This is a genomic window from Emticicia sp. MM, from assembly GCF_001649495.1.
The window spans coordinates 57,672-115,342 of record NZ_LXHX01000024.1; the positions used below are offsets into that span (position 1 = coordinate 57,672).

Here is a 57,671-nt window from a genome sequence, read left to right on the forward strand (position 1 = left end):
TTGCTGGGTCGATTGCCCAAATCTTTAATGTATGCTTCCCAGTGCCTTTAATTATACATTTGTTTGTTAGATATTTGGCATTTTGAGCTACCATTTTGTCCCATTCTCTTTGACTTCTATTAGCGTGCATTTCAATAATTTGAGGTGATTTATCATCCATCGAAATCGCAATTCTCAAACCTTTATTGTCATTAAATTCGAGCGTTGGCGAAACAATCAGATTCACTGTGGCTTCACCTTCTTTTGTCAAAAATATATCATATTCCAAGCGTGGATTATTGGACGAAAGTTCGATGGATGGAATATTGACTGGAAAAATCGTAATTCCATTACCTGTTCGACCAATGTCAGGAATAACTTTCCATTGAACCTTCTTCATATTGAAAGCTCTCGAAAAGTGCTCAGCTTCTATTGAAACATATCCATTTTCTTCAACAAAACCTTTGAAGTTTTTGGGATAATTTACCGAATCTTCTTTCTGAATTGTAGAAGTAGTTTGTTCTGTTCTACTAATCTCGTTAGCGTCTAATCTTGTAACTTTTGGCACTGAGTTTTTATTGGGTTGTTGCCAATAAGTATAGCCAATATGTGTTTGGTCGGCAAAATGATTCCATTTGCCACCTGACAGAGTTTTATTAAAATAATCGCTAAGTTCTTGGTCTTTTTTGAATAATTCTTCGGTTTTATCAGCCCATTGGTTCGTACTTACCAGTTTTAGCTTTGCTGCTTCTTGATTTTTAGCATGGGCATAATACATTTGGTTGAGATTGGCACATGCCAAAATTGGGTAAAGGACTAACTGATAATAGGCGTCTTTATAGGCTGGCTCAATTGTCTGATAAGTTGCTTGGGCAGCATTTGCAAGGTCTGTATATTCTTTTACGACTCGATTCCACTCGTTATCAGTCCCTGCCAAACTGTAGGTTTTTGCATTCAATAATTCGGGTTTTATACGGGCATTATATTTAGCATATTTTTCAAGATAAGATGCTATTTCGGTGTGGTATTTTTCGCCAAATGTTGCTTTAGCCCAAGTTTTGGAGTAGGATGGAAGCATTTCGAGTGTCCATTTTTCAGGATTCCATGCGAAATCTAAGAAAAACGAAATCGGAAATTCCATTGGTTTTAAATCACCCACGTTGACAATCCAAATTTCACGGGCATTGTATTGATACGCCAAATTCATTTGCTCCCAAATCCGAGGTAAAGGATTGGTATTGACCCATTTATAGTTTCGTGGGCCACCTACGTAATCGAAGTGATAATAAATTCCGTAGCCGCCTTTTCGTGGTTTTTCGTTCAGATTTGGCAATTTTCTGATATTTCCCCAGTTATCATCGCAGAGAAGTAGTGTAATATCATCAGGCACACGCATACCTTTTTCATAATATTCCTGTACTTCCTTATACAAAGCCCAAAGTTGTGGTTTTTCAGAGGCAGGTTTCCCCGAAACCTCTTCAATGATTTTTCTTTGGTCCTTCACAATCTGTTCGAGTAAAGTTGTTGCAGTTTCACGAGACATCGGCTCGTCACCATCACCACGCATTCCCACCGAGAAAATGTTTTCGTATTTGTAGCGTTCTCTCACACTTTCTCTCCAAAACTCACGTAGTGTTGAATCGTTCTTTGCATAATCCCATTTGCCTTTATTTTTGCCGTATCTTCTCCATTCATCATGAGCTCTCATCAAAGGTTCGTGGTGAGAAGTTCCAATAACTACTCCATATTCATCGGCCAAAACTGGATTCAGAGGATCATCAGCGTGAAAGGCGTTTCCCCACATAGCTGGCCAAAGATAATTGCCTTTCAATCTCAGAATTAGCTCGAATATTGTTTCGTAAAGTTTATGATTGAAACCTCCATTTTTCTCATTTGTCCAACCTGATAGGCACGGAGCTTCATCATTCAAGAAAATTCCTCGGTATTTTACTTTTGGTTCGCCATTGCTATATCGTCCATTTAAAATATAGACTTCTTGGTGCTTTTGCGAGGGTACATCTGCCCAAAAGTGCCAAGGTGAAACACCCATTTGTTCTGATATATCATAAACTCCGTAGATTGTTCCTCTTTTATCCGAACCTATAATTACTAAGGCTTCTTCAATATTTGGAAATGGATTTTTGATGGTTTGTTGCACAAACATTTCCCATCTACCTTTCAGGTCTTTGACATCAATTTTATTCTGTTTGACAAGTGCATCAATCCATTTGTTTTGACCCAGTGTTCCTACAATGATTACTTTTTTTTGTTTTGGTAATTCATACAAAACATTAGTTTTTCTGTCAGTCACTCGTTCAATATCCGTTTGTAGGTCATACACAACTCGCAGTACGCCCTTAAAGTCAGTCGAATCTACCAAAATAGCAGACTGTTGTCTATTAGAGGATATACAAAAACTATTTTTGGAAGCCTGAAAAACAACAACATTAGTTGGATTTATTGAGTAAGCAAATATTGGAAAAAGGGTCAGAAATATATTTAAAATTAACTTCATAGTCTCAATGAAAAGTGGGCTTATTCTATACATTCAGCAAGAACAATATATAAAACTTGCTATGAAAAGAAAGTAGGTTTTTATTAAAAAAGTACAATTAAATTTGTCGAAACTTTGTTTTTTGCTTTTTTATGTTTTTTGTTTTATTAGTGTTTTTTTTTAATGCTAATTTGAATATAGTTATACTTGATTGTATTTATTAAAGAATTTTATGACTATTTTTACTCAATGGGATTTGTTAACTATCGAATACGTTTTCGGAAACGATTCCGATAGTTTATTTTCACTTTAAAAGTATCAAAAGTTATCTCTTAGTGGTTAAATTGTTGGTAAATACACCAATTGTAAAATTGATATTTTAAAACTGAAATTGAGTGTATTAATATTATAAAAGTACAATTCTAAAATGATTACTTGTGTAAAATGTGGTAAAGTAGAAATGATTGTAAAGTCGGGCTTTGTGAGAGGCAAACAGCGACTTTATTGTAAGGAATGTGACTTATATTTTACTCTAAATCAGCCAAACCAAGTAACAAGCAAAAAATCCCAACAAATAACAATTGTCGATGTTGCAAAAGTCTTGGGTGTATCGCCATCTACGGTCTCACGTGCCTTAAATAATAGTCCGGAAATTAACGAGAATACACGCCAAGAAATTATAAGGGTTGCGAACGAGTTGGATTATCGACCGAATTTGCTGGCTCAAAGTCTTCATAGAGGCGAAACACACACCATTGGGGTTGTCATTCCTGATATTCAACGACCATTTTTTGCTGGGGTAGTTGCTGGAATTCAACAAGTTGCATCAGAAGCTGGATATAGGGTTATGATTTGCCAGTCAAACGAATCCCATAGTACCGAAGTCCTAAATGTACAAGCATTAATGGCAAGCCGTGTAGACGGACTTTTGATTAGCCATAGTAAAGAAACAAATTCGTTTGAACATATAAAATTGCATTTAAGAAAAGGTATTCCGATTGTTCATTTTGATAGAGTTTGCGACGAACTGGAGACCGCAAAAGTGATTCAAGAAGATTTCGATGGTAGTTTTGCTTTAGTTGAGCATTTAATAAAGAAAGGTTGCCGACGGATTGCCGCTTTTGCTGGCCCTGAAGATTTATTAATTAGTCAGAAAAGACTAAATGGCTATAAAGCGGCACTTCAAAAATATGGTTTACCGATTGAACAAGATTTAATTTTTCACAGTAATTTTAAAAAAGAAGACTCGCTTAATGCTCTGCTGGCTTGGCTTAATTTACCCCAAAAACCCGATGGGATTTTTTCGGTGCATTATGGAAATGCCATTGAAATGATGGTAACGCTTAAACAAAAAGCCATAAAAATACCTGATGAAATAGCTTTAGTGGCTTTTGGAGATGATTTACTCGCTTCACTTTTTGAGCCATCACTAACAGTCTTTAACCAGTTTCCTTATTTAGTAGGGCAAGAAGCAGCTAATATTCTGATAGATAACATCATCAATAAAGAAACTTTTGAACCCTATACGAGGGTTATCAAAGGAGAATTGATAGTTAGAGATTCTTCGTATAAAAAGGCAATAAATTAACAGAATTAACTAAAATTAATTACCCAAAATATATTATGCAATACAGAAAATTAGGCAAAACAGGTTTTGAAGTGTCCGAAATAAGTCTCGGTACATGGCAAGTTGGTGGTGTTTGGGGAGATGATTTTAGCCATTCAAATGCTGAGAAAATATTAAACTCAGCCGTTGACTCAGGCATTAATTTTATTGATACTGCCGATGTTTATGGTGATGGCGAAAGCGAAAAAGCGGTTGGGGGTTTTGTGAAAAGTCGTTCAGAAAGAATTTTTATCGCAACAAAATGTGGACGTCAACTTAATCCGCATATTAATGAAGCTTATCAACCTTTAGTTCTACGAAAATTTGTAGAAAATAGTCTTAAAAATATGGGGCTCGAAACGATTGATCTGATCCAGCTCCATTGTCCACCAACTGAAGTTTATTATCGCCCAGAAATCTTTGAATTATTTGATCGATTGAAAGATGAAGGAAAGATTTTGAATCTCGGAATCAGTGTCGAAAAAGTGGAAGAAGCACTCAAAGGAATTGAATTTGATAATGTTACAACTGTTCAGATAATTTTCAATACATTTCGCCAGCGTCCTGCTGAATTATTTTTCGAGCAAGCTAAAAAAAAGAATGTTGGTATAATTGTACGTGTGCCTTTGGCAAGTGGTTTATTGACAGGGAAGTTCTCAAAACAATCAACTTTTACAGTAGGTGATCATCGAAATTTCAATCGAAATGGTGAAATGTTTGATAAAGGAGAAACTTTTTCGGGTATTGATTACGAAACTGGACTTACTGCGGTGGAAGAGTTAAAAGCGTTGTTTCCAAACGAACAAAATTTAGCTCCTGTTGCCCTAAAATGGATTTTGGGTTTTGATGCCGTAAGTACAATTATTCCAGGTGCTTCACGCCCAGAACAGGTTTTGGCAAATGTTGCCGCTTTAGATTTTCCAGATCTAAGTGACGACCAAATATTTGCCATGAATGCCATTTATAATACATATATTAAGCCCTCAGTACACCACTTATGGTGAAAATTAAGTTGTCATTTTAAAATAGATAAAGGTATTTATACCCTTATCTATTTTAAACTTAAATTTAGTATTCTATAAAAGACGCTAAAAAAAATTAGCCTTCTCCCTCTGCTTTAACTTTTCTTTCCTATCAAATGCGAAGTTCGATAAAAGCCATCAACTTTAAATAATCAAATTTTACTACTTGGGTGACATCTGTACTTAAAAGCTCATAAAAGTTATTTAGTCATTGCAAGATTACTACATCAACAAAACTGAAAAATCATTTTGATTGTCAGTGAATCTACTTAAGGCTTTCAGTTTAATCTTTAAAATTAGCTTAGAAAGTTTTTTTTAATGAGCTGGATGGTATAATATTTGCACTAACTTTCTTATAAAAAATACATACTGATGTTTGCTTTCAATCCATTACTCAATTCTGATTACATACGTGAAATGTATGGCGACGATTTGACGATCGTTCAAATAATGTTTGAATCCTTTTTAGAAGATAATATTCCAATTTGGGAGAGAGTCATTGACGAGCTTAATAATAAAAATTTCAAGGAAGTCGGACAGATGGTTCATCAAATAAAACCGACTTTTTCAATGGTTGGACTCACATTTTTACATCCTAAAATCCAAGATTTTGAATTATCTGCCAAGACAAATCAAGATGAAAAAATGCTTTTGGCTAAATATGAAAATTTGGCAATAGAGATAAACCATGCAAAACTGGTTATCATTGATGATTTAAAACGTTTGAAACAATTGGTTTAATCTTTCCTGAAATGAAAATAGGTATTGAGGCTCAGAGAATTTTTCGCCCACACAAGCACGGTATGGATATCGTTGCCGTAGAATTGATTCGGGCTTTGCAAGTAATTGATAATCAGAATGAGTATTTTATTTTCGTGAAACCAGATGAAGATAATACTTGCATAAGCGAAACCAAAAACTTTCATATCGTTGAAGTGCCTGGAGGGAACTATGTTTTTTGGGAACAAATCATGCTGCCAATTTATGCTCGAAAATACGGTATTGATGTGCTTCATTGTACGAGTAATACAGCTCCTATTTTTCTTACAGTGCCTTTGATTTTGACGCTGCATGATGTGATTTTTATGGAGAAAACAGTTGGTAAAAATACATCCACCAATTATCAAAAATTTGGAAATCTTTATCGCAAATGGCTTGTACCAAAGATTGTGAGAAAGTGCCAACGCATCATAACAATTTCAGAAGTAGAAAAAGCTAACATAATTAGAGTTTTGGGCTTACAAATGAATCAAATTACAGTTGTTCATAATGGTGTAAGTGGGCGTTTTGGCATCAAACCCAATACAGAAACAATCAATCAGACAAAGAGAGAGCTAAATTTAGAAGGAGATTTTTTCTTATTTCTCGGAAACGTTGAACCACGTAAGAATGTAACAAATACAGTTAAGGCATTTGTGGCGTTTGCTGAAGTCAACACCCATGTACAATTAGTAATCACAGGCTTAAAACCTACTTTTGTTTCAGATATTCTAACTGAAATTGGAAAGATCTCTTTTTTAAATCGCTTTGTTTTTCCAGGTTTTGTAACTGAAAATGTTTTATTGACATTGTATGCCGAGGCAAAGGTGTTTTTATATCCATCGTTCCGAGAAGGTTTTGGCTTACCGATATTGGAAGCAATGGCTTTCGGAACGCCCGTTGTGACTTCTAATATTTCAGCAATGCCCGAGGTGGCTGGTGATGCAGCATTTTTAGTTGATCCATATTCTGTAGAGGAGATAACCGCTGGAATGACAGTAGCCTATGAAAATGATAAACTACGACAACAAAAAATAAATTCTGGTTTTTTACGTCCAAGTATGTTTACATGGCAAAATACTGCTCAAAAAATGCTAAATATTTACCAATCAAAACTTAGTGACAGACCTAACTAATGATCATATAACCAAATAATCAAAATATACCTTTGCTAATCAACAATGAAGGCATAGTTTTTGATACTTCGTTAGTTGTCTATTATTTAAATGTAAATCGAAAAATGATTTGGTATAGAAAATATGGTTTTGGAATAGTAGTTTGGATTGGCCTGTGGTTGATTCCCACAAAAGTAATGTGCCAAAGAGTATCAACCGACTCTTTATTGACCAAGGCATTTGCCAATGATCAACTTTTGCCAACATTGATAAGTGCAGCTCAAAAATTCTCGCCCGAAATCAGAAGAATTGGAAGCAGTATCGATTTGGCAATTGCTAATCAAAAAATTAATAAAAACGCTATTTATAGTGGCCTTTCGCTACAATCAAGTTATTATTATGGAACGAATTACTCAGCAGTAAATGCACTCAATAATACCAATGTATTGACAACCTCGCAAACAGGGTTTTATAACATCGGTATCGGATTGCAGCTCCCTATTACAAGTATTATTAGTCGTAAGCACCTAATTAAAACAAGTCAGTCGCAAATAGATATGGTCTCGGCTGAAAAAGACAATGCTGAAATATTTGTAAGACAAGAAGTAATAAGGCTTTATCAAGAGTTAAAATTGGCTCATAGAATCATGCTGATAAGCAGAGTCAATAGACAAGCAGCCGAAATTAATTATAAAATGGCTGAAAAGGATTTTTTACAGGGACAAATAACCGTAGAACAAAATTCAAGAGTATTAGATATATTCAATAAGTCCAAGATTGATTACGAAACGTTTGTCAATAAATTTCAAACAACTATTATGATGCTTGATGCCTATACTGGCACTAGTTTTTCTAATTTGTTAAATCAAGTAAAATGACTTTCCTGCATTTCTTAAAACTTCTCTCAAGAAATATCATTTGGCTGATCTTAATCCCTATGATTTTGGCAGCCTCGATTTACTATTTTACCCGAAACGAAAAAAAAATATACTCGTCGGAATCTACAATCTATACAGGTCTTGCTTCAGGGTATAATCTCAACGGAACTGCCAAAGCTGATTATTATGCTACCAGCAATGCCTTTGACAATTTATTATCACTGATTGAATCAAGAGACACTAAGCAAGATGTAATAATAGATTTGCTTGCCGAACACCTCTCTTTGAAAAAACATGATCCAGCTATTTTGACTTGGGGTGCTTATGATGAACTACAAAAGTTAATTCCTGATGATTTTAAAAGTAAAATCGTTAAACAAACTTTTCTCGAAACAAGAAAGGCTTTGGCCAGCTTTGCTGGAAAGGCTGATGAAAACGTTATCTACAAACTTATTTATTCAGAAAACCCTTATTATTCGTTTGACGCCTTAAAAAATATCAAAGCTTCACGTATTAGTAATAGTGACTTGATTAAGATTTCATACGAAACAAGCGACCCAATAATATGTAAGCGAACGCTCGAATTATTGGAAGAGACCTTTATTAGAAAAAATCGTTTGTTACGTGAGGGACAAACTGGTTCTGTGGTAGAATATTTTGAAACTGAAACAAAAAAGGCTTTTGCCAAACTTGATTCTTCTGAGCTTAATTTTTTGAATTTTAATAAAAATAATGACATCATTAACTATTACGAACAGACCAAGGCAGTGGCAGGCGAAAGAGAGATTTTGTACGCACAGAACCACAATTTGGAGATGGAAAAAATGGCAGCTAATTCGTCATTGAATAAAGTAAATAGTAGTATCGAAGGTCGAAATAATCAAGTGTTTTATGGGCAAGATATTATAAGAGAAAGAGAAAAACTGGCAAATATTTATAACAAGGTAGCACTCAGTGAAATCGTAAATACGGACGGTAGTAATAAAAAACAAGTGGATAGTTTAAAAAGTGTGGCAGCACGGACTGAAGCAAGCCTCAAAACCACTTTAGATAAATTATCAATTGAAAGCAATACACCTAACGGAATTCCGACTAAGAGTGTGCTTGATGAATGGCTAAAAACTACGCTCGCTTATGAACAAAGCAAAGCTAAGTTGGCTGTAATGGATAGACGTAAAAAAGAATTTGAAGAAGAATACAAAAAGTTTGCTCCATTGGGGGCTATGTTGAAAAAAATTGAGAGGCAGATTAGCGTGTCAGAACAGGAGTATTTGGAGTTATTACATGGATTAAATATGGCACGTCTGACTCAACAAAATACCGAACTTACTTCTAAACTTAATATTGTTGACCCACCATTTTTGCCTTTAAAGCCAAATGCTTCAAAACGACTCGTATTGGTTGTAGTTGGTTTTGTGGTTGGTTTTGTATTAGTATTGGCTTTTATTTTAGCAAATGCTTTGATAAATCGAACTTTACTTGAGCCAACAAGAGCTAAAAAAAGCATAGATGCTCCTTTATTAGGAATTTATCCCTTATTGAATGAAAACCCTGAATTTGTTAAAAAAGCGAATCTACGTTTAATTCAACAGTTTCTTTCAACAGTTGATGCGAAAGCTAAACCAATTGTTATTGGCGTGCTGAGTAACGAAAGAGGTGAAGGGAAAACTACCATTATTAACTTGTTGGAGCAAGAATTAGGTAATTTGGGCTATAGGGTAGAAAAACAAATCTTATTGAATAATTCTACTGAAAATACGCCTTCATATTTACCCTTAACCATCAACAATTCTGATAATAAATTATTAGGATTATCTAAGCCTATAAATTTAGATAGTGCTTTGGCCGAAATTGAAACTAAATCAAACGAAACCAAAGATTTTATCTTGATTGAGTTTCCAGCATTGGCTGATATTATTATTAAACCAGACCTTTTTCCGCAGCTTAACTATGCAGTTTTGTTGTGCCGAGCCAATAGAGTTTGGGGCAGAATAGACAAGGATGTTTTATCAATTTTCACTAAAACAACAGGAAATAAACCTTTATTTATTTTGAATGGTGTAGATACTGATTTTGCAGAAGAGTTTATTGGAGAAGTACCTAAAAAGAGAACTTTTCTTCGGACACTCATAAAACGAGTAGTAAAATTTGAATTTGGTAATAGAAAAAAAATTCGATAAGCTATTTTCAATCTTCCCCAGATATAAATTATAGGAAGGTAAATAAGTATGGAAAGTAACCTTTTTTACATATCGAATAAAAATAAAATAAAGTATATTGGGTTGATTCCAGCTTTATTTCTTGCAGTTGCTTTTGGGTGGATAATTGCCAGAAAAGGAATGTCATTCGGTATTTTATTATTAGTACTTCCTTTTGTGATAGGTTTTGTATCCTTAATTTTTTTAAAACCTCGGATTGGGCTTTTGGTTTTTATTGTTTATTGTTTTATTCAGTCAACTCTTGGTAAACATATTGAAGGCCCGCAGTTTGGTTTAGGACAAGATGGTCTATTGGTATTGACATGGCTTGGTATTTTTTTTCATAGAAGTGGCAGATTTAGATTTCGGCACCTCAATAACGATTTGGTTTGGTTGGCAGTTGTGTGGTTTGGAATCACCGTATTACAAATTGGGAATCCAGAAAGACCCAGTTTTTTAGGCTGGTTTTACGAAATGAGGTCGGCAACTTTATATTGGGTTTTATCAATTCCATTAGCTTTTTTAGTATTAAATAAAAAGACAGATATAAACTTATTCTTGAATATTATCATTTTTCTGTCATTTGTTGGTGCTTTATATGGAGCTAAACAATTATTTATTGGCGTCGATGATGCTGAAAATCGCTGGTTAGAGGCTGGTGCAAAGAAAACACATATCTTATTTGGTAAATTAAGGGTGTTTTCATATTATTCTGAAGCAGGACAATTTGGAGCCTCACAAGCCCAATTAGCAATCATGTGCATCATTTTGGCAATTGGACCTCATACTCAAAAAAAGAAAATTTGGTATGGAATTGCTGGGGCAGTAATTTTTTATGGAATGTTGATTTCGGGTACAAGAGGGGCAATGGCTGCTTTAGTTGGTGGTGGATTTACTTTCTTGGTTTTAAGCAAACAAGTAAAGATTTTAGTTTTAGGTGGCTTAGTTGGTATTGGTTTTTTAGGAGTTTTGAAATTTACATCTATCGGCAGTGGAAATGACCAAATTCAACGATTAAGAACATCATTAGATCCCGAAGACCCATCTTTGAAAGTAAGATTGTTCAACCAAAAAATCTTGAAAGACTATTTGGCTACCAAACCATTTGGTACAGGAGTAGGAACTATTGGTCAGTGGGGAACAACCTATAATCAAGATAAATACATTTCACAAATACCACCTGATAGTTTGTATGTGAAAGTATGGGCAATGTATGGAGTTATAGGCTTCATTATTTGGTTTGGAATAATGCTTTATATCACTGGAAAATCGGCTGGAATTATTTGGAAAACCCGTGACCCAGTACTAAGAAACCAATTGATGTCATTGTGTGGGGGGGCAACTGGTATTTTACTTTGTAGCTATGGAAATGAAGTACTAAATGCGATGCCATCATCGATGATTGTGTATATCAGTTGGACATTGATTTGGTTAAGTCCGAGGTGGGATACCCCGCAAACTCAAACTACTACTATATGAAAGAACCTTTAGTTTCGATTATCACGGTAAATTACGATACTCCAGAAGTAACGGCAGAAATGCTTGCTTCACTTTCTAAATTAACCTACCAAAATTGGGAGGTTATTGTGGTTGATAATGCTTCACCTAAGCATTCTTCAAAAGGGTTAATAGAAAGATTCCCTTTTATTAAGCATATTAGTTGCCCCAAAAACCTTGGTTTTGCGGGAGGGAATAATATAGGCTTACAGTTTGCCAAAGGAGAGTTTGCTTTTTTTATCAATAATGATACTGAAGTGACGCCTAATTTAGTGACAGAGTTAGTAGATTATTTGCAAACTCACCCAAAATGTGGCATGGCTTGCCCCAAAATAAAGTATTTTTATATGCCCGATACGATTCAGTATGCAGGAGCTATTGGACTTCACCCACTCACCAGTCGTAGTTATGATATTGGTTACCTACAAAAAGATAATGGGCAGTTTGATGATTGTAGGAAAACTGATCTGCCAAATGGAGCAGCAATGATGATTCCAATGGCATTACTGAATCAGGTGGGTCAGATGAGCGAAATGTATTTTTTGTATTACGAGGAATTAGATTGGGCGGCGAGATTCAAAAAAGCTGGATACGAGGTGCATTATGTAGGAAGCACTGAAATTTATCATAAAGAGTCGGTTTCAACAGGTAAGAATTCGCCATTTAAGACTTACTATATTTACAGAAATCGTTTTTTATATATTCGTCGAAATTATAGTGGCTTCAAATGGTTGATTGCCAGCACTTTCTTTGTAATGGTTTCGTCGGTTGTTCATATTATAAGGCATGGACTAAAGAAGGAATGGGAACATTCCAAGTCTATATGGAAAGCTCTGGTATGGAATTTCTCAGAACCGCCACATAAAGAACCCCAAAATCATTCATCTACATTTATCGGAAAAACAAAAATAGATTTGATGCCAACCCCATGATACAAAGCCTGAGTACCTCGATTCAATATTTTATTTTGGTTTATCTCACTATTCAAGTGGGTTATCTGTTATTTTTTTCATTAGCTGGAAAAATAGGCACAAAAACGCATTTTCTTAAAGCCAAATCTTTGAGAAAAATTCGCATTTTCATTCCTGGATATAAAGAAGACTCAGTAATAATTGAGACAGCCAAAAACGCTATACAGCAAGATTACCCAAAAGAGTTTTTTGAGGTCGTAATCATTGCAGATTCGTTTTCACAAAAAACTTTAGAAACACTCAAAACTTTGCCAATCAAGGTAGTAGAAGTAAGTTTTGAAAAAAGTACGAAAGGAAAAGCTCTTCAAAAAGCAATCGAAGCTACCATCCATGAACCAGTAGATATCTTATTGATTTTAGATGCTGATAATCATATTGCTGATGGTTTTTTGCATGCAGTCAATAATGCCTTCGACCAAGGCTATGAAGCAGTTCAAGGGCATCGAACAGCCAAAAATACACAAACGCCATTTGCTCTTTTAGATGCCTGTACAGAAGAAATTAACAACCACATTTTTCGCAGGGGACATGTGGCAGTAGGTTTACCTTCGGCCCTTATTGGTAGTGGAATGGCCTTTGATTGGAAATTGTTTGTATCGCTTTTAGAAGATATTGGCGATACCTCAGGCGAAGATAAAGAACTGGAGTTTAGACTGGTTCGACTCAAAAAGAAAGTTGCTTTTTTAGACGGAGAATATGTTTATGATGAAAAAGTAGCCAAAACCGATGTTTTTAGTCAACAACGAAGTAGGTGGCTGGCAACACAAGTAGAGTTTTTTGAGAAATATTTTATCGAAGGTTGGTTTCAACTTTTCAAAGGAAATGTTGCGTTTTTCAACAAAGTTTTTCAAACTTACTTATTTCCAAGAGTGATGTTGGTCGGTGCATTAGGTTTATGGTTAGTTTTTACTTTTTTCTTTTCGAGTCAATTTTTAAACTTTAGTATTGGACTATTTTTAGCTCTGACAATTGCATTAATGATGGGAATTCCATCAAAATGGTACAATAAACAATTGTTAAAAGCATTTTTACAAATACCGATAGCATTAGTTTCAATGCTAAAAGCCATGTTAAAAATAGGAAAAGCTCGGAAGCAATTCATTCATACACCACACGGTGATTCAACACAAAACAGCCATTAATTATGCCTTGGGATATCATTGCCATACCTGCTATTCTTAGTCTTATTTGGGGCTTCAAACAAGGTTTGAAAACTAAAAGCAAAAAAATATGTCGAGACGACCTGAAGCATTTATATTGATTGCCCAACAAGAGTGGGAATTAAATTTAGGAAGTAATGCACGAAATTTAGCAGTCGAGCTAAGTAAAACACAACCTGTTTTATATGTAAATCCTGCTATGGATATAAAGTCAATATTTAAGCAAATAAAAACGGAGCATGGCCGAAAAAGGCTTAAATTGGCTTTAGGTTTTGGTGAAAACACTGTTAAAGTGACGGATGCCTTGTGGGTGCATACACCACAAAGTATTTCGCATTCCATAAACTGGCTAAAGAATGTTACAATCTACAATTTCCTCAACGAAAGAAATGGGAAAGGTTTTTTTAATAGCCTTAAAAAGGCTGTTAAAAAATTAGGCTGGACTAAAGAAAACTGTACAGTTTTTAATGATAGTCAAATGTTTACTGGTTTATTTACTAAAAAATATTTCCAGCCATTATTAAGTTTTTATTATATCCGAGATAACTTAACAGAGCATCCATACTTTAAATTTCACGGAAGTAGGGTAGAGCCTCAAACGATTGCTTTAGCCGATGCTATTTTTGCCAATTCAGCCTATTTAGCCGATTGTGCCAGAAGTCATAATAAACTTAGCTTAGATATTGGGCAGGGTTGTGAAACAGATATGTATGAAGCTAATTATGTATATGAAGAACCAACAGATTTGGCCAATATTGCTCATCCACGTATTGGTTATGTTGGTTTTTTAACGGGTGAGAGGTTGGACATTAATTTGCTCGAACAAGTTGCCATCGCTAACCCAACTTGGCAAATTGTATTGATTGGACCAGAAGAAATTATGTTTCAGGAAAGTCGCCTACATACTATCAAAAACGTACACTTTTTAGGGTCAAAAAAGCCAAATCAATTGCCTTCATATATTCAGCATTTAGATGTCTGCATGAATCCACAACTTGTCAATGCTTTAACGATTGGCAATTATCCAAGAAAAATCGACGAATATCTGGCAATGGGAAAACCAACCGTTGCCACAGACACACCTGCTATGCAAATGTTTTTACCGCATGTTGAACTGGCAATTGGAGCAGATGAATATAAAAAGGCAATCGAAAAAGCATTATTGCCACAAATTCCAGAAAAAAGAAATGCTGCCATTAGTTGTGCCAAAGGCCATACTTGGGAGGCGTGCGTTGAACAAATATATGCTGTTCAAGGGCAATTATTGCAGACCAAATAGTGCATTGCAATGTGTGTTATGCACTCAGAATTTTTAAAGAAAAAACGTACTTTCCGATTATGATAAAACTCCAGAGTATTCTCCTAAAACTTAAAAATAAGCATTTTCTATCGCTCGTTGGCAATGCTTCGATGTCGGTTTTAGCAATGGTAACTGTTGGTATCTTACTGCGGTTTATGGCTAAAGACGATGTTGGCTATTGGTTCTTTTTTCAATCAGTTTTTGTTTTATTAGATACTTTTAGGACTGGTTTTTTGCAGGTTGCCATGATAAAGTTTTATACTGGTGCCGAAAAAGAGCGAGCAGATGCAGTCTTGGGGTCTGTGTGGTTTCTAAGTTTACTCATTACAGGTATCTTGATAATCATTAACCTTGGGGCGGTTTTCTTCTTACCATCTATTAATAATATCGGAATGGCTAGTGTTATCAAATGGTTTGGTATTACCTTCTTATTTACGCTACCTTCGGCCATCGGTTCTTGGATTCTCCAATCAGACCAGCGTTTCGACAAACTTTTACTGCTACGTATTATCAACCAAGGTACATTTATTTTGATGGTGCTTGGTATAATTATTTTTAAGAAATTAGACCTCGAATTAGTGCTGATTATTAATGCTATTAGCTCTGGATTGGTGAGTTTATACTGTATTTCACAAGGGTGGACTCGAATCCGAACTTTTAGCAAAAGAACCAAAGAAAGTATATTGGAATTATTTCATTTCGGAAAATATAGTGTTGGAACTACCATTAGTACGAATTTACTCCGAAGTTCAGATACATTTATCATCATGTTTGTCTTAGGAACGGCTGGGCCAGCGGCGGTTGCTATGTTTACGATTCCGATGCGTTTGATGGAAATTATCGAAATTCCATTGAGAGCATTTTTATCTACGGGCATGCCATCAATGTCGGAAGCGTTTAATAAAGGAAGAAAAGAAGAAGTAGTGGCCATTATGCAAAAATATGCAGGAACGCTTACACTGGCATTGTTTCCTGTATCAATATTAGCGGTTTTATTGGCCGATGTTGCTATCACGCTTTTGGGCGGAAAGCAATATTCTGGTACACATGCAGTATCGGTTTATCGGATTTTTATGTGCTTTGCAATGTTTTTTCCGATCGATAGATTTTTGGGTGTTACGCTTGACATTATTCATCAACCTAAAATCAATTTCTACAAAGTTTTAGTAATGTTAGCTACCAATATTACTTTCGATTTCGTCGGTATTTATCTTTTTGGCAATATCAATGGCGTAGCTTTAGCCACTTTATTTACATTTTTAGCGGGTGTGTTTTTTGGATATTTCTGGTTAAAAAAATACCTCGACTTTACACTTTGGGGCTTTTTTAGTGTAGGTTTGGATGAACTAAAAATGATGCTTCAACAATTCTTATCTAAAACTAAAGCCACTAACTTATGAAAATTGCTCATCTGATACTAACTCATGCAAATCCGCATCAATTAAGTAGATTGATTGAGCGTTTGACGCATCCCGATGCCGATTTTTATATCCACGTTGATTTGAAAACTGACATTCAACCTTTTCTTTTTTTGAAGTCGGAAAATGTTAGGTTTATTAAAAATAGAGTAAGTGTTTACTGGGGAGCTTATAGTATTGTACAAGCTACCGTCAATAGTTTTGAGGAGATTTTAGTAACTGATAAAAAATATGATTTTGTCAATTTATTGAGTGGTCAGGATTATCCTTTAAAAAGTACTGCGGATATTCACCATTTTTTTGAAAATAATCTCGGAAAAGCATTTATGCACACGCTTTCAGTGGCAAATGAATGGCAAGAAGCAATTCCAAGATTAACAAAATATCACTTGTGTAATTATCATTTTGCTGGAAAACACTTTATTGAAAAATGGCTGAATAAGCTTATGCCTCTAAGAAAAATGCCTAATGATTTAGTGCCAGTGGGGCGTTCTCAGTGGTTTAGCATTTCAGCTAAGCATGCTCAATACATTGTTGATTATTTACAGAAAAATAAGAATGTTAGAAGATTTTTTGAGCTTACTTGGGGAAGCGATGAAATCGTTTTTCAAACAATTCTTTTCAACTCAATTTACCAAAAAGACATGGTGAACGACAATCTCAGATACATTGATTGGTCGGAAGGTAAAGCAAGCCCAAAGACTTTCACGATTGATGACTTGCTTGTTTTACGAGATTCAGGGAAACTTTTTGCTCGTAAGTTTAATGAAAGTGTTGACTTGTTTATTTTAAATGAATTGGATAAATTATAATATTTATTAAATATATTCAATAACCTACTCCTGTTTGTATTATTATTTTAATAATTTCGTCTGATTATTAAATCTACTGCGTTATTCTTTTTGTTTTCATTAAATTTCTTTACTATTTTTAAAGAGTCGTTTTTTCATTATTTGAAAAAACGACTCTTTGTATGTAATATATGCATATTTCATATCAAACTTTAATTTATGAAAAAAGTCTTATTGGCAGCAGTAGTTGACTGGGATTCATTGGGAGAGGTCCCAGCTATCTTTAAGCGTGGAGGTTGTTTGCAGGTTGATGTACTTTGTGAAAAAAACTCTTGGCTTACAAGTAATAGCTTTTATGATAATTGGATCGAAATTGAAAAAGAGACAAGTGCTCTTGTAGAACAAGTCATTCAAATAGTTAAAGATGAAACAAAAAATTATGATAGAGTTTTTTTGTTAGATGATTTAATCATTAAAATTATAAACGAAAATATTGAATCTGAAGAATTAGTAAAAAGAATTTTACCATTAACTAAAATTGAAAACCGTGAAATGCTTTCTTCAAAAGCAGGTTTTTCTAATGTATGCGAAAGAAATGGAATTCTAAGCCCTAAATTTATGGTGTATTCTGAGCAACTTGATTTAGATACCATTGATAGGCGAATGAATTATCCACTACTACTAAAGATGGACTTGAGTTGGAGTGGTGCAGGAATCTACTTCTGTGATGACAAAAAGGCTTTGGTTGAAGGGTTTGAAAAGGTATCAGTTAAAGAAAAATTAGTAATACAAGAATATATTTCTGGTGAAGAAATTGGGGTAGAAGCGTTATTTCATCAAGGTCAATTAGTTGTTTACAACGCTGCAAAAATATTGGATTTCTTTGAAAATAGCTTCAGCTATACAACTCGAAGAGTATATTTTAGGAATCAAGAAATCGAAACTTTACTAAGAACCTTAGCTGAATCACTTGGCTTAAATGGATTTGCAAGTATTTCGTATATTTATGAACCTATTAAAAACAAGTATTTTTTAATTGAAGTAGATGTTAGACTCAATAATTGGATGTCACTGAGCCGATTTACGGGTCATGATTTTTCGGAAGGAATTAGGAAAATTATAAAAGCTGGTGATAAACCTATTGAAATAGAGCCTGAGAATCAGAAAGATTTGAAAAAAGAAGTAGAAATAGCTCTTTTCTACCGAGATTTAAGGCGATGCTGGAAGAAAAAAGATATTAGAGGTCTCCTGCGGTGGTTATTCAATTATAAAGGATATTGGAGATTTATTCCTTTATATGATAGGAAAATACTAAAAAAAATGTACACTGAGGTAAAAAGGGATTTTAAAAAGTTAGATGTAATTCATAACAAGTGAAGTTAATTACATTTGACTCAATTTACCAAAAAGACATGGTGAACGATAATCTCAGATACATTGATTGGTCGGAAGGAAAAGCAAGCCCAAAGACTTTCACGATTGATGACTTGCTTGTTTTACAATATTCAGGGAAACTTTTTGATCGTAAATTTAATGAAACTATTGATGCAGCTATTTTGGATGAATTAGATAAAGAATAGTTGTGCATTTTTAATAGTTTTTGGTTATTTTTATAAGATAATAAAGTTTTTCATTATCCCACAAAGAATAGCCATGTTTTTTCGTAATTTCTTTACAAATTTTAGTACACCTTCAATTTATTATTTTTACTTTGCAATTTCACTAATCGCTGTGTGTGATTTTGTTTTTTTCTTTAAATCTGAGCAATATGGATTGGGGATATTCGGTGTATTGGCCTGCACAGGATTATTTCTCTTACCAGTTTTTTTATTTACTAAAAACATACGCTTGTATCTTATTCTATTATCACCAATTTTTATTCTTATTCCATTCAATTTAGGTTCTATCATCCATTTTGGTGTTCCAATCAATGATGCCTCAATTCTTCTAATTCTCAATACAAATATTAATGAAGCAAAGGAATTAGTTGGAGGATATGTGTTTCGTATGTTGGGTGTTGTCGTATCTTATTTGGTTGGATTAATCTTTATTTTTAAAAGAATACCAAATGTAATCCCTCTCCGAATAGGCTATTTTACCTCGTTTATTTCATTGATTGTATTATTGTTATTGCCCATATTTGATACAGGAACAAAAAATTATTTAGCTAATTTGAGGTCAAGGTTTTACACGGTTTTTCCTACTTCGCTTTTGTATGCTGCTAAAATGACTTATCGTCAGTATCAATTAGTTAATTCTACCAAAGAAGAGCGAGTAAATTTTAAATTCAATGCTAAACAAATTGTAAATATTGAGGGAAAACAAGTTTATGTGTTAGTTATGGGAGAAAGTTCTCGATACGACCATTGGGGAATTAACGGGTATGAAAAAAATACTTCCCCGCTACTCTCAAAACGAGAAAATCTGATTTCTTTTAATAATGTAATGGCTGGTGGATTTATTACAGAATATGCTATACCGTTATTATTGACAGGAGTTGGTGCTGATAATTATGATAAACATTATCAACAAAAAAGTATCGTAAGTGTATTTAAAGAAGCAGGATTTTCTACTTATTGGCTTACAAACCAAGTAGATGAGGGGCATATTAAAATCCATTTGCAAGAGGCCGACAAACAGTATCTTAATATTTCTGATTTCAGGGCTACTAAGCATGTCCATAGAGATATGGAATTAGTGGAGACCTTTAAGAAGATATTGTCAGAGCCTGGCGATAAGAAATTCATTGTTTTACACACCATCGGAAGTCATTATGACTATAGCGTAAGGTATCCCGACAAGTTTGATGTACTGAAACCGAGTAATAAAACCATATTTTCTAAGTCAGCAGATAAAAATTTTAAGAACGTCTTGGTTAATAGTTATGACAATAGCATTATATACACTGATGCAGTGGTCGATAAGGTAATAAGTTTAGTATCAAGTCAGAATGCTCATTCTTTTGTAACATATTTGTCTGACCATGGCGAAAATCTATTTGATGATGGCAGAGGTTTATCTCAACACGCTTATCCTGTTCCATCAAAGTATATTACTCATATACCTTATTTTGTTTGGTATTCACCATTATTAGAGAAAGCCTTTCCCAATAAAATTACTAATTTGAAATCACACATTAACGCTAAGATTTCTACAGAGAATATCATTCATACAATTACAAGCATGAGTGGAATTCAATATTTGAAACAAGACTCCACAAAAAATGTAACAAGTATATACTTTAAAGATAATCAGCAAAGAATATTGGGTGCTAATCGAAAAGTATATAATGCTGCGGACTTAAAATAATATAAAATGGCACTTGCAATGCCATTTTAATTTTCTTTAAGTAGGTCAATTATATTGACAACTTCTTTCTTAAATGAAACAAACTCGTCAATTAATTCATGATTCACATTTTCAATTTTTGCACCTTTTTCGATTTGCTCTAAATATTCAACTTCATTGGCCAATCGAAACATTGACAGTGAGGATTTCATATCGTGTGCAATTCTTTTGATGTCTGGATACGTTTTTTCTTCAATTGCCTTTTCGAGTAAACTTAAATCGGTTGGCACTTTATTGATAAATATTTGAACCATTTCTTTTTTGAAGTCATTATTATCTGCCCCACCTGCTGAATCTAAATAAGAAAAATCAATACTTTTTTTATCGGTTATTTCTGATGGTAATTCCTGATAATCAATAGAAACTTCAATTTGTTTTTTATTGATGTTTTCAATTACTGAATGTATTTTATTTAATAAATCTTGCTGTTTGAATGGTTTTGCAACGTAGGCATTCATTCCAATATCAAAGCACTTTTGCTGCTCACCAATTAATGAATGGGCAGTCATGGCGATGATCGGGATGTCCATTTTTAAGTCTTGTCGAATATAAATAGTGGTTTGATACCCGTCTTTTACAGGCATTTGAAGATCCATTAAAATTAGGTCATATTTGTTTTTCAACAATAAATTTATACCTTCTTCACCATTGACCGCAATATCTAAATCGAAACCAAATTTATGAATGACATTTCTGGCTAAGCGTTGATTTAATTCATTGTCTTCGCAAAGTAAAATAGATAACTTGCCAAACGGTTTTTGATTAGTACTACTTTCTATAATAGTATCTATGACTGAAGATTCAACCTTTTGGAATGTTAAAGAAAAATAAAACTCTGAACCTCGACCCAATTTACTTTTGACCTGAATTTGACCATTTTGTAGTTCAACCAATTGTTTTACAATGTTTAACCCCAAGCCTGTACCTCCAAATTTTCGAGTTGTACTGATTTCGGCCTGAGTGAATCTTTCAAAAACTGTCACAAGTTTATCTTCTGCAATTCCAATGCCTGTATCTTTTACCGAAAACTTAATGGTAACGCTATCTTGTGTTTCTGCAACTTTCTTTACCGAAATTGTTACTTCACCTTCTTCTGTAAACTTTACAGCATTCCCTGCCAGGTTCATCATTATCTGATTGATACGCCCTTTGTCTCCTACAACAAATTCAGGCATTTCAGCATCTAATAATAGACTAAAATCAAGGTTGTTTTTTGCAGCTTTTACTTTCAGTAAATCATAAATGTGTTTTAAAGTACTTCTTATATTGAACGGATAAGATTCTATTACTAATTGACCCGATTCTATTTTTGATAAATCTAAAATATCATTAATGATAAGTAATAGGTTATCGCCCGCAATCTGAATATTATTGACAAATTCCTGTTGTGTTGCGTCAAGATTGCTTTGAGTGATAAGTTCAGTAAAACCAATGATGGCATTTAATGGAGTACGAATTTCGTGACTCATATTAGCCAAAAAGCTATCTTTGGCATAAACGGCTTGTTCAGCAAGGTTTTTGGCATTGATTAAGTCTAACTCGGCTTGCTTTTTGATGGTATAGTCTTCTGCTACACCCAAATAACCCAATACTTTATTTTCTGTATTTTTTATGCAGGTAACACTCAACCAAACAGGAATCCGTTTGCCTGATTTAGATACGTAAGTCCATTCGTTCGCATCTGCATTATTATCACCTCTCGTTTTTATCACAAAAACATCAAAGCCAGGTTTTACTTCTTCGCCCAATTCTAAGGTCAAATCTTCAGCTCGTTTTAATATTTCGGCTGGTTCATGGAAAACCGCAGGAGTCATTTTATTGATGACTTCGTCGGCGGTGTATTCTATTAAATCCAGTCCTGCTTTATTAATTCTTTTGATTATTCCATTGGCATCAGTAAAAATTACAGCATAGCCAACCCCATTGAAAATGGCATTTTGAGATGCCATTAGATTGGCAATATTGAGGTCTTTTCGTTTTTTCTCTGTTATATCCGACTCAATTGCTATGTAATTGATCAGTTCGTGATTATCATTAAAAACTGGACTTATACTAATTTCGAGCCAATATCTTTTACCTGCTTTATTTCTGTTCTTTATTTCACCCTTAAATGATGTTTGATTATTTAAGGCTTCTCTAATTTGTAAAACAGTATTTTGATCGGTTTCGTCGTACTGAAGTAGTCCTCCTGGTTTTTTGCCAATAACTTCCTCTAAAGTATAGCCCGTCAAGGTAACGAATGGCTCATTTACCCACTCGATTCTTTTATCTTTATCGGTGATAATGATGATATTATCTGTGCCTTTGGCGACGAGCGATAGACGTTTATTTTCTTCGTTTATTTTCTTACTTAATGTAATATCTCGGGCAATGGCATATAATAAATTGGTTTCTCGGTCAGGCGAAGCATTCCAGCTTAATAATTTATAACCTCCATTTTTGCGTTTAAAGCGAACTTCAAAGTTGATTGTATTAATGCCTTGTGCTAATTTGGAAATTTCGTTTTGAGTTGCATTAACGTCATCATCATGGACAAAGTGAAGAAATGGCATTGAGGTTAATTCTTCTTCTGAATAGCCCAATTCTCTAATGAATGTTGGACTTATAGTCTCGAAATAGCCAGCAGTGTTGGCAACGCACAGATAATCTTGCGATAAATTAAAAAACTGATGTAGTTTGTTTTCAGAAATTTTTTGTTTGGAAATATTTCGGTTGATTGCGACATATCTGAGTGGCTTACCATTTTCATCCAAAAATGGCACAATGGTAGTCTCAGCCCAATAAGATGTTCCATCTTTTGCTCTATTTTTAACTTCTTTTTTCCAGACGAGTCCAGCAGTAACTGTCTGCCATAGATCAGCAAAAAAATCTTTTGAATGATAACCCGAATTTAAAATTCTGTTATTCTGACCGATTAATTCTTCTCTTGAATATTTTGAAATACTGCATGTTGCATCATTCACAAAATTTATAATACCATTTGGGTCAGTAATAACAACACTTGAAGTCAAGTCTAAGGCAGATTTATAACTATTTAGCTCCAGTGTTATGATTTCTAAGGCCTTTTGTGATAATTTTTCAACTTCGTTCTTTAATTCAAGATTTACTTTTCTCAGTTCTAATTGAGCTATTACATTTTTTGCGAGGGTTGTGAGAGCTTTTTTCTGGTTATTATCTAATTTTTTAGGTTTATCATCAATAACACATAGAGAGCCAAGGTTAAAACCATCAGGTGTGGTGATTGGGGCTCCAGCATAAAATCGAATATTAGGATTGCCAGTGACGAGTGGGTTATCTCTAAATTTTTCGTCTTCAAGAGCATTTTGAACTTCAAATATTTCATCGCCCATGATGGCATACTGACAAAATGAAATTTCTCTTGCTGTTTCAGGTATGTCAAGCCCTATTCGAGATTTAAACCATTGTCTTTTATCGTCGAGTAGTGTAATTAATGCAATTGGAGTTTGACAAATAAAAGAGGCTAACTGGGTGATATTATCAAAATCTTCCTCAGACAAGGTGTCTAAGACATTATAATTTAACAATGCTTCGAGTCTTTCTTTTTCATTTGAAGGTATTGGTTTGTCTTCTTTTTTCATCTTGGAAAGCATGATAATAAAACTAAAATTGAAACAGCTTTTTTGACCATAAAAACTTATATAAAGCTGATTTTTAGATTGAAATCCAAGCTTTACTTTCAAAGTCATACTGTTTTATGACTCTCGCAGGGTTTCCCACTGCTACACTGAAAGGCGGAATACTTTTAGTAACAACTGCCCCTCCAGCTACTACACTGTGTTTCCCGACAGTGACTCCGGCCGTAATTACTGCATTTGCTCCAATCCAGCAATCATCTTCGATAGTGATGTTTGCAACTGTTTCTCCTTGCAAATAAATCGGAACTTCTATATTGGTATAATTATGATTCAGCCCACTCATGACTATGTTTTGAGCCAAAATTACGTTGTTGCCAATGGTAACAGGCCCAATTATTACATTACCGATACCAATTCTTGAGTTATTGCCAATATTTACTGGCCCAACCCCATTATTTATTGTTGCAAAATCCTCAACCGTACTATAATCACCTATATTGAAAGGTTGAAAGGGTAAAACATCCATACGAGTCCTTCGGCAAATACTTGTTCCTTTGCCTTTTTTATGAAAAAATGGATTTATAAACCATTTCACCCATACCCTCGGACGAGCTTGATGCTTTGGAATTAAGCACCAATGCACAAACTGTTTCAGTTTTGGATTTGATTTGATGGTTGAAATAATTGACATATTATTGCTTGAAAAGGTATTTTTTAATTCGTAATGTCAAAGCACTTTTTAATCCCCCATCCAACTGGATTCGACGGTCGCTTGTCCATACTCTGCCATCACTGGCCATGATAGCCTTGTTTTTACCACCTGCTTGTTGTAGTCTTAGTGCCATCATCCCATCTTCGGTGGCATTTTGTTCAGCAACACCTGCCGCTCCCCTAAAAGTTCTTTGAGTTTCGATTTCATAACCATTAACTTCAATTCCTTTTTGGCGTAGAAAGCCACAGTTAAAACCCAGCGTGTTTAAAAATGGTTGTGTTTTTTCTTTTCTCTTGATAATAAAACTACTCAAAAACTCATAGAAAGCATATTGCCAACGAGGTGTGCTATCGCTTGGTAAAAATGAATAACTCCCATGTACACAGTAAACCTGCTCGTCATTGAGCATTCCATCGGTCATTGCGGTTATCCAGCCAGCAGGATAAAGTGTATCACTATCGCCTGTCAGAATATATTTTCCTTTGGCATTATGTAAGCCACAAGTACGGGCATGACCAACACCCTGCTTTGTTTCAAGTATTGTGCTGACTCCGAGAGACTTTAATAGTGAACTTGTGCCATCAGTTGAATTGTTATCAATCACAAGTAATTCTACTGGATATTTTGTATTAGTATTTGCCAATGAATGTAAAGTGTGCAAAATGCCTAATTCTTCATTCCAAGCTGGAATAACCACACTTACTAAAGGATTTTCGGATGAAAATTTTGTGAGTTTTTGCTTCAAATCTTCAATTTCGGAGGCCGAATATTGCTTTATATTAAGTGGCTTTTGAAGTATATTTTGTACCCAATCAGGTATGAAAAAATTAATCATTGGTCATTCATTTAGAATTGCATATAGTCGTATTACACATTAAGCTGCTCTCTTAGCTTTTTCCCAAATACCAGATGTCAGTCCATTTCGGTATCTGAAATAGCCTTTTATCGCACAATAATTCATAAATGAGAAATAAAATGGCACAAATAATGCTTTTATTCTTATCTTCTTATTTTCAAGATAATAACCAATAATTGCCATCAGATAAAACGCAATTTGAGCCAACATTATGAATTGATAAGTCGGTTGTTTGATTAGGTTTGTATCTTCAAAATACAAAATGAAATTAAGTAAGAATATCAAAGGTAAGCAAAAAGGGGCAACAGCCCATCGCATAGCTCTGTGCGAAACATATTGAAATGAAAGCAATCCAAATCGGAAGATATTCCATAAGTAGTCTAAACGAGCAATTGACTGAAAACCACCTGCTGCAATTCTGATTTTACGCTTCATCTCTTCTTGAATCGAAAATGATGGTCGTTCGCTTGCGTACGCATTGGGTTCGTAAATAACGCGATAACCACTGGCCGCTATGCGAAGCGAAACGATGAAATCATCAAGCAAAGTATCTTTTTCGACTTCTCCGAATAAATGTGTTCGGACTGCAAAAAGCTCGCCCGCAGCACCCACAACCGAATATAGTTCGGTGTCTAATTTTTTTAGAAATGATTCATATTTCCAATATAGACCTTCGCCAGCACCCGCTGCTGCTTCACTGCCTTCGGTTTCGATTCGTTTTTCGCCTGCAACTGCTCCAACAACTGGGTCTTGGAAATGTCTTACAATATTTCTTATAACTTGATTGTTAAGGTTGGTATTTGCATCCGTAAAAATTACAATAGGGGTGTTGATTGTTTTGATGGCAATGTTCATTGCTTCAATTTTTCCTCGACGAGTATCTCCACCAATCATGCGTAGGTTAGAGTAATTAACTTTTAGAGAATCGATATATTCTGAAGTGCCATCGTTTGAACCTTCTGTAACAAACAAAACTTCCATTAAATCGGCTGGATAATCTAAGCTAAAAGTATTTTTTACTTTAGCTTCAATGCAACTCATTTCGTTGTATGCAGGAACTACTAATGTAACTTTAGGAAGAAAAGTTGAGTCATTGTATTTTTTAAATTCTTTTCCAAGAATCTTTCTGGTTTTTACCAAAATCCAAGCAATAATACCATAACCTACATATGTATATGCAACTAAACCGATGCAAAACCAAAATAATATTTCGAGAAAAAGAGCCATGTTTTTATTGATAATTGATAATGTTGAATTATCAATGTAGTTTTTAGTTGGTTATTTACACGTTTTCTGATTGTAATAAGGCTGGGAAAGTCATGAAGAAAATTTTCATATCAAATTTGAAAGAAAAGTTTCTTGCATATTCAATGTCAAGTTCGATGCGTTCTTCTTCCGTCATTTCCTTTTTACCTTTTCCTCGTTTGGTTACCTGCCAAAGCCCAGTAAGACCGCCTGGTCCAGCAAATCTCTCGATATATTTATCGGTTGTTAGTTTTTCAGCTTCATACAATGGCAAAGGTCGATTCCCAATGAGTGACATATCACCCATAAATATATTGAATAATTGTGGTAACTCGTCGATGCTACTATTGCGTAAAAAACCACCCAATTTTGTAATACGAGGGTCATTTTGGAATTTCATGAAGGCGACCTTTTCTTTTTTCTGAGCTAAATAAGATTTTTCACAGACAACCTCGCCGTCTAAGTACATTTTTTGCTGACATATTCCAAATGAAGCACACGCATCACAAAGACCATCGATTTGTTTTTGGGTAGTTTCCTTGGTGTACATATTGAGCGAACCCATGTTCTTTATCATGGTGTCAGCATCGGTTCTCATCGTTCTGAACTTGTAAATTTCAAAGATTTTATAGCCCGCACCCACCCGTCGAGATTTATAAACAATCGGCCCTTTTGAGTCGAGTTTTATTAAAATAGCGACAATAATTAATAGGGGAGATAGAAGTAACAAAGCTAAGCCAGTCGAAGTAACATCAATGAAACGTTTCCAAAAAGGAATTTTTACCTCTAAAAAGTTGGCTTTTGTTTGTTGAACAGATTGATAATGACGGCGTTTGATAAAATATTCCAAGCGAGTTATCAAATCGCCACTACTAAAATCTTTTGAAAATAAATCGTCACCTTTCTTTTCCAAAACCTCTTTAGTTAGTCCTGGAGTAATTTGGTCGCTGGTAATGATAACAGGAAGTGTACAAGTCCAACTTGAATGTCTAACTGTTTCCAAAAACTTTAACCCACCCATATTTCTGCTGATAATTACAGCATCGGGCGGATAGGTGTTTTTGATAAACTCTAAACATTCTTCAGCACTTTCAATGACTTTAATGCTGAGTCTCGTGCCGAATTTCTTCAAGAAACTCACTACGGCTAAGTCGTCATTTTCAACTAAAATAACTTTAATCGGGAAAGATTCTACCTCGTTTTGGTCGATGTTATTCATAATGGTTATATAAATTATTGAGGCTTAACTCTTCTTAAAATTGCTTTAATTTTGGCATGAACCTCCATTGGATTGAAGGGTTTCAACATAAAATCATCAGCACCTAAGTTTAAACATTCGATTCTTTCTTTACTTTCATCAGTTCCCGAAAGAATGATAATTGGTAAATTGCTGTAAAGATTACTTGCCCGAATAACCCTAATTAATTCTTTTCCATTAAGATTTGGCATATTAAGGTCGGCAATAATAAAATCGGTGTCGTTTCCCGACTCCAACCAGCCCATGCCTTCCATTCCATCATTTTTTACTGTTACCTCAAACTCTTTGTTAAGGAAATGCTCAAGTACTTTTCGAGTACTCGGCTCATCATCGATTATTAGAAGCTTTATTTTATTAGTCATTATTTCGTTGGTAAGTGTTTGGTTTTTGGGTAATTATCATCTAAATGTAGTAAATTTTAATTATTATTTAGGTTAATTTATGGAACTACTTTTTACTGATATTTTGCAAATATTTGCAGCAAAAATATTGCCAAACGGCTATTTTTCTGCGTTTTTAATTTAAACTGAATCTTAAAGGCGATAATTGATTAAAATATGGCACAAAATACACTAAATGTGCATTTATTGACATAATATTCATTAAATTGGCTTATAAATTGCTTATAAATCACAAAGATTGTTATTGGCAAATATGACTTTCTTCATGGATTAAAAAAAATAACTTAACATTTTTTACTAATCAGTTAATCGTATAAATATTATTTTTAAATTGCAAACCTAATAAACCAGACTTTATGAAAATTCAGCAAAGGGCTTTTGAAAATGGTCATTGGAGTGTTATTTCTGAAACTGAAAACTTCAATCCGTTAAATGTCCAACTTGTATTAGCTTTTGGTGAGCGAAAATGTTTAGAGGCAACTCAGCCTTACCAATTTATAAAAGATTTATATCCTTCTGCCGAAATTGTAATTAACTCTACTTCGGGTGAAATTTACAATGATTCAGTATATAGCGGAACGATCATTGCAACTGCCATTGAATTTGATAAGACCACTGTTCGCACAGTCAAGGTTGAAATTGAAAACTATTTGCAAAGTGCAATATCCGGTGAAAAAATTGCTGATGCTCTCATGAGCGATGATTTGGCTACAATCTTAGTTATTTCAGATGGTGGACAAGTGAATGGCAGTGCTTTGATTGCAGCATTGAATGAAAAAACAGAAAATAAAATACCAATTTCTGGCGGTTTGGCAGGTGATGAAGCTCGATTTGAAAAAACATTGGTCGGACTCAATGAAAACCCTAAGCAAGGTGTAATTGTAGGTATAGGTTTGTATGCAAAAGACCTAAAAGTAGGTCATGGAACTCTTGGAGGTTGGGACGGTTTTGGTCCAGAAAGAGAAGTAACAGCATCAGAATATAATGTTTTGTATCAAATTGGTGATAAGGCAGCTCTTGATATTTATAAAGAGTATTTAGGAAAATATGCTGACGAGCTCCCTGGTGCAGCATTACTGTTTCCATTGTCAATGCGTATAACCGAAGATGATGAACCAGTTGTCAGAACGATTCTTTCAATTGATGAAGTGAATAAAAGTATGACTTTTGCGGGAGATATGCCTAAAGGAGCTTTAGTAAGATTCATGAAGGCTAATCTCGACCGATTAATTGATGCTTCTGGAACAGCGGCACAAAGTTCGTTAGAACCATTCGGAGGTTCTCCTGAATTAGCCCTTTTGGTAAGTTGTGTAGGAAGGAAGTTGGTTTTAGGGCAACGCACAGAAGAAGAAGTAGAAGCTGCTCGTGAGATTTTTGGCGATAATACAATTATGACTGGCTTTTATTCGTATGGCGAAATTTCATCTCAAAATGGCAATGTTCGCTGTGAATTACACAATCAAACCATGACTATTACTACTCTTTCTGAAAAATAACTGTTGTATGACCAATACCAATTTTCATCGTTTACTAACTAAACAAATATCAAAGCACCTTACCGAAGATTGTTTGAAACACGAAGGTTTTCAAAACTTTGTAAAAGCTGTTAATGAGTCGTATATTAACTTTGAGAGAGATAAAGAATTATTTGAACATTCTTCTCAACTCAATGAAAAAGAATATGCAGAAATAAATATTAAACTCAAAAAAGAAATAAAGCAAAGACGTCTATCAGTTGAAAAATTAGTTGAGGCTATTCATTCACTGGAAGTTAAAGAAGGATTTGAGTCTAAAACTTTAGATTCAAATAACTTACTTAGTTTAGTCGATTTCTTGCAGGTTCAGATTGAGAATCGTAAAATAATGGAGGCCGAATTACGTAAATCCAAAGAAGCCGCCGAACACGCCACTCAAGCTAAATCGGAGTTTTTATCGATGATGAGTCACGAAATTCGCACGCCTTTGAATGCAATTGTAGGCTTGACTTATCTGATGCAACAGGAAGAAATGAGCGAAACAATGTCTGAGAATCTTAGAATTTTGCAGTTTTCTACCGATAATCTTCATGTTTTGATTAATGATATTTTAGATTTTAGTAAAATTGAGGCTGGAAAAGTTGAATTAGAAAGAATCTCCTTCGATTTTAAACAACTTATTTCAAATATCAAGAAAGCAAATCAAGTTAAAGCCGAAGAAAAAGGCAATAAAATTAGGTTGATGATTGATGATGATGTGCCTGATATTCTCATCGGAGATTCGTTACGTTTAGGTCAAATTATCTCAAACTTAGTATCAAATGCCGTTAAATTTACAAGAAATGGCAGTATTACTGTCGAACTTTCATGCATTAGTAAAATAGATAATTTTGTTACGATGGAAGTTTCGGTTGCAGATACTGGAATCGGTATTGCTTTAGAAAAACAAGCAATGATTTTTGAAAAATTTACTCAAGAAAACTCAGCAACTACTCGACAATTTGGAGGAACTGGTTTAGGATTAGTAATTACTAAAAAACTTTTAGAGCTTCATGGTAGTGAAATTCAGCTTGAAAGTGAAGCTGGCAAAGGAGCTAAGTTTTTCTTTAGAATTTCGCTCGAAATTGGTTCAGAATTAAAAAATAAATCTTCAGAAGGGGCAAATGATTTACTCAATGAAGATACCCTCAAAGGTGTAAGAATACTATTGGTAGAAGATTATCCAATCAATATAAAGGTAGCAACTAAGTTTTTGGAAAGATGGCAAATCGAGGTAGAAATAGCCGAAAATGGCTTAATAGCCACCGAAAAATATGAAAAGAAAAGATATGATTTAATTTTGATGGACATTCAGATGCCTGTGATGGATGGATACACTGCAGCTGAGAAAATCAGAGCGATGGATGCCGAAATTCCAATTATCGCCCTTACTGCTTCTGCAACATTTACCAATCAAGATCGAGCTTTTTTAGTTGGTATGAACGATTATGTTACAAAACCTTTTAATCCTAAAGAGTTATATCAGAAAATAGCAAAATATAGCTTTAGGGCATAGGCAATAATCACCGCCTATTTTCTGTACTGTAAGATTTCTGACGGAGGTTCTTTCTAAGAAAGAACCTCCGTTTATTTTGTTAAAGCTTCTAATTCCTCTTTTAATACAGGTAAAATTTGCTCAAGATTTACCCTAAATTCGCTCCATATACTTTTTAGGGTATCTATGTTTTTACTGGTATTAGATATTTTTTCAATATAATTCATTTGTTCTTCAAGTTTGCTTAGTCCAACCATACCCAAAGCAGGTTTGAGCTTGTGTGCATGAACTCCCAAACCATGCCAGTCTTGTAGCTCAATTAGCTGTTCAAATTGCTGAAAGTCAGGTAGTACATCATTTATAAAAGCCTGAAACATATCAGCAGCATATTCTTTGTCAGTACCATAAAGATTAGTGAGTCTTTCTTTGTCAAGCAAAGCATTGAAAGTGTGTTCAGTAGGTCTTATTGATGCTTTTGAAACCTTTAGATAAGACTGAATCGTATTCAATAAAACATTTGGAGCAAATGGTTTCGTAATGAAATCATTCATACCAACCGAAAGTGCTTTACTCTTTTGGTCGAGCATTGCCGAGGCAGTTAATGCAATAATAGGAGTTTTCTGATTATGGTTTACTGTATTTCTAATCGTTATTGTTGCTTCGTAGCCATCCGTGTTTGGCATCTGAATATCCATCAGAATGATGTCAAAGGCCTGCTTTTGGGCTTGTTCGATGGCTTTTTTGCCGTCTGAGGCAATAGTAAAATCAATTTTCCATTTACTGAGTAGGCTACTGATGTATTTTTGATTCATCATATTATCTTCAGCAACCAGTATCTTACAACCTTCAACATTGTTTGGAGCAAGTTGAATCTCGTGGGAATTTACAACAACTTCGGTATCAGATTTCTGAAAAGGTAGCACAAATGTAAATGTTGTACCTTCACCTTCCTCACTTTTTACTGATATTGTACCACCTTGCAATTCAATTAATTGCTTTGTAATGGCCAAGCCTAAACCAGTACCTTTATGCTTGTGCCCTTGTGCATTTACTTGCTTGAACTTTTGAAAAATCAACTCTAATTTTTCTTCTGGAATACCACTTCCAGTGTCGGCAATTTTAAATTCAATCCAAGTTATTTCGTCTTCTTGCTTTTTTATTTTTGCTGTTATATCAATTGACCCTTCTTCTGTGAATTTTTCTGAATTTCCGATAAGATTTAATAAAATCTGATTCATTATTAAGTCATCTCCAATGTAATTGCCCGAAATTCGAGCATCAATCATTAGATTTAACTCAATAGGGCGACCTTCGAGTTTAATTTGAAATACACGTTGATTGGTTCGGAGCAAACCTACCAAATCAAAAGGTTGTTTTTGTACTTCAATGCGACCAGCTTCTATTTTTGCCATATCGAGTAAGTCAGAAATGAGGCCGAGTAGAAAATCAGCCGAGGTTTTAAGAATGTCTAAATATTCGTACTGTTGTTTATTTGGGCGAGTATCAAATAACAAATGAGTCATACCAATAATGGCATTGAGGGGTGTACGAATCTCATGACTCATATTTGCTAAAAATTGTTTTTCAGCTTGTCGGGCATCTTCTGCAATTTGTTTGGCATGTTCAAGCTCTTGTTCGAGCTGTTTTCGCTCAGTAATATCATAATGGATACCCAACGAACCAACAACTTGTCCATCTTCATCCATAATTGGAGCACCACTTACAATTGCCCAGAGGCGACTTCCATCTTTTTTGATTAATTGTAATTCATACGAAGAAGCATAGCCTTTGCTTCGTTTTTGTTGTTGAGCATCAATAACGTCATTGAACTCTTTGGGTAAAAAGAATTCAGCGGCGTTTTGGTTCACTAATTCTTCTTCAGCATATCCAATCATTTTACAAAAGCGGTCATAAGCACGAATAATTTTTTGGTCATTATCTACTTCAAGCAAGCCCAATTCCATGTTATTCATAATTCCACGGTATTTTTCTTCACTTTTACGGATAAGTTCTTGTGAGTGATGTTGCTCTGTGATATCTGCATATTCCCATAGATGTCCCCTGTAATGGCCTTCTAAAAAAATTGGTATATAGTCACGTTGCAAAATTCGACCATCAGCCATTGTGATGTTTTCTTCAACGGTTATTTGTTTACGTTTTAAGATTTCATCTATTCGTTGAACAAACTGTTCTGGATCACTAAATAGATTTTTAGATTGCTCAGCTGATTGTGAGCAGTCCATTCCTACCAAAGCTTCCGGTTCAGCAGGGATACCGAAAATTTCACAAAACAATTGATTAACAAGAATGATTCTACGGTTTTCATCTTCTACTAACACTCCTTTTTGTAGATTTGTTATCAGCGTAGAGAGGCGTGTTTGGGTGGTTCGGAGCGAGTCTTCGGCATTTTTTCGGTCAGTTACGTCTCGAGCAACCGCAACCATTTCTGTTATTTGGTTGTCAACTTCAATTAATCTGACGGTTTGTCCAATCCAGACGGTTGTTCCGTTTTTTGCTTTTACAGGAAACTCATTGTATGTGCTTTCTTGTTTTTGTTGCAACATTCCTCTGTAAAACATCACTAAATTTTCGCGATACTCGGGTAATACGAGTTCTGTAAAATGCAAACCAATGATTTCGCTTTCTGAGAAACCCAAACGTTGTTTAACAACAGGATTAACGAATGTGAAAAAGCCTTCTGGTGATATTTTATAGATTATATCTTGTACTGACTCGATGAGGTCTTGATAACGTTTTTCGGTTTGTTGTAACTCCGCAACCCCCTTTTTAATCTGAATTTCAAGGTTTTCGTTTAAGTCACGTAGTTGCCTATTAGCTTCGTAGAGTTCCAAAGCTTTTGCTTCCAGAATCTCTTCTGCTTGTTTACGAGCCTTTTGCTCTCGTTCAATTCGACGTCTTAGTATTTCGTTTTCTTCCATTTTACTGTTTCACAATCACAAATTTCACTAAACTTCCATCATGGTTGATTACCTCTTGTGAAATACTGGCATTTTCTCCGAAATGCTCTAAGCAGGCTTCGATGAGACCGAAAGCTAAGTCAGACATCTTACGGGTAGAATGATAATCCATTACAAGGGTATTCGGTTGGGGATGCTCTATTTCAAAATGAGGTAATTCTGCATCTGGATAAAGCTTTCTAACTTCAACATGAATATAATTATGAATTGACTTTAAGAATGTGAAGGCATCAGGTGCGTTTTCAATAAAATGTGAGTAGCTTTTGCTAAAAATTTTGAATAAATACCCTCCAAAAACTTTTAATAAATCTGGAATCGGAATGGAGGTTTCTTGACTAAGGCTGACTACTAAACTTACCATTTCTGTGTGACTGTAGGTGCCGACTGCGGTATAAACGCCTCCTGATGGTAATTTTGTGTTGGTAAGTAGTTTGTCAACCATTGTATAGTCAAACTTTTGTTCGACCATCTCAAAAAACTCAGTAAAAATTATACCTTTCATAGATTATTTATAGGAAATTGTAAGTAAAATTGTCAAGTTACATGAATTTTAGCTCAAAAAGAGTAGTTCATTTAGCTCAATTTGTATGCTTATAATTCAGAAAGAATTGATGACAATATTTTTGTTATCACAAGAACCGAGCCATTTATATTAAAAATATAGTAATTTTTATAAAGTGCTATATTTTTCTGTGTTTAAGCAATGAAAATTGCCCTTTTACATCAAATTTGTATTTTTTTTGATAATATTTTTCTTGACATCTTACACTTTTTGTTACTTATATTTATTAGCTATTCTCCTGACTTTTTACTCTAAAAGTGCATTGATTTTATACTTTTAATCCAGTTTTTAATAGTAACTGCCACAGACTCTATAATGTTTATAAAGGAATCGTGCAATTTATGCCTAAGATAGTACAAATTAAATCGCTGTACAATCAAATTAGTAAAGAATAGGATTTTGATGGATTTTTGTAAAAGCTTATTGTTTTACATTTCGGGGAATGACTCCCAAGATGAATACTTTGCATAAAGCAAAAAAAGATATGTATCCTTTTAATAAAATAAGTTATTTTTTCCTTTTTTATGACCCAAATTGGAATATTTTTTGCTTGTAAAACAGAGTATCTTAATCATCACATATTAATTAAAAATAGTATTATGAGTATTTATCCATTCACAATTGTTTTTAAACAAAAGAGTTCTCGTCGATTGCTATTTGGTTTAGGACTTTTCACATGTCTTACTGGCTGTTTTAAAGTAGATGCTCCTAAGGAAATAGAAGTAGCTGCACCAAAATTATTTCCATCAGGGGTTTCAATTCCATCAGATTTTAAATGGTCTTCAGTTAAAAAAATGGATGTTAAGGTATCTGTTGATGATAAATTCGGTGGTCAGTATTTTTATCGTGTCGAATTGTATGATAGAGACCCAATGCTTGGTGCAAAAGCCAATCTTTTAGGTGCTGGAATGGCAAAAAAAGGGCAGGATTTTGTTGGTAAAATTGTAATACCAACTTTTTTGCAATACATCTATGTTAAGAAGATTTCTCCTGCCAAGATTCCTTCAACTTCAATGGTTGCTGTATCAAACTTGACCTCATTAGTTGTCTCACAGAATGGTACTACAAATGAACTACGAGATGGTAGTGCGGGCGGAGCTTCTTCATCTGATTTTTCACAATTCAGCAAATTTTCACCTTCTTATGATGCAAAGGTTTATAATGTAGTTGTACCTACTGATGCTATTCCTGTTAGTGGTAGTGAAATAGTTACGGTGGAATCTAACAAATCTTATGTCATCAAATCAGGAACTACATTTACTGGACAAATCAATGCAAATAATGGCACAAGTAATGCGAAAATTTATATTGATGGAAATTGGACAAATAAAAGCTACACCTTGAATATGGGTAGTAACAATGCCATTTTTATTACTACCGCAGGGTCAATCAATCTAACTGGTGTAACTCAAAACACCAAAGGCTCTTTCACGAACTATGGAACAGCAGTGTTTTCAGTTTTTGAGACAACAAACGAAGCTTTATACACAAATTATGGTACATTAACTGCTGATAAAGCTACCTTTTCAAATGGTAGTTTTACAAACTTAGGTACTACTAAATTTGAAACTTTGACCAGTACTACCGCCTCTACAAAGATTCGTAATGAAGGAAGCTTGACTGTAACTACGGCCTCTCTTACAAATGCGACTTTGGAAGTTGTATGTCTTACAAAATTAGGTAAACTATCTACCACCAATGCAATTGTGAATATCTTTGACAAAACTCTATTAAGTATTGATGATTTAGATGCTGGTGGAACTCGATTTAATTTGGCCGCATCTGCTATATTGCAGGTTTTAGGTACAGCCAAATTTAATAGTAATAGAAATTATTTAAGCGGACCTGAAACTGGCAGGGCATTAGCTAAATTAAAAAAAGTAGATGTCTTAAACCAGTTCCAAGCAATTACCTATTCGGGGAATTTGGAAATAGCCTGTTCTGATCATACTGCTAACAGTGAATGGAATACTTTCTATATTGTAAATTCTCCAGCAACTATAGTACCTTATGAGAAATCAACCGTGGAAATTGCTGGTACAACCTGTAATGCTGGAGGAAATAATGACCAAAGTGGTGGTACAATTCCAAGTGACCAGACTGTGACAGAGATTAATCTTGGAACATTTTCATATGCTTTTGAAGATAATTGGCCAGAGCTTGGTGATTATGATATGAATGATATTGTTGTGGATATGAATTTAATCAAGATACAAAACTCAACAAATAAAATAACAAAGATAATATTGAAAGGAAAACTGACTTCAGTAGGAGCTTCGAAGCGTGCATCTATTGCAGTACAATTGGATGGTATATCTGCAAAAAATATAAAATCAGTTACATATTCACGCTCAAACTTAGTAGGATCAGTTTTAAAATTGGGTTCTAATGGCGTGGAGACCGATCAAACATATGCGGTAGTAACTCTTGTTGACGATGCACATAAAGCTTTTGGTGTCGCTGATACACCTAATATCTCTACACAGAATGGTAGCTATAATCCTGTTGAAGTAATGGCCACTGTTGAGTTTTCTACGCCTTTGGACAATTTCACTTTTCAGGAATTAAATATGTTTATTGTTAATTCCAGCCAGAATAATAGTGGGAGAGGGGAAGTTCATTTGGTTGGATATGCTTCGACAGACAAAATAGACAATGCGTTGATCGAAAGTGTGAAAGGTAGTAAACTTTCAGCCACTGACCCATTCAAATCGGTAAATAATGAGCCATGGGGGTTGAGTGTTCCTGTCTCATTTGTTTATCCATTAGAATCAAAGAATATTAAAAGTGTATATCCTAAGTTTGAAAGTTGGGCCTTGAGTGGAGGAGCTAAGGATACAAATTGGTATTTAGAGAGATAGTAAGCAGTCATCAAATCTGCTTATAGTTAGTGTTTTAAAATGAAATTTATGGAGATTGATGAATTAAGTTTCATCAATCTTTTTTTTGTACTACATCTCCATTATAGCCAATTTTATTTTGCAAGCATTAATTGTTGATGATAAGGGAAATTATTTTTTATTTCGGCAGTTTGAATAGAGAAATTTGAAAATTCTCATTTTTTTATTAATTTTAAGTAAATAGGTAATAGTTCCGAAAATCAATATTCAATGAAAATATTCAACGCTATAACATTAATATTCACATTCTTTGTGGTTTCCATTTCGTTGAGCAAAGCTCAAAATTCCAATATTCGCCTCAATCAAATTGGTTTTTATCCAAATGCTCAAAAAATAGCAGTTTGGGTAGGTGATAAGCAAGACGCATTTTTTATTTTAGATGAAAATAAAAGAGATACTGTCCTAAAAGGCAAACTTTCAGCCCAAAGAGTAAATGCTATTTCGCAAAAAACAACTCAAATTGCTGATTTTTCTGAGATTAAAAAAGTTGGAAAATATGTGGTGGCTATTCCTAATGTTGGCGTTTCTTATGCTTTTGAAATCAAGTCAAACATTCATCGTGAAGCGGCTATTGCTTCATTGAAAGCCTTTTATTATCAAAGAGTTTCAACTGAATTACCTGAGAAATTCGCAGGGAAATGGCACCGAAAAGCAGGGCATCCAGATGATAAAGTGTTGATTCATGCTTCGGCAGCAACAGCTCAACGCCCTGAAGGAATGCTCATTTCTTCCCCAAGAGGTTGGTACGATGCAGGCGATTATAATAAATATATTGTAAATTCTGGCATCACAATGGCTACTTTACTTTCGCTTTATGAAGATTATCCTGATTTTTTCAAGACTTTTGAAGCTAATATTCCAGAAAGTGGTAATAAAATACCTGATTTATTGGATGAAACTCTGTGGAATTTACGTTGGATGCTGACCATGCAAGACCCTAACGATGGTGGTGTATATCATAAATTGACAAATCCTTCATTTGATGGAATGGTCATGCCCGATGCAGCTACAAAACCTCGTTATGTCATTCAAAAAAATACGATTGCGACATTAGATTTTGCGGCGGTGATGGCACAAGCAAGTCGAATTTTACGAACTTATAGAAAAGAACTTCCAGGTTTGGCAGATTCTTGTCTGAATGCCTCGGTGAAGGCTTGGAATTGGGCAAAAGAAAATCCAAAAATGATGTATCGTCAGAATGAAATGAATAAAACTTTTGACCCTGATGTAGTGACAGGTGGCTATGAAGATCGCAGCGATACAGACGAATGGATTTGGGCAGCAACTGAGCTATATATTACAACAAAAGACGATAATTACTATAAAGCGGTTAATCTTTATCCAGAAAGACCTTTGCCTTTACCAACTTGGAATCAGGTTCAACTTTTAGCTTATTATTCACTTCTAAGAAATGAGAAAAAACTAACATCGATTGCCCAAAAAGATATTTCAAACTTAAAACAAAAACTCACAACTTTTGCCGATGAATTATTGCTGGGCGTTGAAAATCAGGCGTTTAATACCGTAATGGGTAAAACAGCTAAAGATTATATGTGGGGAAGTAGCTCACATGCAGCCAATCAAGGAATTGCACTTTTACAAGTTTATCGCATCAATTCAGATAAAAAATATCTTATAGGAGCATTGAGTAATTTGGATTATCTTTTGGGTAGAAATGCTACTGGTTATTCATTTTTAACTGGTTTTGGTAGCAAACAAGTGATGTTTCCTCATCATCGCCCTTCGGAGGCTGATGGCATCAAAGAACCAGTTCCTGGCTTGCTTTCGGGTGGTCCGAATCCTGGCCAACAAGATAAATGTGAAGGTTATACAACAAAAATTGCTGATGAATCATTTTTGGATGTAACTTGCTCATATTCAACCAACGAAATTGCCATTAATTGGAATGCCCCGATGGTATATTTGGCTGCTGCAATTGAAGTTTTGCAGAAGAAGTTTTAATTTTTACGCTATTCAACCTAATTCTTATGAAAAATCTTGAAGTTTTATTGATTGTTATGTTTTTGGTTCAGAGTGTGGTGTATTCACAAAGCAAACTCATCGAATCGAAGGTTTATAAGTGGGATGATTTGGTGGTTGCAAAAAGACCACAAGGTGAGGCTCGACAAATTTTAGAGGGAACAACACCACATTTTAAACTTTGTAAAGTTCACGCATCAACACTTTTGCCAAAAGGTCGAATGCGACCAGAAGCCTACAGACAAGAAAATGAAGAATTAATCATTGTGAAAGAGGGTGAATTGACCGTAACCATCGAAGGAAAAACAAAGGTGTTGAAAGCAGGCGGTATTGCCTTAATTATGTCAGGCGATTTGCGTGAAAATGTCAATATGAGCGATAAAATTACGACTTATTACGTGTTTCAATTTAATTCAGTTGAGCCAGTTGATATTGAAAGAGGAAAGAAGGCAGGCGGTTCTTTACTGCTTAATTGGGACGAAATCGCTTTCAAACCTCATGACAAAGGTGGAAGACGTGATTTTTTCAATCGCCCGACAAGTATGTGCAAACGATTTGAAATGCATGTTACTACACTTAATGAAGGATTAATGAGCCACGATGCACATCAACATAAACCTGCCGAGATTATCTTTTTGATAAATAGCCAAGCGAACGAAAAAGACAGTAAAGCTCAAGAAACTATCAACGGTGTTTGGCAAGATGCTAAAGTTGGAGATATTATATTTTTACAGTCAAACGATTTACACGGAATAAAAAACGTTGGTAAAGATACTTGTACCTATTTCGCATTCCAGTTTGAATAAAGTTTTAATTTAAAAGATAAAAACGTTTTAGAAATGAGCAATATCCTACATAAATTTAGATTATTTTGTCCGCTACTTGTAGTAAATTTTACCATTAGCCAAGCACAAGATTTTAAATCTTTGCCCATGTGGAATCATCAATTATCTACTGAAGTTCGTGTAAACGACTTAGTAAGTCGTCTTACTTTAGACGAAAAAGTGCATCAAATGCTCAATGCTGCTCCTGCAATTCCTCGTTTGGGTATTCCTGCTTATGATTGGTGGAATGAAGTTTTGCATGGTGTGGCCAGAAGCCCATTCAAGGCAACCGTATTCCCACAAGCCATCGGAATGGCTGCTACTTGGGACACTGTTTCGCTGCAACAAATGGCAAAATATGCTGCCTTAGAAGGGCGAGCGATTTTCAACAAAGCCAATGCTTTAGGCCGAAATAATGAAAGATTTGTAGGATTAACCTATTGGACACCGAATATCAATATTTTTCGTGATCCTCGTTGGGGGCGTGGACAAGAAACTTATGGCGAAGACCCTTACCTAACAGCCATGTTAGGCAAATCTTTTGTACATGGTTTACAAGGAAATGACCCAAAATACTTACAAGCTGCCGCTTGTGCCAAGCATTTTGCGGTACATAGTGGTCCTGAGCCTTCTCGGCATGTTGATGATTTTAGTCCAAACAAATATGACCTTTATAATACCTATTTGCCTGCTTTTAAAGAGCTTGTTACCAAAGCAAATGTAGAAGGTGTGATGTGTGCCTACAATCGTTTAGACGGAAAACCTTGTTGTGGGAATGATGTTTTGATGCAAAATATTCTAAGGAAAGAATGGGGATTTAAAGGCTATGTTACGAGTGATTGTTGGGGAATTGAAGATTTTTTCAAATTTCATAAAACCCACACCGATGCTACAACAGCATCTGTCGATGCTGTTTTGAATGGAACTGATATAGAATGTGGAACTGATGCCTATTATTCTTTGATTGATGGCGTAAAGAAAGGTTTGATTAGCGAAGCTCAAATTGATGTTTCGATAAAAAGGCTTTTTACAACTCGCTATAAATTAGGAATGTTTGACCCAGTTTCTATGGTAAAATATGCACAAACTCCCGAAAGTGTAATTGAATCTGCCGAACACAAAGCCCATGCTTTAAAAATGGCTCGCCAGTCGATTGTTTTATTGAAAAATGAAAACAATGTTTTGCCACTTAAAAAGAACATCAAAAAAATAGCTGTTTTAGGGCCAAATGCTGATAATAGAATTTCAATTTTAGGAAATTATAATGGCATTCCTTCAGAATTAACTACTGTTTTGCAGGGAATAAAAGACAAAGTAGGCAAAGATGTTGAGGTAGTTTATGAAAAAGCCTTGGGTTTTACAAATGATAGTTTGATAGCTTTAGAGAATGTTTCGCACCGTTTTTCTTGGGAAAACAAGCAAGGTTTTAAAGCAGAATATTTTAATAACAAAGAATTAAAAGGAGAGCCAGAAGCAACCAGAATGGAGTCAGTAGTTGATAATCTTTGGCAGGAAGGAACACAAGTTGTAGGTAAAATCAGAGCAAAAGACTTTTCGGCAAGATACACCTCAAATTATAAAGCAGAAAGTGATGGCTTTATCACATTTGAAATCGAAGCTGATGATGGGTATAAACTTTTCGTGAATGATAAAGAAGTTTTAAATATTTGGTTGAGAAATCGTTGGGGGCCAAGAACATACAAACTTTTCACTAAGAAAAACGAAGTTTATAAAATCGCTTTGGAATATTGGCAAGGAGATGGCAAAGCCAATGTAAGAATTAGTGCTGGTAATTTTGTTAAAAGTGATTTTATGGCAATTGCAAATCGAGTGAAAGATGCAGATGCGATTGTGTACGTTGGTGGTATATCGCCACAATTAGAAGGAGAAGAAATGCGTGTTGATTTTGAAGGATTTGCTGGCGGTGACCGCACAACAATTATGCTTCCGCAAGCACAAACCAATTTTATGAAGGCTCTAAAAACAACAGGAAAACCACTTGTTTTTGTGATGATGACAGGTTCGGCAATTGCGATTCCAGAAGAAAGCAAAGAAGTTCCAGCGATTTTGAATACTTGGTATGGCGGCCAAAGTGCAGGTACTGCCGTAGCTGATGTACTATTTGGAGATTACAATCCTGCGGGTCGCTTGCCATTGACTTTCTATAAAAGTGATGCTGATTTGCCCGATTTTAAGGACTATGATATGAGTAATCGTACTTATCGTTATTTCAAAGGCGAGCCACTTTTTCCATTTGGTCATGGGCTAAGTTATTCTACTTTCATGTATGAGAATTTAATTATTCCTTCAACTTCAAGAACAGGAAAATCTATTAAAGTGAGTGCAAAGATTACAAATACAGGTAAAATTGCTGGCGAAGAAGTGGTTCAATTATATGTTTCCTATTCAAATACTAATGGTAAAATGCCAATTCGTGCCTTAAAAGGTTTTCAACGGATTGCTTTAAATGCTGGAGAAAGTAAAATTATTTCCTTCAATCTCTCGCCTGAACAATTATCGCTTTACAACGAAAAAGGCGATTTATATCAGCCAAAAGGCAATATAAGTATAAGTTTAGGTGGCGGACAACCTTATGTAAAGAATAAAACAACGAGTAATGTTTTAATTAAATCACTAAAAGTATTGTAGTTTTATTCTACTATTCAACCTTTTCTATATGAAATCAAGAACTATATTTCATTTGATGGAAAAGTGTTGGTAATTAGCAATTATTTTGGCGAAAAACGCACCAAATTTTTCGCTCGACGGCAAGCAAATTTTGTACATTTCATTTCCTTCGGATATTAATCTTAACACCCCTTTTATAAAAAAGTGTTGTTAAGATTAATACCAGCAAGCGGCGGTGTCCCTCAGTATGTGTATGGTGGCTAAGGCACGATCAATACACCTTCGTGGTCGCCCGATGGAAAATATGTAGCTTTTGTGAGTAATACTAAATTTGATTAATTTAAGAAGCATATTAGGTCGCATAATAATATATTTTTGTCTCATACAAATGCTTTATTATCAGTCGATTATGTAGATTTGATTATTGTATCTAATTCAACCTAATTTAAACAAATGAAACGAAGAACTGCACTCAAAAATGTGCTGTTTTCTGCTGCTGGTATGCTTACACTACCTGCATGGGGAAATAGTTGGAACTCCGATTCTTTCAAACAAACTTCTTCAATTTTTACCGAAAATCAAGCTCAAATATTAGATATTTTGGTTGATGCCCTTATTCCAAGTTCCGAAATTATCGGAGCAAAAGATCTAGGAACATCGGCATTTATCAATAAAATGTTGGCTGATTGTTATGAAAAAAATGTTCAAGAAGGCTTTAAAAGTGGCTTAGAAGGTGCGGAAAAATTGGCGAAAGAAACTTTTACTAAATCACTCGCCGATTGTGATAAACTTCAACGTAATGAGCTTTTAATGAAGCTTTCTACTTCTGCCGATAAGCTGCAAAAAGACTTTTTTACGCTCTTAAAACAACTCACTGTACTGGCTTATACTACTTCAGAGTATGTCCTCACAAAACATTATAATTATGTAATGGCACCTGGTCATTATTATGGTTGTGTGAATGTTTGATATTTAACCTCAGAAGAAGCCTTTCATTAGAGGGAGGTCTTCCTTAAAATCCAAAATAAATCAGATGAGTTTTCTAACTATAGATTCAGTAAAAAACCGAACTTTCGATGCAATCGTCATCGGTTCGGGTATTAGTGGCGGTTGGTCTGCCAAAGAATTATGTGACAGAGGTTTAAAAACATTGGTCTTAGAGCGTGGGCGTGATGTTCAGCACATAACAGATTATCCAACAACTATGAAAAATCCTTGGGAATTTGAGCATCGTGGGCAAGTTCCTTTAGAGATTAGAAATCAATACCCCAAAGGTCGTTCGGGTTTTATGAGAGAAGAAACGTTGCATTGGGCATTGAAACCCGATGAACAACCTTTTGTTGAAGAAAAACCATTCCAGTGGACTCGTGGCTATCATGTCGGCGGAAAATCTTTGCTTTGGGCAAGACAAACCCAACGTTGGTCAGATTTAGATTTTGAAGGCCCAAAACGTGACGGTTTTGCAGTTGATTGGCCAATCAGATATGCTGATTTAGCACCATGGTATAGTCATGTAGAAAAGTTTGCTGGAATTTCGGGGAATAAAGATAATTTACCACAATTACCCGATGGTGAGTTTTTGCCAGCCTTTGAAATGAGTTGTGTTGAGCAGCATTTTAGAGATGTTGTAGGCAAAACCTATAAAGACCGACCAATTATTCATGGTCGTTGTGCTCACGTGACAGAGCCAAAACAAATACATTATGACCAAGGCCGTGCATCTTGCCAAAATCGTAATTTGTGCAATCGTGGCTGTCCTTATGGCGGATATTTTAGTAGTAATGCCTCAACTTTACCGTGGGCAATGAAAACGGGTAAAATGACTTTGCGTCCGCACTCGGTGGTGCATTCGGTCATTTATGATGAGAAAAAGCAAAAGGCAACTGGTGTAAGAGTGGTTGATGCTAATACAAAAGAGATGATTGAGTATTATGCAAAAATCATTTTTGTGAATGCCTCGGCATTAAATTCAAACCTAATTTTGCTTAATTCAACCTCAAATCGTTTTCCAAATGGTATTGGTAATGATAGTGGAACGCTCGGAAAATATGTGGCGTGTCATAATTACAGAGGTAAATTAAGTGCTGATGTCGAGGGCTTTTTGGATAAACGAACTGACGGAAAAAATCCGAGTAATGCTTATTTACCAAGATTTAGAAATCTTTACAAACAAGAAACTGATTTTTTGAGAGGATATTCGGTAGGTATAGGCAGTGGAAGAGGTTTAGTTCAAAATAGCAGTGGAGTTGGTGAAGAATTAAAACAAAATTTACTTAATCCGAAACTTGGCAATTGGAGTATTAGTAGTTGGATGCAGGGCGAAACTGTGCCAATTGAAAGCAATCATGTAAGACTTCATGAATCCTTGAAAGACCAATATGGTATTCCGCAGTTGGTTGCATCTGTTGCATGGACAGAAAATGATGATAAAATGGTGAACGATTATATTAAAGAAATGACAGAAATGTTTACCTTAGCGGGCTTTAAGAATGTCAGAGGTGGTGATTCTCATTCAAATCCAGGTTCTGATATTCATGAAATGGGCGGTGTAAGAATGGGACTTGACCCCAAAACTTCGATGCTCAACAAATGGAATCAATTACACGCTTGTAAAAATGTATTTGTTACCGATGGAGCTTGCATGACTTCAACAAGTACACAAAACCCATCATTGACTTATATGGCATTTGCCGCTCGTGCTGTTGATTATGCAGTAAAAGAATTAAAAAAACGTAATTTGTAGTAGTACAATCGCTTCGACGATCCGATTTCAAAACTGTGTTTTAAATTTCAACCCTTAAATTATCAAAAATGAAAAAACTAACATTTTTTATTGTACTTTTCATGCTCACTTTCTGTCAAGAAATTTTTGCTCAACCCAATAGCAAAAATCTTTATACTTACCCGTTTGGTGTGCAAGCATATACCTTTCGCAAGCATTTTCCAACTGATGTTATCGGAACTTTGGATAAAATTCAAAAAATGGGTATTACTGAAATCGAGACGAGTGGAGCAAAAGGTGTTACAGACGAAGAATATAAAAAATTGTGCGATGCTCGTGGCATTGCCATTCCTTCGATTGGTGCTGGTTATGACCAACTCGAAAAGCTTTCGATGGATATTGTGACAAAAGCCAAGATTTTCGGAGCAAAATATGTGATGTGTGCTTGGATTCCTCACAAAGGCGATAATTTTACACTCGAAGATGCTCAAAAAGCAGTTGAAGTATTCAATAAAGCTGGAAAGTTTTTGAAAGAGAATGGACTAACATTCTGTTATCACCCGCACGGTTATGAATTCCGACCATACGAAAAAGGAACTTTACTGGATTATATTTTCAAAAATACCAACCCAGAATATGTATCTTTTGAAATGGACGTTTTATGGGTACTTCATGGTGGTGGAAATCCAGTAGGATTATTAAAAAAATACGGTAATCGTTGGAAGTTAATGCACGTAAAAGACTTGAAAAAAGGCGTTGTAGGAGATTTTTCAGGCCATACTCCCGCCGAAAATGATGTAGTTTTAGGAACTGGTCAAGCAGATTGGAAAAATATTTTCAAACTCTCTAAAAAATTTGGTATCAAGCATTATTTTATCGAAGACGAAAGTGAACACGAACTCGAAAATGTACCTTTAAGTATTGAGTATTTGAAGAATTTGAAGTAAGAGTTGAAAAGCCAGACGAAAGTTTGGCTTTTTTTGTAGAACGATTTTATATTGTTCATCATAGGAAAGTAATCAAAATAAGAAAAATGGAATTACTTACTATTTGACATATCAGCGAATAAAGCGAAGGGTCGCACCCTCGCTGCCTAAGAGAACAAAGGATGCCAAAAAGTATATTTTGTTACATTAGCCATCCATTTCAATGGGTGCTTTAATCTCAATATGACTAATAGTATATAATTCCGAAGTTTTTCATAAATTGAACACGAAATCAAATCACTTCACCAAACCCGCAAAACACATGAAAATTAAAGTTTTTGGTGTAATTTTCTCACTAATAAGTATTTACAGCATTGCCCAAAGTTACAACCCCAAGCTATTTGATAGTATGAAATGGCGAATGATTGGACCTCATCGTGGCGGTCGAACGGTTGGAGCAGTGGGTGTACCTCAAAAACCCAATGTTTTTTATATCGGCGTAAACAATGGTGGTGTTTGGAAAACTACCGATTATGGGCGTACATGGATTCCAATTTTTGATGACCAACCAACGGGTTCAGTGGGCGATGTTGCAGTTGCTCCTTCAAATCCTAATGTCATTTATGTTGCTTCTGGTGAAGGAATCCAACGTCCCGATCTATCGGTTGGAAATGGCGTTTATAAATCAACCGACGAAGGTAAAACTTGGGTAAACACAGGCTTGAAAGATGGACAGCAAATCGGTGGTCTTGCAATTGACCCTACCAACGAAAATCGAGTTTTTGCCGCAGTTTTGGGGCATCCGTATGGGCCAAATACCGAAAGAGGAGTGTACCGTACAACCAATGGAGGAAAAACTTGGGAAAGAGTTTTATACAAGGATGAAAATACAGGAGCGATTCAAGTAACTATCGACCCTAAAAATCCAAACATTGTTTATGCCGACCTTTGGGCAGCTCGTCAAGGTCCGTGGGAAAATGGCGTTTGGCAAGGCCCCGAAAGTGGATTATATAAATCAACTGATGGTGGTTCGACTTGGAAAAAACTAACCAAAGGACTGCCTACTTTTGAGCAAGGTTTGGGTAGAATTGGCTTTTGCATAGCTCCAAGCGATACAAAACGTATGTATGCAACCGTTGACTCGCCTGAAGGTGGAGGTGTTTTCAAATCAACTGATGCTGGAGAATCTTGGACGCTCGTAAGTCAAGACCCAAGAATTTGGGGGCGTGGTAGCGATTTTGCTGAAGTAAAAGTACATCCAACCAATCCTGATATTGTTTTCAGTGCAGATGTTGACACTTGGAAGTCAGACGATGCAGGGAAAACTTGGACGGCTTTCCGTGGAGCTCCTGGTGGTGATGATTACCATCGACTTTGGATAAATCCGAATAACCCAGATATTATGCTTTTCGCTGCTGACCAAGGGGCAATCATCACTGTCAATGGTGGACAAACTTTTTCTTCTTGGTATAATCAACCAACGGCACAATTTTATCATGTAAGCACCGATAATGCTTTTCCTTATAATGTTTATGGTGGCCAGCAAGAAAGTGGTTCGGTAGGTATTGCTTCTCGTGGAAATGATGGCATTATTACTTTCAGAGACTGGCATCCAGTAGGAGTAGAGGAATATGGCTATGTTGCGGCTGACCCTCTCGACCCGAATATTATTTACGGTGGAAAGATTACAAAATATGACAAACGAACTGGTCAAACACAGAATATTGCTCCTGAAGCGGTTCGTTCAGGGAAGTACCGTTTCATTCGGACGGCTCCCGTTCTTTTTTCACCAGTCGATAAAAAATCTTTGTTTTTTGCAGGAAACGTATTGTTTAAAACAAAAACTGGTGGTGATTCTTGGGAAATTATCAGCCCTGATTTGACTCGTGAAAGTTACGATCAACTTCCTGCAAGTTTTAGTCTTTATACGACCGAAGCCATGAAAAAAATGCCTCGCCGTGGCGTGATCTACGCAGTTGCACCATCTCCAAAAGACATAAATTTGATTTGGGCAGGCACTGATGATGGCTTGATTCATGTAACAAAAGATGGGGGTAAAAATTGGTCAAATGTAACGCCATCCATACCACAAGGTGAGCAAAATGATTTTTGGATTTGGTCGAAAATTTCACAAATTGATGCTGGACATTTCGATAAAAATGTGGCCTATGTTGCAGTAAACAGAATAAGATTGGACGACCAGCGACCGCATATTTTCCGAACAAAAGATGGTGGCAAGACTTGGCAAGAAATCGTAAAAGGCCTACCGAATGAACCCATAAATGTAGTTAGAGAAGATCCAACTCGCAAAGGTTTATTGTTTGCTGGTTCAGAAAATGCTGTTTATGTTTCATTCGATGATGGTGAAAATTGGCAATCTTTAAGGCTCAATATGCCAGCAACCAGCATCAGAGATTTAGTAATAAAAGACGATGATATTGTGGTAGGTACGCACGGGCGTAGCTTTTGGATTTTAGATGATATTACACCGCTCCGACAAATCACTGAAGATGTTGCTAAAAGTGATGTTTTTTTGTACAAACCACAAATTACTTATCGAGTTCGTTGGAGTACCTACACTGATACACCAATTCCACAAGAAGAACCACAAGGGCAAAACCCACCTGATGGAGCAGTCATTAATTATTATTTGAAAGAAAAAGTGAATGGAGTAGTAAAATTGGAAATCTATGATGCCAATCGTAAACTTGTTCGAACTTTCACAACTAATGATAAACCTTATGAATTGCCCGATTTGAATATTCCACATTATTGGATTCGTCCGCAGCAATTACTTTCGGCAGAAGCTGGTTCGCACCGTTTTATGTGGGATTTGCATTATGCTCCGTTAAATTTGCCACCATCTTACCCAATTTCGGCGGTTTATCAGAATACCGCTCCTGATGCCACTTCTCCATGGGTTATGCCTGGTTATTACACAGTTTTATTGACTGTAAATGGAAAAGTACAAGAACAAAATTTCTTAGTAAAAATGGACCCACGAGTGAAAACTTCTGCAATGGATTTAAAAACTCAGCATGATTTATCATTGGCCTGTTATGAAGGACGAATAAAAATTCAAGGTGAATTGGCAAAAATGAAAGATTTACGCCAAAGAGTCCGAATGACTGAAGAAGGGTTGAAACAATTTGATGCCAAAGAAGCAGATTTGAAGAAGTTACAATCAGGTTTGGCTGCGGTGCATAATATTTTACAGGATGCTGATAGTAAGCCTACTATGCAGGCAGTTGCGAGTGCAAAAGAGTTATTAGCTAAATTAGATTTAGTGCTGAAATAGAATGGTTTTTATTTTAAACTGTTTATGAGAGTTACACCAAAAGTGTAACTTTTTTTTTATACGCAACCAAATTCAATTTTAGTTCGTACTGACTCTGTAATTGATTTATGAACCTTAAAAAATGTTATTTATGAAACAAGTTTCTAATCTCCTTCTTGTTGTAAGTTTTGTGTTTTTTATTGCTGTGGGATGCGACAAACAAGAATCTGAACCGACTTACGGTATTATGGCAAAAACCACAAATCTGGGTACTGTTTTGACAAACCAACAGGGGAAAACGCTCTACTTTTTCTCATCTGATGTTAGTGGGAATTCTGCATGTACAGGAAATTGTTTAACAAACTGGCCAGTTTTTAATGTTGATTTGACAAGTATTGACCCAACATTGACTGCAACTGATTTTGGTTCAATCACTCGTGCTGATGGAACAAAACAAACAACTTTCAAAGGATGGCCTCTCTATACTTATTCGGGTGATGCGGCTGCGGGTGATGTGAAAGGTGAGAACGTAGGAAGTAAATGGTTCGTAGCCAAAACTACGTATACTATTATGCTGGCGAATGCCCAATTAGTTGGACAGGACGGTAAACAATACACTTCTAAATACACAGAAGGGGCTGGCGACACCCAGTATTTTGTTGATGAAACAGGACGTACTTTGTATGCTTTTGCAAATGACAAAAAGAATAAAAACAATTTTACAAAATCAGATTTTAGTAATGATGGAACTTGGCCAATTTATGGTCCAGATTTGAAAGATCTTCCATCAGCTTTGGATAAAAGTTTATTTGGTACAATTACAGTATTTGGGAAAAATCAAATGACCTATAAAGGATGGCCACTGTATTATTATGGCTCTGATAATAAAGTTCGTGGAGCAAATAAAGGTGTAAGTTTTCCAAGACCAGGTGTTTGGCCAATAGTCAATAAAGATTCACCTGAAGCACCATTGTAATTCTCAATTTATAGCCTTGAAAAAAAGGTCGCCAATTGGGCGACCTTTTTACGTTTATCCTTAATCATTTATCAAATCCTAACTTTAATTTTCCTGCTTGTACGCTGGTTCGCTCAATCAGATTATTAAATTGATTGATAATAATATAGCTTCGGGGCATGATTGGCAGATTTTTGAGCAAAACTTTAATCGAGTACATGAAGAGTTTTTTAAAAAATTACTCGAAAAATTCCCTGATTTGACCCCAGGTGATTTGAAACTTTCAGCTTATTTACGAATGAATCTTTCCTCAAAGGAAATCGCTCAGTTATTAAATATTACTTACCGAAGTGTTGAACTCAAACGCTATCGCCTTCGTAAAAAGCTTCATCTCGAAACTGAAGAAAATTTGGTTGAATGGCTAATGAGTGAATTTTGATTAGATGAAGTTTAGGATATTTCTAATAAATTTTTGTTAATTGCAACAAATTTGAATACTTAAACTAAACCTATGAAAAACTCCATTTTGGCCTTGGCTCTGCTTTTTTGTTTGGCTTGTGAACAAAAGAAAGAAACCTCTAACAACTATTATCAAGAGCTTCATCGCCCTCAATTTCATTTTACACCCGAAAAAGGTTGGATGAACGACCCCAATGGTCTCGTTTATTATGATGGAGAATATCATTTATTTTACCAACATTATCCAGATAGTACCGTTTGGGGACCAATGCACTGGGGACACGCCATTAGTAAAGATCTGGTTTCGTGGGAACATCTGCCGATTGCCTTATATCCTGATTCACTTGGTTATATTTTTTCGGGAAGTATAGTGGTTGATGAAAATAATTCCACTGGTTTTCAGAATGGGAAAGAAAAACCGTTGGTTGCGATTTTTACCTATCACGATATGGTGAAGGAAAAAGCTGGTCGAAATGACCGTGAATCGCAAGGAATTGCGTACAGTTTGGATAAAGGCAGAACTTGGACAAAATATGAGAAAAATCCAGTTTTGCCAAGCAAAGGAGATGCTGATTTTCGTGACCCAAAAGTGTTTTGGCATGATGCTACCAAAAACTGGATAATGCCATTAGCTGTTGGAAAGAAATTGGAAATTTTTACTTCACCAAATTTAAAAAATTGGCAAAAAGCTAGTGAGTTTGGCATAAAAGAAAGTGTGAATGATGGCGTTTGGGAATGTCCAGATTTGATTTCATTTAAAACCGAAGATGGCTCGGAAAAATGGGTATTGATTCAAAACATTGGCCGTGGTGCGGTAAATGGTGGTTCGGGAACGCAATATTTTGTAGGTAATTTCGATGGAAAAACTTTCATCAACGACAATTCGCCCGAAACAAAACTTTGGTTAGACTATGGGGCGGATAATTATGCTGGAGTTTCATGGTTTAATGCACCAAATAATGAAAGAATTTACATAGGTTGGATGTCGAATTGGGATGATTATGCCACCAAAGTACCTACTTCAACTTGGCGTAGTGGCATGACTGTACCTCGAAAATTATCTCTTATTAAAACTTCCGAAGGATTCCGTTTGGCTCAAATGCCCGTTTCTCAACTTGAAACTTTACGTTTATCAAGTACAAATTTACCGAAGCAAACTATTTCAAATTCTACTTCAATCGAAAATAAATCAGTTCTGAATGAACTGGATTTAACATTTGATGTAGAAGCATCAACGGCTGTCGAATTAGGTTTTGTACTGTCAAATTCAAAAAATGAAAAACTAATTTTTGGCTATGATAAAGCTGCAAAACAAGTTTTTATCGACCGAACAAATGCAGGTAAATCAGACTTTTCGACAAAATTTGCCAAGAAGCATACTGCTCCATTCAATGATGTTAAAACATTAAAAATCAAGGCATTAATTGATAATGCTTCGATGGAAGTTTTCGTAAATGATGGTAAAGTTGCCTTAACAGATTTGTTTTTTCCGAATGAAGATTTTACAAAAATTGAACTTTATAGTAAAGGTGGAAAAGCCGAGTTGACCTCAGGAACATTATCTCCATTGAAATCAATTTGGAAGAAATAAAATAGGTTTCTTGTAAGAACGTCCAAATTGGACATTCACCACAAAAGAATAAAATCATTTTTATAATCAGTCATTAAGAATAATGTCAAAGAAAAATATAGTTTGTTTTGGAGAAGTTTTGTGGGATTTGCTTCCTACTGGAAAAATAGCTGGTGGAGCTCCAATGAATGTGGCAGTTCACGCCAATCAACTGGGTTTGGATGCCACAATGATTAGTGCCGTAGGAGATGATGAGTTGGGAGAAATAATTACTTCATTTCTATCAAGCAGAGGTTTATCTGTTTCAACTATTCAGAAAAATGAATATCAAACAGGTATTGTAGAAGTAACTTTAGATGATAAAGGTAGTCCATCTTATGAAATCATACAGCCTGTTGCTTGGGATTTTATTAGGTTGACAGAAAACGCAAAAAAAGCTGTTCAGGATGCCGATGCTTTGGTTTTCGGAAGTTTGGCTTTACGAAATGAAGTTTCAAAAAATACACTTTTAGCACTTCAATCAGTTGCTAAGTTGAAAATTTTGGATATAAATCTCAGAAAACCCTTTTATAATCCCGAATTGGCCGATGAACTTTTTAAAGTTGCAGATATTGTAAAAGTTAATGACGAAGAACTGGAAATGATGTGTGCATGGTATGGACAAACGGGCGATGAAACAGCTAATGCAAGATTTTTAAAAGAGCGTTACCAACTCAAAGGAATTATCGTTACAAGAGGTGGTAATGGAGCTTTTTTTATTGATGAAAACAATGAAATGGCTGAAAATCAAGGTTTTAAAGTTATAGTAAGCGACACCATTGGAAGCGGAGATTCGTTTTTAGCATCATTTATTACTAAATGGTTGAATGGAGAAACACCAGCCGAAGCTTTAAAATTTGCCTGTGCAGTAGGGGCTTTTGTGGCTACGCAGAAAGGAGCAACGCCTGTGATTTCGGAGGAAGATATTTTGAAAATAATGAATTAATTATGTACAACAATTTTCCAAATTGTTCTTGTAGTAACAATTTGGAAAATTGTTGTACTATCACTTAGTAAATACATACGCCCAAGCAATTAGGACTAATTGCAATGGAAGTCTAAACCATAGCAACCACTGTGGTATTTTTTTGAATTTACCCGAAGTTGCCATATATATATTGGCTGGAAAAACGGCAATAAGCAATAAAATAATTCCCCAAGCAGACAATGCTTGAGTTTGGCGAAAAAGTAAACCAATTCCCAAGATAATTTCTGCAATTCCACTGATAATAACCATTTCCTCGTGGTTTGGAATATACGGAGGCATGGCTTTCATAAAGAAGTTTTTCTTCGTAAAGTGCGAAATTCCAGCAAATACGAAGAATCCTGCCATGATATAAAGGGGTATTTTCTCCATAAGTCTCATCATTAAATTTATTCATCGCAAATTAAGCCAAAAATTGATTTTTATGGTTTATTTTACAGATAATCTTTATCCGAACTACCTATCTATATGAATAAAACTTCTGCTTTTCTTACAATAATTTTGGGATTTTTGTATTTAAACTCTGTTTTTGCTCAAAAACCAAAAACAGAACCCTATTTTCCTGCATTCAATAATTGGCAATCAAAGAATCCTGCTGAATTAGGTCTAAATGTAGAGAAGATTAAGGAAACAATAAAATTTGCTCAAGATAATGAAATTAAAAATCCAAGAAATATGGAAGTGTCTCATTATCAGTCATTTGGTAAAGAACCTTTTGGTTTTGCAATCGGTCCTTTTGCCGAACGTGGTGAACCAACTGGTTTAATCATTCATAAAGGATATATTGTTGCTCAGTGGGGCGAACCAAATCGCTGCGATATTACACACAGTGTCACCAAAAGTTTTTTGTCAAGTGTGGTTGGGCTTGCAGTTGACCGAGGACTTATCAGAAGCGTTTTTGATACTGTTGCATCTTATGTTCCACCAATCGAAATTTATGGGAATCCAGTTAATCGTGTGGCAGATGATTTTGGAAAACTCGAACTTCTTCAACTTTTCGATACACCACACAATAAAACCATTACATGGAATGCTCTTCTTCGTCAGACCAGCGATTGGGAGGGAACACTTTGGGGAAAACCCGATTGGGCAGACCGACCAGATAAAGATGCCTCAAAATGGCTTAATCGACCAAGAAATACACAAGGAAGTGTTTATGAATATAATGATGTAAGAGTAAATGTGCTTTCATTGGCGGCTTTGAGTGTTTGGCGTAAACCTTTGCCACAAGTTTTGAAAGAAAATCTGATGGATAAAATAGGAGCATCAAACACTTGGCGTTGGACTGGCTATAGAAACTCATGGATTGTGTTAGATGGGCAAGCTGTTCAGTCAGTAAGTGGAGGTGGACATTGGGGTGGAGGAATGTTTATCAATGCCTATGACATGGGGCGTTTTGGATTACTTTCACTAAATAAAGGTCGTTGGAAAGACCAACAGCTTTTATCAGAAAATTGGGTAAATCAAGCACTAACACCAACTCCTGCTCAGCCTACATATGGTTATATGAATTGGTTTTTGAATACTGATAAAAAACTTTTACCAAGTGCATCAGTAAAGTCATTTTATCATCTCGGCAATGGAACAAACATGATTTATGTTGACCCCGACCACGATTTGGTGATGGTCGTAAGATGGATTTCAACTGATGCTATGGATGGAGTTGTGAAAAAAGTTTTAGAAGCATTTCCTCAGAAGTAGATATAGAAAAGCGTGGATTATATGAAAATTACATTCAACAAATAATATATAATTAGTTTAAAGACTTTTATCACTTGTCTTTTGTCTAAAATCTTTCGTTTAGTTATTTAATAATTATCTATTCAAAATAAATCAAAAATGAAAAAAATCAACCTAATTGCAGTTTTATTATTTATTTCGATTGGTGCTTTTGCTCAAGCCAAAAAAGAGTTTTATGAACTCCGAACCTACGAATTAAAATTTGGTACACCACGCTCAAATATTGAGAATTACTTTAAAAATGCCCTTTTTCCTGCCTTAAACAAATATGGTGTGAAAAATATTGGAGCTTTTGGAGAATTGGGACTCTCAGACCCAGCTAAAATTTATATCTTAATTCCTTATGCTTCTATTGAAGAATTTGCTGCTGTAAATGCAAAAATCAAAACTGACGAAGATTTCTTGAAAGCAACCCAAGAATATAATGCTTTACCGCCTGAAAAAGCACCTTATGCTCGTTATACTTCTTCGCTCATGAATGCGTTTGACGGAATTCCACAGTTGGTAAAGCCAACTGCTGACCAAAAATTATTTGAATTGAGAATCTACCAAAGTTATTCAGAAGATGCGGCTCGTCGTAAACGTAAAATGTTTAATGATGAAGAATTAAAGATTTTTAGAGATACAAAACTTAATTCAGTATTTTTTGGAGAAGTAATTGCGGGCGAATATCAACCATGTTTGACCTATATGTTGGCATTCAAAAATATGGAAGAGCGTGATGCCAATTGGAAAGTTTTTGGCTCAAACCCTGACTGGAAAAGAATTTCAGGTGCTGCTGAATATGCTAATTCTGTTTCGCACATAATTAGAGTGTTTTTAGTGCCATTATCTTATACCCAACTCTAAAACTATGAAAAGAAGTGTTATATTAGTCATTTTGTTAGGGTTTTCCTTAGTTTTAAAGGCACAAAATGAAACTTATGCTGAGAAATTGGGATTCCCGAAAGGAGCAAAAGTAGTGATTATGCACGTCGATGATGTTGGGATGTCTTATGATTCCAATATCGGGGCAATTCGGTCTGTTGAAGAAGGAGTTGCTACTTCAATGAGCGTAATGATGCCTTGTTCGTGGGTTCCAGGTTTTGTGCATTATCTCAAAAATAATCCTCAAATTGATGCTGGTTTACACCTTACATTAACTTCAGAATGGAAAGATTATCGTTGGGGACCATTGGCTGGTAAACCAACCGTACCGAATTTGGTTGATGCTGAAGGAGCTATGTGGCGAAGTGTTGAAGAAACTGCTAAACACGCATCGGCTGATGAAATTGAAAAAGAAATCAGAAGTCAATTAGAAAGAGCAAGAGCAATGGGCTTTGAACCAACGCATATGGACTCGCATATGGGAACACTCTTTGCAAGACAAGACTATTTGGAACGATATTTTAAAGTTGGCATCGAAAATAAAATTCCTGTGATGTTTCCAGGCGGACATGATACAATGATTATGCGTGATGGTGCAGCAGGACTGACTTTGGAACAAGCTCAAAAAATCGGAAAAATGCTTTGG

The 57,671-nt window shown here is 35.3% G+C and carries 42 protein-coding genes (2 of these 42 cut by a window edge); 32 read left to right on the top strand and 10 right to left on the bottom strand.

Going from position 1 to position 57,671, the window contains the following annotated elements; genetic code table 11:
• A protein-coding gene (locus tag A6M55_RS03590) for a glycosyl hydrolase 115 family protein (RefSeq protein ID WP_156510973.1) crosses the window boundary here: on the bottom strand, positions 1-2,494 show its 5' portion. 83 nt of this gene lie to the left of the window's left edge; 2,494 of the gene's 2,577 nt are visible here — the first part of the coding sequence; its start codon is at positions 2,492-2,494; the stop codon falls past the left edge of the window.
• A 406-nt stretch (positions 2,495-2,900) separates the two neighbouring features.
• Between A6M55_RS03590 and A6M55_RS03595 the strand changes: the two genes are divergently transcribed.
• The 15 genes from A6M55_RS03595 (at position 2,901) to A6M55_RS03665 (ending at position 20,497) form a co-directional block, all read left to right on the top strand.
• A complete protein-coding gene (locus A6M55_RS03595) occupies positions 2,901-4,061 on the top strand; it encodes a LacI family DNA-binding transcriptional regulator (RefSeq protein ID WP_064196505.1) in 1,161 nt (386 codons plus the stop codon).
• Positions 4,062-4,096: 35 nt separating this feature from the next.
• Positions 4,097-5,083, top strand: coding sequence for an aldo/keto reductase (locus A6M55_RS03600; RefSeq protein ID WP_064196506.1), 987 nt, complete (start codon positions 4,097-4,099; stop codon positions 5,081-5,083).
• Positions 5,084-5,473: 390 nt separating this feature from the next.
• Positions 5,474-5,842, top strand: a complete 369-nt coding sequence (locus A6M55_RS03605) for an Hpt domain-containing protein (RefSeq protein ID WP_064196507.1) — start codon at positions 5,474-5,476, stop codon at positions 5,840-5,842.
• A gap of 11 nt (positions 5,843-5,853) precedes the next feature.
• Positions 5,854-6,996, top strand: coding sequence for a glycosyltransferase family 1 protein (locus tag A6M55_RS03610; protein ID WP_064196508.1), 1,143 nt, complete (start codon positions 5,854-5,856; stop codon positions 6,994-6,996).
• A 32-nt stretch (positions 6,997-7,028) separates the two neighbouring features.
• Entirely contained in the window at positions 7,029-7,853 is an 825-nt protein-coding gene (locus A6M55_RS03615) for a TolC family protein (RefSeq protein WP_156510974.1), read from the top strand.
• Between the two features lie 59 nt (positions 7,854-7,912).
• Positions 7,913-10,033 carry a hypothetical protein gene (locus tag A6M55_RS03620; RefSeq protein ID WP_197491652.1) on the top strand — a complete coding sequence of 707 codons (2,121 nt, stop codon included), beginning with the start codon at positions 7,913-7,915 and terminating at the stop codon, positions 10,031-10,033.
• Positions 10,034-10,081: 48 nt separating this feature from the next.
• The gene (locus tag A6M55_RS03625; protein WP_064196511.1) at positions 10,082-11,530 is read left to right on the top strand and encodes an O-antigen ligase; all 1,449 of its coding nucleotides are present in this window, start codon (positions 10,082-10,084) and stop codon (positions 11,528-11,530) included.
• Entirely contained in the window at positions 11,527-12,480 is a 954-nt protein-coding gene (locus tag A6M55_RS03630) for a glycosyltransferase family 2 protein (RefSeq protein ID WP_064196512.1), read from the top strand. The genes A6M55_RS03625 and A6M55_RS03630 overlap by 4 nt, the downstream gene beginning before the upstream one ends.
• Positions 12,477-13,661: a glycosyltransferase family 2 protein gene (locus A6M55_RS03635; RefSeq protein ID WP_064196513.1), complete on the top strand. Its 1,185-nt coding sequence runs from the start codon at positions 12,477-12,479 to the stop codon at positions 13,659-13,661. Before A6M55_RS03630 ends, A6M55_RS03635 begins: the two co-directional genes overlap by 4 nt.
• Before the next feature lie 88 nt (positions 13,662-13,749).
• Entirely contained in the window at positions 13,750-14,958 is a 1,209-nt protein-coding gene (locus tag A6M55_RS03640) for a glycosyltransferase (protein ID WP_064196514.1), read from the top strand.
• Positions 14,959-15,017: 59 nt separating this feature from the next.
• On the top strand, positions 15,018-16,379 hold the full coding sequence (locus tag A6M55_RS03645) for an oligosaccharide flippase family protein (RefSeq protein WP_064196515.1): 1,362 nt from the start codon (positions 15,018-15,020) through the stop codon (positions 16,377-16,379).
• Positions 16,376-17,209, top strand: coding sequence for a beta-1,6-N-acetylglucosaminyltransferase (locus tag A6M55_RS03650; RefSeq protein ID WP_064196516.1), 834 nt, complete (start codon positions 16,376-16,378; stop codon positions 17,207-17,209). The genes A6M55_RS03645 and A6M55_RS03650 overlap by 4 nt, the downstream gene beginning before the upstream one ends.
• Positions 17,210-17,407: 198 nt before the next feature.
• Positions 17,408-18,565, top strand: a complete 1,158-nt coding sequence (locus A6M55_RS03655; protein WP_064196517.1) for an ATP-grasp domain-containing protein — start codon at positions 17,408-17,410, stop codon at positions 18,563-18,565.
• The gene (locus A6M55_RS03660) at positions 18,562-18,768 is read left to right on the top strand and encodes a hypothetical protein (RefSeq protein ID WP_064196518.1); all 207 of its coding nucleotides are present in this window, start codon (positions 18,562-18,564) and stop codon (positions 18,766-18,768) included. The genes A6M55_RS03655 and A6M55_RS03660 overlap by 4 nt, the downstream gene beginning before the upstream one ends.
• Before the next feature lie 268 nt (positions 18,769-19,036).
• A complete protein-coding gene (locus A6M55_RS03665) occupies positions 19,037-20,497 on the top strand; it encodes a phosphoethanolamine transferase (protein ID WP_197491653.1) in 1,461 nt (486 codons plus the stop codon).
• Between the two features lie 26 nt (positions 20,498-20,523).
• Here A6M55_RS03665 and A6M55_RS03670 read toward each other — a convergent pair whose 3' ends face one another.
• The 6 genes from A6M55_RS03670 to A6M55_RS03695 all read right to left on the bottom strand — a co-directional run bounded on the left by A6M55_RS03670 (position 20,524) and on the right by A6M55_RS03695 (position 28,565).
• Positions 20,524-24,135, bottom strand: coding sequence for a PAS domain S-box protein (locus tag A6M55_RS03670; protein ID WP_082892915.1), 3,612 nt, complete (start codon positions 24,133-24,135; stop codon positions 20,524-20,526).
• 73 nt (positions 24,136-24,208) lie between these two features.
• Positions 24,209-24,823, bottom strand: a complete 615-nt coding sequence (locus tag A6M55_RS03675) for a DapH/DapD/GlmU-related protein (protein WP_064196521.1) — start codon at positions 24,821-24,823, stop codon at positions 24,209-24,211.
• A 1-nt stretch (position 24,824) separates the two neighbouring features.
• Positions 24,825-25,679 (bottom strand): glycosyltransferase family 2 protein, encoded by an 855-nt coding sequence (locus A6M55_RS03680; RefSeq protein ID WP_064196522.1) that lies wholly within the window; start codon positions 25,677-25,679, stop codon positions 24,825-24,827.
• 39 nt (positions 25,680-25,718) lie between these two features.
• Positions 25,719-26,927, bottom strand: coding sequence for a glycosyltransferase family 2 protein (locus A6M55_RS03685; RefSeq protein ID WP_064196523.1), 1,209 nt, complete (start codon positions 26,925-26,927; stop codon positions 25,719-25,721).
• 55 nt (positions 26,928-26,982) lie between these two features.
• Entirely contained in the window at positions 26,983-28,164 is a 1,182-nt protein-coding gene (locus A6M55_RS03690) for a sugar transferase (protein ID WP_064196524.1), read from the bottom strand.
• A gap of 14 nt (positions 28,165-28,178) precedes the next feature.
• A complete protein-coding gene (locus A6M55_RS03695; protein ID WP_064196525.1) occupies positions 28,179-28,565 on the bottom strand; it encodes a response regulator transcription factor in 387 nt (128 codons plus the stop codon).
• Between the two features lie 395 nt (positions 28,566-28,960).
• On the opposite strand from A6M55_RS03695, the gene A6M55_RS03700 reads away from it, so the two are divergent.
• Both A6M55_RS03700 and A6M55_RS03705 read left to right on the top strand, forming a co-directional pair.
• Complete coding sequence (locus A6M55_RS03700) at positions 28,961-30,100, top strand: FIST signal transduction protein (RefSeq protein ID WP_064196526.1); 1,140 nt, start codon at positions 28,961-28,963, stop codon at positions 30,098-30,100.
• 7 nt (positions 30,101-30,107) lie between these two features.
• Positions 30,108-31,634 carry a response regulator gene (locus A6M55_RS03705; protein ID WP_064196527.1) on the top strand — a complete coding sequence of 509 codons (1,527 nt, stop codon included), beginning with the start codon at positions 30,108-30,110 and terminating at the stop codon, positions 31,632-31,634.
• Between the two features lie 71 nt (positions 31,635-31,705).
• On the opposite strand, the gene A6M55_RS03710 is transcribed toward A6M55_RS03705, so the two are convergent.
• Both A6M55_RS03710 and A6M55_RS03715 read right to left on the bottom strand, forming a co-directional pair.
• Positions 31,706-34,552: a PAS domain S-box protein gene (locus tag A6M55_RS03710; RefSeq protein ID WP_064196528.1), complete on the bottom strand. Its 2,847-nt coding sequence runs from the start codon at positions 34,550-34,552 to the stop codon at positions 31,706-31,708.
• Between the two features lies 1 nt (position 34,553).
• Entirely contained in the window at positions 34,554-35,093 is a 540-nt protein-coding gene (locus tag A6M55_RS03715; protein ID WP_064196529.1) for a heme NO-binding domain-containing protein, read from the bottom strand.
• Between the two features lie 659 nt (positions 35,094-35,752).
• Between A6M55_RS03715 and A6M55_RS03720 the strand changes: the two genes are divergently transcribed.
• The 12 genes from A6M55_RS03720 to A6M55_RS03775 all read left to right on the top strand — a co-directional run bounded on the left by A6M55_RS03720 (position 35,753) and on the right by A6M55_RS03775 (position 54,379).
• Positions 35,753-38,014: an LruC domain-containing protein gene (locus A6M55_RS03720; RefSeq protein ID WP_197491654.1), complete on the top strand. Its 2,262-nt coding sequence runs from the start codon at positions 35,753-35,755 to the stop codon at positions 38,012-38,014.
• Between the two features lie 249 nt (positions 38,015-38,263).
• Positions 38,264-40,015 (top strand): glycoside hydrolase family 9 protein, encoded by a 1,752-nt coding sequence (locus tag A6M55_RS03725; RefSeq protein WP_064196531.1) that lies wholly within the window; start codon positions 38,264-38,266, stop codon positions 40,013-40,015.
• A gap of 26 nt (positions 40,016-40,041) precedes the next feature.
• The gene (locus A6M55_RS03730; RefSeq protein WP_064196532.1) at positions 40,042-40,839 is read left to right on the top strand and encodes a cupin domain-containing protein; all 798 of its coding nucleotides are present in this window, start codon (positions 40,042-40,044) and stop codon (positions 40,837-40,839) included.
• 33 nt (positions 40,840-40,872) lie between these two features.
• On the top strand, positions 40,873-43,506 hold the full coding sequence (locus A6M55_RS03735) for a glycoside hydrolase family 3 C-terminal domain-containing protein (protein ID WP_064196533.1): 2,634 nt from the start codon (positions 40,873-40,875) through the stop codon (positions 43,504-43,506).
• Positions 43,507-43,938: 432 nt separating this feature from the next.
• On the top strand, positions 43,939-44,454 hold the full coding sequence (locus tag A6M55_RS03740) for a gluconate 2-dehydrogenase subunit 3 family protein (protein ID WP_064196534.1): 516 nt from the start codon (positions 43,939-43,941) through the stop codon (positions 44,452-44,454).
• A 64-nt stretch (positions 44,455-44,518) separates the two neighbouring features.
• Entirely contained in the window at positions 44,519-46,228 is a 1,710-nt protein-coding gene (locus A6M55_RS03745) for a GMC oxidoreductase (protein WP_064196535.1), read from the top strand.
• Between the two features lie 68 nt (positions 46,229-46,296).
• A complete protein-coding gene (locus A6M55_RS03750) occupies positions 46,297-47,154 on the top strand; it encodes a sugar phosphate isomerase/epimerase (RefSeq protein ID WP_064196536.1) in 858 nt (285 codons plus the stop codon).
• Positions 47,155-47,455: 301 nt separating this feature from the next.
• Positions 47,456-50,431, top strand: a complete 2,976-nt coding sequence (locus A6M55_RS03755; RefSeq protein ID WP_064196537.1) for a sialidase family protein — start codon at positions 47,456-47,458, stop codon at positions 50,429-50,431.
• Between the two features lie 130 nt (positions 50,432-50,561).
• Positions 50,562-51,386 (top strand): hypothetical protein, encoded by an 825-nt coding sequence (locus tag A6M55_RS03760; protein WP_064196554.1) that lies wholly within the window; start codon positions 50,562-50,564, stop codon positions 51,384-51,386.
• Between the two features lie 97 nt (positions 51,387-51,483).
• Positions 51,484-51,804 (top strand): LuxR C-terminal-related transcriptional regulator, encoded by a 321-nt coding sequence (locus A6M55_RS03765; RefSeq protein WP_064196538.1) that lies wholly within the window; start codon positions 51,484-51,486, stop codon positions 51,802-51,804.
• A gap of 72 nt (positions 51,805-51,876) precedes the next feature.
• Positions 51,877-53,415: a glycoside hydrolase family 32 protein gene (locus tag A6M55_RS03770; protein ID WP_064196539.1), complete on the top strand. Its 1,539-nt coding sequence runs from the start codon at positions 51,877-51,879 to the stop codon at positions 53,413-53,415.
• An 82-nt stretch (positions 53,416-53,497) separates the two neighbouring features.
• The gene (locus tag A6M55_RS03775) at positions 53,498-54,379 is read left to right on the top strand and encodes a carbohydrate kinase (RefSeq protein WP_064196540.1); all 882 of its coding nucleotides are present in this window, start codon (positions 53,498-53,500) and stop codon (positions 54,377-54,379) included.
• A 60-nt stretch (positions 54,380-54,439) separates the two neighbouring features.
• On the opposite strand, the gene A6M55_RS03780 is transcribed toward A6M55_RS03775, so the two are convergent.
• Complete coding sequence (locus tag A6M55_RS03780) at positions 54,440-54,790, bottom strand: DoxX family protein (protein WP_197491655.1); 351 nt, start codon at positions 54,788-54,790, stop codon at positions 54,440-54,442.
• Positions 54,791-54,886: 96 nt separating this feature from the next.
• On the opposite strand from A6M55_RS03780, the gene A6M55_RS03785 reads away from it, so the two are divergent.
• From A6M55_RS03785 to A6M55_RS03795, 3 genes are all read left to right on the top strand, one after another.
• The gene (locus A6M55_RS03785; RefSeq protein WP_064196542.1) at positions 54,887-56,119 is read left to right on the top strand and encodes a serine hydrolase; all 1,233 of its coding nucleotides are present in this window, start codon (positions 54,887-54,889) and stop codon (positions 56,117-56,119) included.
• 138 nt (positions 56,120-56,257) lie between these two features.
• The gene (locus tag A6M55_RS03790) at positions 56,258-57,007 is read left to right on the top strand and encodes an NIPSNAP family protein (RefSeq protein ID WP_064196543.1); all 750 of its coding nucleotides are present in this window, start codon (positions 56,258-56,260) and stop codon (positions 57,005-57,007) included.
• Positions 57,008-57,011: 4 nt separating this feature from the next.
• Positions 57,012-57,671 carry the 5' portion of a polysaccharide deacetylase family protein gene (locus tag A6M55_RS03795; RefSeq protein WP_064196544.1) on the top strand. 333 nt of this gene lie beyond the right edge of the window, so 660 of the gene's 993 nt are visible here — the first part of the coding sequence; it begins with the start codon at positions 57,012-57,014; its stop codon lies off the right edge, out of view.

What these genes read in the sequence shown, in the direction of transcription:
- A6M55_RS03720 (WP_197491654.1), top strand. Translation starts at nt 35,753, where the DNA reads ATGAGTATTTATCCATTCACAATTGTTTTTAAACAAAAGAGTTCTCGT.
- A6M55_RS03725 (WP_064196531.1), top strand. Translation starts at nt 38,264, where the DNA reads ATGAAAATATTCAACGCTATAACATTAATATTCACATTCTTTGTGGTT.
- A6M55_RS03630 (WP_064196512.1), top strand. Translation starts at nt 11,527, where the DNA reads ATGAAAGAACCTTTAGTTTCGATTATCACGGTAAATTACGATACTCCA.
- A6M55_RS03745 (WP_064196535.1), top strand. Translation starts at nt 44,519, where the DNA reads ATGAGTTTTCTAACTATAGATTCAGTAAAAAACCGAACTTTCGATGCA.
- A6M55_RS03715 (WP_064196529.1), bottom strand. Translation starts at nt 35,093, where the DNA reads ATGAAAGGTATAATTTTTACTGAGTTTTTTGAGATGGTCGAACAAAAG.
- A6M55_RS03625 (WP_064196511.1), top strand. Translation starts at nt 10,082, where the DNA reads ATGGAAAGTAACCTTTTTTACATATCGAATAAAAATAAAATAAAGTAT.
- A6M55_RS03775 (WP_064196540.1), top strand. Translation starts at nt 53,498, where the DNA reads ATGTCAAAGAAAAATATAGTTTGTTTTGGAGAAGTTTTGTGGGATTTG.
- A6M55_RS03650 (WP_064196516.1), top strand. Translation starts at nt 16,376, where the DNA reads ATGAAAATTGCTCATCTGATACTAACTCATGCAAATCCGCATCAATTA.
- A6M55_RS03620 (WP_197491652.1), top strand. Translation starts at nt 7,913, where the DNA reads ATGATTTTGGCAGCCTCGATTTACTATTTTACCCGAAACGAAAAAAAA.
- A6M55_RS03730 (WP_064196532.1), top strand. Translation starts at nt 40,042, where the DNA reads ATGAAAAATCTTGAAGTTTTATTGATTGTTATGTTTTTGGTTCAGAGT.
- A6M55_RS03790 (WP_064196543.1), top strand. Translation starts at nt 56,258, where the DNA reads ATGAAAAAAATCAACCTAATTGCAGTTTTATTATTTATTTCGATTGGT.
- A6M55_RS03600 (WP_064196506.1), top strand. Translation starts at nt 4,097, where the DNA reads ATGCAATACAGAAAATTAGGCAAAACAGGTTTTGAAGTGTCCGAAATA.
- A6M55_RS03645 (WP_064196515.1), top strand. Translation starts at nt 15,018, where the DNA reads ATGATAAAACTCCAGAGTATTCTCCTAAAACTTAAAAATAAGCATTTT.
- A6M55_RS03770 (WP_064196539.1), top strand. Translation starts at nt 51,877, where the DNA reads ATGAAAAACTCCATTTTGGCCTTGGCTCTGCTTTTTTGTTTGGCTTGT.
- A6M55_RS03710 (WP_064196528.1), bottom strand. Translation starts at nt 34,552, where the DNA reads ATGGAAGAAAACGAAATACTAAGACGTCGAATTGAACGAGAGCAAAAG.
- A6M55_RS03610 (WP_064196508.1), top strand. Translation starts at nt 5,854, where the DNA reads ATGAAAATAGGTATTGAGGCTCAGAGAATTTTTCGCCCACACAAGCAC.
- A6M55_RS03605 (WP_064196507.1), top strand. Translation starts at nt 5,474, where the DNA reads ATGTTTGCTTTCAATCCATTACTCAATTCTGATTACATACGTGAAATG.
- A6M55_RS03595 (WP_064196505.1), top strand. Translation starts at nt 2,901, where the DNA reads ATGATTACTTGTGTAAAATGTGGTAAAGTAGAAATGATTGTAAAGTCG.
- A6M55_RS03755 (WP_064196537.1), top strand. Translation starts at nt 47,456, where the DNA reads ATGAAAATTAAAGTTTTTGGTGTAATTTTCTCACTAATAAGTATTTAC.
- A6M55_RS03700 (WP_064196526.1), top strand. Translation starts at nt 28,961, where the DNA reads ATGAAAATTCAGCAAAGGGCTTTTGAAAATGGTCATTGGAGTGTTATT.
- A6M55_RS03640 (WP_064196514.1), top strand. Translation starts at nt 13,750, where the DNA reads ATGTCGAGACGACCTGAAGCATTTATATTGATTGCCCAACAAGAGTGG.
- A6M55_RS03655 (WP_064196517.1), top strand. Translation starts at nt 17,408, where the DNA reads ATGAAAAAAGTCTTATTGGCAGCAGTAGTTGACTGGGATTCATTGGGA.
- A6M55_RS03670 (WP_082892915.1), bottom strand. Translation starts at nt 24,135, where the DNA reads ATGAAAAAAGAAGACAAACCAATACCTTCAAATGAAAAAGAAAGACTC.
- A6M55_RS03690 (WP_064196524.1), bottom strand. Translation starts at nt 28,164, where the DNA reads ATGAATAACATCGACCAAAACGAGGTAGAATCTTTCCCGATTAAAGTT.
- A6M55_RS03680 (WP_064196522.1), bottom strand. Translation starts at nt 25,679, where the DNA reads ATGATTAATTTTTTCATACCTGATTGGGTACAAAATATACTTCAAAAG.
- A6M55_RS03635 (WP_064196513.1), top strand. Translation starts at nt 12,477, where the DNA reads ATGATACAAAGCCTGAGTACCTCGATTCAATATTTTATTTTGGTTTAT.
- A6M55_RS03695 (WP_064196525.1), bottom strand. Translation starts at nt 28,565, where the DNA reads ATGACTAATAAAATAAAGCTTCTAATAATCGATGATGAGCCGAGTACT.
- A6M55_RS03740 (WP_064196534.1), top strand. Translation starts at nt 43,939, where the DNA reads ATGAAACGAAGAACTGCACTCAAAAATGTGCTGTTTTCTGCTGCTGGT.
- A6M55_RS03760 (WP_064196554.1), top strand. Translation starts at nt 50,562, where the DNA reads ATGAAACAAGTTTCTAATCTCCTTCTTGTTGTAAGTTTTGTGTTTTTT.
- A6M55_RS03705 (WP_064196527.1), top strand. Translation starts at nt 30,108, where the DNA reads ATGACCAATACCAATTTTCATCGTTTACTAACTAAACAAATATCAAAG.
- A6M55_RS03750 (WP_064196536.1), top strand. Translation starts at nt 46,297, where the DNA reads ATGAAAAAACTAACATTTTTTATTGTACTTTTCATGCTCACTTTCTGT.
- A6M55_RS03675 (WP_064196521.1), bottom strand. Translation starts at nt 24,823, where the DNA reads ATGTCAATTATTTCAACCATCAAATCAAATCCAAAACTGAAACAGTTT.
- A6M55_RS03735 (WP_064196533.1), top strand. Translation starts at nt 40,873, where the DNA reads ATGAGCAATATCCTACATAAATTTAGATTATTTTGTCCGCTACTTGTA.
- A6M55_RS03780 (WP_197491655.1), bottom strand. Translation starts at nt 54,790, where the DNA reads ATGGAGAAAATACCCCTTTATATCATGGCAGGATTCTTCGTATTTGCT.
- A6M55_RS03685 (WP_064196523.1), bottom strand. Translation starts at nt 26,927, where the DNA reads ATGGCTCTTTTTCTCGAAATATTATTTTGGTTTTGCATCGGTTTAGTT.
- A6M55_RS03785 (WP_064196542.1), top strand. Translation starts at nt 54,887, where the DNA reads ATGAATAAAACTTCTGCTTTTCTTACAATAATTTTGGGATTTTTGTAT.